The sequence below is a fragment of the Sphaerisporangium siamense genome, assembly GCF_014205275.1.
GTDB lineage: Bacteria > Actinomycetota > Actinomycetes > Streptosporangiales > Streptosporangiaceae > Sphaerisporangium > Sphaerisporangium siamense.
Map to the genome: position 1 here is coordinate 5694121 of NZ_JACHND010000001.1, position 55408 is coordinate 5749528.

The window sequence follows — 55408 nt, forward strand, 5'->3', positions numbered from 1 at the left end:
GGCTAGGTGACCTGCGGAGCGCCCATGGCACTCCGTGAGGACCTTCATGTCGCTGTCATCTTCCCTTTCCCCGTCAGACGTCGTCACCATGCTGCGCGCCGCCGGATGCGTCTTCGCCGAGGACGAGGCCCGGCTGCTCATCTCCGCGGCCGGCACCTCGGACGACCTCGCCGCCATGGTGGAACGCCGCGTGTCCGGGCAGCCCCTGGAACACGTCGTCGGCTGGGCCGGGTTCCACGGCCTGCGCGTCGCCGTCGGCCCGGGGGTCTTCGTGCCCCGCCGCCGCACCGAGTTCCTCGTCGACCAGGCCCTCGCCGTCACCCCGCCCCGCGCCCGGCCGGTCGTGGTCGACCTGTGCTGCGGCTCGGGGGCGGTCGGCGCCGCGCTGGCCGCGGCCCTCGGACCCGTCGAGCTGCACGCCTCCGACCTCGATCCCGCCGCCGTCCGGTGCGCCCGCCGCAACCTCGCCGAGCTGGGCGCGCGGGTGTACCAGGGGGACCTGTACGAGCCGCTGCCCGCCACGCTGCGGGGCCGCGTCGACCTGCTCGCGGCCAACGCCCCGTACGTCCCCACCGCGGCGGTGGCGCTGCTGCCGTCCGAGGCGCGCGACCACGAGCCGATGACGGCGCTGGACGGCGGCGCCGACGGCCTGGACATCCTCAGGCGTGTGATCGCCGGGGCCCCGGGCTGGCTGGCCCCCGGCGGGCACCTGCTGGTCGAGACCAGCGAACGGCAGGCTCCCCGGCTCGTCGAGACCGCGGACCGTCACGGCCTGCCCGCCCGCGTGGCCGTCTCCGGCGAGGCGGACGCCACCGTCGTCATCGTCACGAGGCCCGCCACGAGCTGATGGAACGCCGGGCCGCGGCGGGCCCGGGGGAGCGCTCGCCCGCCTCCCGGCGCGCCCGGCCATGGCCATCGGGGCAGGTCCATCGCGCGGACCCCGGAGTCTGCCGGGTGCGCGCAGCGTTGCCGGATCATTACCGTGGTGGGAAGCCTGGGAGAGTCCGCGCGAGGTGAGGCCGTCATGGTGAGCGAGGTACGGGGCCATCTGCGGCGCAACGCCGAACGCGCGCCGGACGCCGTCGCGGTCAGGTCGGCGCACGGCGGCCGCGAGGAGTCGGTCACCTGGCCGGAGCTGGGCGAGCTGGCGGACAAGGTGGCCGCGGGCGTCGCCGGGCGGCGCTTCCGCGGCCCGGTGACCGTGGTGGTGGACAACAGCGTGGCGTCGGTCGCGACCGTCCTCGGGTTCGCGCTCGCCGCCGCGGACGTCGCGCTGGTCGAACGCGAGTCGTCGTACCTGCTCGACGAGGACTCCGTCCTGCGCCGGGTCGGCTCGGGACGGGTGGTCTGCCCGCCGGAGGCGGTGGAGCCGCTGTCCGCGCGCGGATACACGTGCCTGTCCTTCGCGGAGCTCGCGGATGGCGCGGGCCTGGACGGCCTGGACGGCACGGTGTCGTCCGGGCGCGTCCGCGACGCGGAGGTCCTGCAGATGACGTCGGGGTCGAGCGGCAGGCCCAAGGCCGCGCGCCAGACCGTGCGCAACGTCCTGCGCGGCGGTGAGCTCTACCGGGACGCGCACCGGGTGACGGCGGCGGACACCATCGTGGCGCCGATGTCGCTCTCGCATTCGTTCCCGCTGGTGGGGGGCCTGGCGACGGCCCTGGTCTCGGGGGCGTCGCTGCGCACCATGACGAGGTTCGCGACCGGCGCCCTGGTGGAGAGCCTGGAGGAGGCGACGGTCCTGCTGGGCACCCCGCTCCTCTTCCGGATGCTGAACACCGTGCTGCCGCGCGACCGCGCCCGGACCCGGTTGCGGCTGAGCCTGTCCTCGGGCGGCCCGCTGCCTCCGGACGTGGCGGAAGGGGCCGTCCAGCGGCTCGGGGCGCCCGTCCACCAGGTGTACGGCAGCACGGAGACCGGGCTGATCGCCTGCCAGTACGACAGGGAGGAGCCGTGGCCGGCCGGATGCGTCGGAACCGTCGCCGACGGTGTGGAGTTCCGCGTCGAGCACGAGGACGACGGGCCGGTCGTGCTGTGGCGGACCGGCACGATGTTCCTCGGGTACGCGGGGACGTCCGCCGGAGGCCCGCGCCCGGACGGTTTCCACCGCTCCGGGGACCACGCCGAGGTCGACGAGCGTGGCCACGTCTTCCTCACGGGCCGTAAGGACACCTTCGTCAACGTGGGCGGGAGGAAGGTGAATCCCGAGCGGGTGGAGCAGGTCCTCGCCGCGCATCCGGGCGTCGTGGAGGTCTGCGTGTACGGGGCTCTCAACGACTTCGGCGAGCAGGAGGTCCGCGCGGCGCTGGTGCTCAGGGCCGGCACGGCCGCCTCCGACGTCGTCGCGTCCTGCCGGGAGCGGCTCATGCCCTACGAGGTCCCCCACCGTGTGCGGGAGATGGCGGCCCTGCCGCGCACGTCGATGGGCAAGATCGACCGGCGTGGGCTCCGGTCGATCTGACCGTGGGACGACGCGGTCACGCCGGGCGGCTCACCCGGTCTCGCGCAGCGGCTGCATTTTCAGATCCGGCGTGCTCTCCCGCGGGCGGCGGGGGACAGCACGAGCCCCTACCTGCAGCCGGGATTCCTGCCCAACATGGCGGCGGCGCGGATCGCCATCGAGCACGGCATCAGGGGGCACAGCTCGGCCATCGCCACGGCGTGCGCCGCGGGCGCGCACGCCGTGGCCGAGGGGCTGCGGCTGATCAGGTCCGGCGACGCCGACGTCGTGGTGTGCGGAGGCTCGGAGTCGCCCCTGAGCCCGACGGCCATCGCCGGGTTCACCAACGCGAGAGCCCTGGCCAGGGGCTGGGACGACCCCGGAGGCGGCCGTGACGGTGATGGCGTTGTCCACCGGGCTCCTGCCGCCGACCCGCAACCTCGACGAGCCGGATCCGGAATGCGCGCTGGACCACGTGCGCGGCACCGCGCGCCGGGCCGGGCCGGTGGCGGCCCTGTCCAACTCCTTCGCCTTCGGCGGGCACAACGTGTCCCTGGTCTTCACCCGCGCGTCCACCGCCGCCACGCGCTGACGTCCGCTGCGATCTTGACGTTACCCAGCCGGATATATCGCTCTATAGGGTCATTTGGAGGGGTCTGCCCTGATCCTGGAAGCCCCATCCAGGAGAGGACGATGACCCAACTGCGTACCTTCACGGTCCCCGCGTCCGTCACCGGGCAGGACTCCGACGCGCGGCTCGCGAAGGACATGATCAGGGCGTGGCAGGAGGACGGCGTCTTCCAGGTCGCCACCCGCCCCCGGCAGGACGCCCTGGTCGCCGCCGCCTACGCCGAGAGCGGGAAGTTCTTCGCCCGGCCGCAGGGCTTCAAGGCGGGCCACGTCAGCGACCTGAGCTACAGCGGCTACACCGCCTCCGGCGAGGAGGTCACCGCCGGCCGGGCCGACAGCGCCGAGATTTTCACCGTCTGCAAGGACCTGCCCGACGACGACCCCCGGGTGCGCGACGGATGGCCCTGCCACGGCCCCGTCCCCTGGCCGGGCGAGGACTACCGGCGCGCCATGACGGTGCTCATGCACGACCTGACCTCGCTCGGCACGCGGCTGCTCCGGCTCACCGCCCTCGGCCTCGGCCTGGCCGACCTGGACGTGTTCACCCGCCTCACCCACGACGGCTGGCACCACATGCGCGTGCTGCGCCTCCCCGCGGTCTCCCCGGGCGACGACCGCGGCACCGGCGGCCACACCGACCACGGCCTGCTGGTCATCGCCTCCCACGACGACACCGGCGGCCTGTACGTCCGCCCGCCCGTCCCCGGCGAGCGGCCCGGCCACGACCGGCCGGCCGGCGAGAGCACGGCCGGGGCGTACGAGGAAGACAAGAAGGACGAGGACGACGACGGCTGGGCCTACGTCCCGCCCGTGCCGCGCGTCCTCACCGTCTTCCCTGGCGACATCATGCGGTTCATGACCGGCGGCGCACTGCCGACCACCCCGCACAAGGTGCCGCCGGCCCCGCACGATCGCCACGCCCTGGCGTACTTCCACGAACCCGGCTTCCAGTCCGTCGCCCGCCCCCTCACCGCCCGGACCACCCCAGGAGACCAGGACCACATCCACTACGGCACGCACGTCACCGCCATCTTCATGCGCGGCCATCCGCGCCGCGTCACCACCGCCCGCATCCACGCCGAGGGCCGCCTGGCGATCCTGGAACAACTGCGCGCCCAGGCCCTGGGGCGGCCTCCGCACGACCCCACCTCAGCCGGGCCCGGATCCCCGCAGGAGACGCCAGCGCGCCCAGACCATCTTGCCGGGGAAGTCGGAGAAGCCGTCCACCCCTGACTCGTCCGCGAGCGCGCCGACGATCCCCAGCCCACGCCCGTGGACGGCCTCGACACCGAGGTCCAGGTAGCGGGGCATGGCCGGGCCGTGGTCGGTGACCTCGACGTGAAGCCGCCCCGCGACGGCCCGCAGCACGAGCGTCACCGGCGCTTCGCCGTGCCGGATCGCATTGGCCAGCAATTCGCCGACCACCAGGACCACGTCGTCGACCGGCACGGACAACTCCCAGTGCCCGAGCACCTCCCGCGCCATGCCACGGGTTCTGCCGATCAACGCCAGATCGTGCGGAAGTTCCCAGCGGACGGCACGCTCACCGTCCTGCGTCGAGGTCATGGTGGCTCCTGGGGGTGAGGGCCTTCGCGAACTCGCGAAGGCCGCGGACAGGCCGCGCGGGGGTGTGAAGAACGCGGGCCCCTCGGCCTCGCGCATCAGGTCACGCAACCGCCCGGCGGTGCGCGCCTCGACGAGCAGAGGTTCGGGCGTGGTCCAGGTGGCGACGGCGTAGAAGTGTCTGGTCCCGAGCCCGTACCAGACACACCAGGCGGGTTCCATCTGGTCGAGGTGCCGTGCTTCCGCCTGCTGGAAGAGATCCCACCGACGTGGAGACACCCGCACCGCCGGTTCCCCTCGCCGATGTTTCCCGTGCCGCCGTGTTCTCTCCTCGGGTTCGATCACGCAGCCTCCTGCACTTATATCCGGACATGTCCGGGTGTTTCTTTGCGGCCCGCGTCATAAATGCGCACAGGGGAAGAGTGTCTCGATCAGGCCACCCGGAGTTTCTCGATTCGCCTCTCAGGGTGCCGCTGAGCAGCTACTTTGTGCGGCAGAAGGCCAGTCACTTCCCGGGACACTTTGTGTTTCCGGCGTGCTCGTTGTGCTGGCGGAGTAGTGATTTCTCGCACCTGAGGGAGCCCAGATGCCCGTACCCCCCGACCCCGACCCGGCCGTCAAGCCGCTCGTCTATCTAGGCGTCGAGATGCGCAAGCACCGGAAAAGGGCTGATCTCTCGCAGAAGCGCGTGGCTCGAATCACGCAATTCAGTCAAAGCCTGGTGGGCTACATCGAACGAGGTGAGCGAACGCCGAGCCAGAACTTCATGCAGCGCTACGACGACGCGGTCGGCTCGGGCGGAGAACTCGTCCGGCTCTGGGCGCGCCTGACACGGGGCGCGAGCCCGAGGTGGTTTCGTAACTGGCTTGAGGTCGAGCAGGAGGCGCACGCTCTGCACTCTTGGGAGCCTCTGTACTTCCCCGGGCTTCTACAGACCGACGAGTATGCCGATCTGGTGATACGGGGTGAGCCCGGCATCACTGAGGATCAGGTGGAGAGGGCGGTCATGGCACGAATGGAACGCCAGGCGATCTTCGACCGTCCTGACTCGCCTATGCTTCGTGTGCTTCTTGACGAAGGTGTCCTCCACCGTCCGATCGGTGGGAAGAAGGTCATGCATTCCCAGCTTCGACGCCTGCTCGAAGCGGTAGAGTCCCCGCGGATCGGAATCCAGATCGTTCCTTTGGCGCTGGGTGTCACCACCGGGCTTCTCGGGGGATTTGCGATCGCCCAGATCTCGGGAAGCCCGGATACTGTGTATATCGAATCCGCGACCCATGGGAACGTGACGGACAATCCAGAGGACGTCGAAGCGATCCATAGCAGGTATGACATGCTCCGAGCCGCAGCGCAGCCGGAACATCTGTCCGTTGGCTTGATCAGAGAGGCGGAGAAACTGTGGACCTGAAAGACGAACTGAGGACCGCCGCCTGGCGCAAGGCGACGAAGAGCGGGTCCAACCAGGGGAACTGTCTTGAGGTGGCTCCGTTGTCAGGTGGGAGGGTCGGGGTTCGGGATACCGAGGCGCCGGAGAAGGAGCCCTTCGTGGTGAGCGCCGCCGTCTGGGACGCCTTCGTCGATGGGGCCAAGAAGGGCGAGTTCGACTTCTAGGAGAGACGTGACGTACCGCTGAGATGAGCTGAAAGTCCCATCCATGGGGTTCGCTCTGCCCTGTCGTGGCCGACCGGGGGCTGTGACTGTGAGGGTATGGCCGTGAACTTGGGCGCCGCCTGCTACGGCACGTGGCGGCCGGCGGTTCGTGCCGGCCGCCACGTTTCGAGCCGGGGCAGGCGGGCTTCATCGGCCGCATCAGCGGAACTCGTCCGCGTGGTCGGCCGCCCATTGGTCGAAACCGGTCGCGGGACGTCCGAGGACGTCCTGGACGGTGGAGGTCGCGGGCGAGTTTCCGGCGGCGGCGTCGTCGAGGTAGCGCAGCACCGCTTCCGCCTCCTCTCGCGGCATGAACCATGAGAAGCGTTCCAGCGCGGCGTCGCGGGACAGCGCCCGCACCGGGATCCGGGCGCCCACGGCGCGGCCGATCGCGGCGGCCTGGTCGCGCTGGGATATCCGGGCCGGGCCGGTGAGCATTCCGCTCAGCGCCGGCGTGGTGGCGCCGGTCAGCGCCGCGCACGCGACGGCGGCGACGTCCCGTTCATGGATCGGAGCGGTCAGCGCATCAGGCTGGTACAGCGGCAGACTTCCCATGTCCCGGATCGCATACGCCCAGGCCAGCGTGTTGGTGGCCAGCACCAGTGGGCGGATCGGCACCACGATCGGATCCCCGGCGGCGACGAACGCGGCCTCGACCTCGCGGTGACCTTCGGTGAGGAGGTTTCCCGCCGAGGTGGGGTGGATGACGCTGCCCGAGGACAGCAGCACGACCCGCTCCACACCGGCGGCGCGGGCGGTCCGGACGACACCCTCGACGCCCTTCCGGCTCGCGTAGAGGAACACCTGCCCGGCGCCCTCGAACGCCGGGAGAAGGCTCGCCGGATCGGTCAGGTCCGCGGCGAACACCTCGACGCCGTCGGGGAACCGCCCCGGCTCGGGACGCCGTGCGGAGGCGCGGACCGGAAGCCCGTGGGCCAGAAGCTGTTCGAGGACGCACCTGCCGACGCTTCCGCGGGCTCCCACGACAAGAGTGGGCCTTGGATTAGAAGAGGTCATCACGGCTCCCATGCGCGTAGTCGGTACGCGCCATGGGGCCGGATCGGCCGATGGGGCGTTCCGACGCGGCACCCCACTGCGGGCAAGTGTACGGCTCCACGACCGCAGGCTTCCACGCGCGCCGGGCCGGATGAGCCGACCCGTCCGTGATCGACGTCCCGACGAGCACCTGGCGGACGCAGGGTACCGCCTCACCATCGAACCCGTCGGCGGCCGCTCACCGCACGCCTGTCTGCCGTCCGAGTGTGGGACCGCCTGATCGCCGTCTCGGGCGACCCCGGGCCGAGGCCGGCCGCGGTCCGGGACAGGCCGGTTCCTGTCCGGGACAGGGCGGCGCCATCGACGACGTGCCCGATACCTGCTGAAATGATCGCCGTCGCGAACGCGGCGGCCTGGGCCACCGAACCGCCCATCCTCTCCTCTCTCGTCCCCCGGAGCACAGCATGACGCCAGCGCTGGAGATCAGCGGGCTCACCAAAAGATTCGGCGGCGACCTCGCCGTCGACGGCATCGACCTCAGCGTCCCGCAGGGCTCGTTCTTCGGGCTCGTCGGGCAGAACGGCGCCGGCAAGACCACCACCCTGTCCATGGCGGTCGGCCTGCTGCGGCCCGACGGCGGCGCGGCGAGGATCTTCGGTGAGGACGTGTGGTCGGCCCCCGGGCGGGCCAAGGCCATGGTCGGCGTGCTGCCCGACGGCCTGGCCATGCCCGAGCGCCTCACCGGACGCGAAGTGCTCACCTACCTGGGCCTGCTGCGCGGCCTGGCCAAGGACGTGGTGACCCGGCGGGCCGAGGAGCTGCTGGACGTGCTGGAGCTGGACGAGGCCGAGAAGACGCTGGTCATCGAGTACTCGACCGGCATGCGAAAGAAGATCGGCCTGGCCACCGCGCTGCTGCACTCGCCCCGGCTGCTCGTGCTGGACGAGCCGTTCGAGGCGGTGGACCCCGTGTCGGCCGCCACCATCAAGACGATCCTGCGCGGCTTCGTCGCGGGCGGCGGCTCGATCGTGCTGTCCAGCCACGTGATGGCGCTGGTCGAGCAGCTGTGCGACCACGTGGCCGTGATCGACAAGGGGAAGGTGGCCGCCGCCGGCACGCTGGAGGAGGTGCGCGGCGCGCGCTCGCTGGAGGACACCTTCGTCGCGCTCGTCGGCGACCAGGACAACGGGGTCAAGGAGCTGTCGTGGCTGTCGCGCTGACCATGGCCCACATGAAGGTGGCCGTGCTGCGCCACGCCTACCGCGGCGGGCGCGCGCAGACGGCCGCGACGGGCGCCGCGCTCGGCGTGCTGCTGGCGGCCGGCACGGTGTACCTGGCGTTCGCGTACCCGGACCTGCTGGCGGCCGGGTACGCGGTGTGGCTGCTCGGCTGGATGCTCGGCCCGGTCTTCATGGGCGGCGGCGACGAGACCCTGCGGCCGGAGTACTTCTCCCTGCTCGGCCTGCCCCCGCGCCGCCTGGCGGCGGGCCTGCTGGTGGCGGCGTTCGTCGGAGTCGCGCCGCTGGTTAGCCTGTGCGCGCTGCTCGGCCTGCTGGTCTCGGGGCTGCGGCTCGGCGTCGTCAACGCCCTGGTCGCCGTGCCCGCGATCGTGCTGCAACTCGCCGTGTTCGTCCTGTTGTCGAAGGTGGCGGTGGCGGTGGTCGGGCTGGCGCTGCGGTCACGGCTCGGCGCGATCGCCTCGGGTGTGCTCAACGGCGCGATCCTGGCGGCGCTCGGCCAGATCTGGGTCTTCTTCTGGGCCTTCGGCAAGACGGGCGTGCCGTCCGAGGTCCGCTACCTGCCCTCCGGCTGGGGGCTGCTCGCCGCCCGGGGCGACTGGTGGGCGCTGGCGGCGCTGGCCGTGCTGGTGCTGCTGCTCCTCGGCGCGTGGGCGGCGCTGCTCGCCCGGCGCGCGGGCGCGGCGCGCACCTCCGCGCGGGGCAGGCGCCCGATGACGGCGGCCACCGCCACCGGCGCGATCGTCGCCAAGGAACTGCGCACCTGGTCGCGCGACCTGGTGCGCAACCACCAGCTCACCTTCGCCCTGTCCTACGGCGTGTGCTTCGCGGCCAGCCCCCTGATCCTCGGCTGGGACGGCATGCTGCCCTACGCCGGGCCGATCTTCGTCGTGATGGCCGCCGCGATGGCGTCCAACCTCTACGGGACCGACGGCACGGCGCTGTGGCTGACGCTGATGACCCCCGGCGCGAGCGACGTGCGCGGCAGGCAGCTGGCCTGGCTGTCGGCGCAGGCGCCGGTGGCGGTCGTGCTGACCGTGGTGTGCGCCGCGATCACGGGCGGCCCGTGGCCGCTGGTCCTGGCGCTGCTGTTCGCCCTGCTGGGCGGCGCGGCCGGGCTGGTGCCGCTGGTCTCGGTGTACGGGCTCGTGCCCGGCACCGACCCGCACCGCCGCGCGGGCAACCCGCTGCGCACCAGCGAGGACGACGGCGGGCTGACCGGGCTGGCCTACCTCATGCTCGCCCTGGTGATCGTCACCGGTGCGCCCGCGGCGCTGGTGGCGCTGCGGTACGGCTGGGCGGGCGTGGCCGCCGGCGTCGTGACCGGGGCGCTGTGCTCCTGGGGCTTCGGCCTGCTGGCCGAGCGGCGGCTGCGCTCGCACGGCCCCGAGCTGCTGGACGTCATGCGGACCGGCCGCAAGCCGCAGGCGACCGTGAAGTCCCGCTTCGACGGTCTGCCCAAGACGCGCAGGACGATCGCCTGGTGGTGCTTCGGTTTCGGCGCCATCCCGCTGGTCCCGCAGGGCGTCGTCGCGGCCGTCTTCGTGTCCGACGGCATGCTCCGCCACAGCTGGTTCCTGGCCACCTACATGTCCCCCGGCCTGCGTTACCCGGTCGCCGCCGCCTTCATCGCGCTCGGCCTCGCGATGTACGGCACCGGCCTGTGGATCGTCAAACCCCGCCCCTCACGCTGACCCCGCGCGTGTCACGCCCTCGCGGAGGCCGAGACCGGGCACGGAAGCGCGGAAGGGTGGAGTTCTGGGCCGCTCTTCCCGCACGATGGTCTGGCCCGGGCGCGACGCGCGCACGGGTGGGGCACCAGTGGTGGATCGAGACGAAGGAGCGTCCGATGCACGTGACCGACGCCTACCGGGCCGCGCGGGACCGGTTGCTGGCGCTGCGCGAGGACCTGCCTCGCGCGGTGGCGGAGTTCCGCTGGCCGGAGCTGGGGGACCGGTTCAACTGGGCGGTGGACTGGTTCGACGCCGTCGCCCGCGGCAACGACCGTCCCGCGCTCATCGTCGCCGAGGAGGACGGGTCCACGACGCGTCGCACCTTCGCCGAGATGTCACGGGACTCCGACCGGCTGGCGGCGTGGCTGGCCGCCCACGGGGTCGCCAAGAAGGACCCGGTGCTGCTGATGCTCGGCAACCAGGTCGAACTGTGGGAGTCGACGCTCGCGCTCATGAAGCTGGGGGCGGTGATCGTGCCCACGACCGGCGCGGCCGCCGCCGCCGACCTCGCCGACCGGATCACGCGCGGCCGCGTGCGGCACGTGATCTGCAATGCCGCGGACACCGCGCGGTTCGCTCAGGTGCCCGGCGACTACGGCCGCGTCAGCGTGGGCGAGGCGACCGGCTGGGCCGACCTGCGCGGCGCCCGTGAGCGGGAGCACGTCCCCATCGCCCACCCGGGCACGGCCCCGGGCGACCCGCTGCTGCTGTACTTCACCTCGGGGACGACCTCGCGTCCCAAGCTCGTGGAGCACACGCAGGTCTCCTATCCGGTGGGGCACCTGACCACCTTGTACTTCCTCGGCCTGCTGCCCGGTGACGTGCACCTGAACATCTCCTCGCCCGGGTGGGCGAAGCATTCGTGGTCCTGCTTCTTCGCGCCGTGGACCGCCGAGGCGACCGTGTTCGTCCACAACTACCGGCGCTTCGACGCCGCCGCGCTCCTCCGGCGGTTGCGCGAGCACAGGGTCAGCACGTTCTGCGCGCCGCCCACGGTGTGGCGCATGCTGATCAACGCCGACCTGGGGGAGCGCCCCGCCGCGCTGCGCGAGGTGGCCGCGGCGGGAGAGCCGCTCAACCCCGAGGTGATCGAGCGGGTGCGCCGCGCGTGGGGCGTGACGATCCGCGACGGGTTCGGGCAGACCGAGACCACCGCCCAGATCGGCAACACTCCGGGTTCCCCGGTACGGCCGGGGTCGATGGGCCGCCCGCTGCCCGGCGTGCCGGTCGTGCTGGTCGACCCGGTCAGCGGACGCCCGCTCGACGGCCCGGGTGAGGGCGAGATCTGCCTGGACCTCTCCGAGGCGCCGCTGCCGCTGATGCGCGGCTACCGGGGCGGCCCGGAGCACACGGCCGCGGCGATGGCCGGCGGCTACTACCACACGGCCGACATGGCCGCCGTCGACGCCGACGGGTACATCACCTACGTCGGCCGGACGGACGAGGTGTTCAAGGCCAGCGACTACAAGATCAGTCCGTTCGAGCTGGAATCGGTGCTGATCGAGCACCCTGCGGTCGCCGAGGCCGCCGTGGTCCCCGCCCCGGACCCGGTGCGGCTCGCCGTCCCCAAGGCGTACATCTCGCTGGCCCCCGGCCACGAGCCGACGAGGGAGACCGCGCACTCGATCCTGCGGCACGCCCGCCGGAAGCTGGCGCCCTACCAGCGGGTCCGGCGGATCGAGTTCGCCGAGCTGCCCAAGACCATCTCGGGAAAGATCCGCCGGGTCGAGCTCCGCGCCCGCGAGAACGACCGGGCCACCGGGAGCGGCGAGGGCGCCGAGTGGCGTGACGACCAGTTCCCCGATCTCGCGAACTGACCCGCCGGCCGTAGGGCAGGGCTCCGTCTCAAGGGGACGCTGGACGGCGCCCGCCCTCGTCAGGTAGCTTGCTCAACCTGAAGGTTGATAAACCGAAAGGTTGAATGCAATGCTCTTGGAGAACAAGGTCGCCGTCGTTCACGGCGCCGGCGGGACCATCGGGGGTGCGGTGGCCAGGGCGTTCGCGCGCGAGGGGGCGCGGGTCTTCCTGGCCGGGCGCACCCGGGCCACCCTGGAGAAGGTCGCCGCCGGCATCCGCGCCGCCGGCGGCGCGGCCGAGACCGCCGAGGTCGACGCGCTGGACGAGGACGCCGTCGAGACCTTCGCCGCCGCGGTGGCCGCGCGGGCCGGCGGGATCGACGTCTGCTTCAACGCCATCGACGTCCAGGACGTGCAGAAGCCGCTGATGGAGATCACCGCGGAGGAGTTCGTCCGGCCGATCGTGACCGCCACGCGCACACACTTCCTGACCACCAGGGCGGCGGTCCGGCACATGATCCCCCGCGGGTCCGGGGTGATCCTTCTGTTCGGCGGCGGCGGCCCCCAGACCCTTCCGGGGCTCGGCGGGTTCAAAGTCGCGCTCGACGCCCTGGAGGGCCTGCGCCGGCAGTGGGCGTGCGAGGCCGGGAAGCACGGCGTCCGCGTCGTCACCATGGTCACGGGCGGCGTGCCGGAGAGCCTGCCGGAAGACTTCCCGGGCAGGGAGGAGCTCACCGCGGCGCTGAGTGCCGAGACCCTGCTCGGACGGGCCGCCACCCTGGCCGACGTGGGGAACGTCGCCGCGTTCGTCGCTTCCGACCTGGCCAGGACCATGACCTCGGCGACCGTCAACGTCTCCTGCGGCGCCATCGTGGACCACTGACGTGCCGGACGACCGGCTCAGCCTCACCTTCGCCGCCCTGGCCGACCCGACCAGGCGCGCCATACTCGCCAGGCTCGCCGAGGGAGAGGCGACGGTCAACGAACTGGCCGCGCCGTTCGACATGAGCCTGCAGGCGGTCTCCAAGCACCTGAAGGTGCTGGAACGGGCGGGGCTGATCACACGGGGCCGCGACGCGCAGTGGCGTCCGTGCCGCCTGGAGGCCGAGCCGCTGGACGCGGCCTCGGAGTGGATCGCGCGCTACCGCGACCGCTGGGCCGCCCGGCTCGACCGCATCGACCAAGAGATCAAGCGCATACAGCGAGGAGAACACCATGAGTGAGACCGAGTTCGTCATCGAGCCCGGCCGCCAGGACATCGTCATGACCCGTGTCTTCGACGCCCCGAGAGAGCTCGTGTTCCGGGTGATCACCGACCCTGGGCTGCTGCCGAGTTGGTGGGGGCCGCACTCCCTGGCCACCCGGGTGGATCGCATGGAGCTCAGACCGGGCGGGCTCTGGCGGTTCGTCAACATCGACGCCGATGGCGTGGAATGGGGCTTCCACGGCGTCTACCACGACGTCGTGGCGCCGGAGCGGTACGTGCGGACCTGGGTGTTCGAGGGCGCGCCCGAGGACGTGGCACTGGAGACGGTCAGCCTTTCCGAGACGGACCGCGGGACCGAGTACGTCGCCCAGACCGTGCACCCGTCGGTGGAGGCCCGCGACGCGATCATCCGCGCCGGCGGTCCGAGAGGCGGCCAGGAGTCGATGGACCGCCTCGCCGACGTGCTCGCACGCCAGGCGGCGACACCTTGATCCGTGTCATGCCGTCGTGGTCGCGTCCGGTTCGGCGGGCGGGGGAGTGGGCCTCTCCGGCGCGGGCGAACGCCGGCGCGGCCTGACAAGGGCCCAGAGCAGGGTGGCGAGGAGGGAACCGAGCGCCAGGAGGCCGAAGTAGGGATCCTCGGCGCCCGCGCGGTCATTGGCGAGGCGGTCGGCGGCGGCGACGTTCGCCGGGCTCGTGTGCGGAACCCAGGACGCCGCGACCTGCAACAGCCCGTCCGCCACGATGAAGATCGCCAAAGCCGCCACGACCCCCGCACACACCCCGCCGATCAGCACCTGATCGCCACGCTCCACCCCAGAATCCTGCGCCCCAGAATGGTGCGCCCGGGAGTCCTGCGCCTGGGAACCCACAGCCTGGCAACCCTCAGCGCGGGAAGCATCCTCAGCCCGGGATCTTTTCGGCTCGGAACCGTCCTCCGAGAGACTCTCCGGCTCGGGACCTTGCGACCCGGGCGCATCCGTCTCATGACCGGCAGAGACCGGCCGCCTGTCCGTGATCAGCATGGCGGCCAGGGTGGCGCCCGTGACCGCCGCGAGTGCCGGGGCGCTGGACGGCGGCAGTGGAGGCCACAGCAGCACGGGCGCCGTGAACGCGGTCGCCGCCACGGCGCCGCAGCCGCCGCCGATCCGCAGGACGCGCGCGGGCGCGGGCGACCAGGTGGAGGTCACCGCGAGAAAGGCGGTCATGTAGAGGGCGAGGACGCAGGTCAGGATCGGCAGGCCCACCCAGGCCTTCTCCTCCGCGCCGGCGGTCGCCGCGCCGAACTCGGTGATGACGAGCACGGCCGCCGCGCCGACCAGAACGCAGCCGCCCGCCCGCAGGACCCGGCTGGTTCCGGTACGGGCCGCCGGGCCGAGCGGGCCGCGCAGCCGGCCGAGCCATGGAAGCGCGAGCAGGACCATCACCAGGCCGACGAGGGCGTCGCGGAGCGGCCCGTAGGCGACCCCACCCGTCGTGACCAGCGCCGCCGCGACCACTCCCAGCGTGAGCAGCGCGCACGCGGCGGTGCCGAGGAGGCGGGGGCGGGTCAGCGAGACCCGCAGGCAGCCGAGGGCGAACCGCCACCGCGCGGGCGCGGACTCGATCCCGGCCAGCTCGGCCCGCATGGCCAGCCCCCACTGCCGCCGCCCCTCCGGCAGCAGCCACACCGCCACCGACAGCAGCCGCTCGGCCCCGTCCGCCGGCGTCCCTGCCCCTGCCGGTACGCGCGCGTCGGCCCCGGCGGAACCGCCCGGCGGGACGGCCCCCGGCCGAGGTACGGCTCCGCCGGAGGGAATGGGTCCCGGTGGAGGCACGGCGTCGTCTGGCGGGACGGCCTCTGGCCTGGACATGGCGCCGTCCGACGGGATGGGCTCTGGCCGAGGCATGGCGTCGTCCGGGGGGACGTGGTCCCGGGGGCCGGTCACCAGGCGTTCCTCGGGCGGGGGGACGGAAGGGGGTCGGCGGGCGCGGAGGCGTGTTCGGGAGCGGGGGTGTGGGCGGCGGTGTAGCGGAGGCCGGCGGGGGTGAGGCGGTACAGGTGGCGGGGGGGCCGGCCGGGGGGCGCTTCGGTCTCCCAGGTGTGTTCGAGGAGCTCGCGGTCGCACAGGCGCATGAGGATCGGGTACAGCGAGCCCGCCTTCAGCCCCACCTCGCGCCCGAGTTCGTAGCCGTACCGCCAGGTGGCGGGGTCGGCGGCCAGGGCCGCCAGGACGGCCACGGTCTGCCGGGACGGTCGTCGCGTCACAGCGAAACTCTACCTATATAGAGTTAGTACCGGCAAGACATGGCCCGTGACGCCACCCGTCCGGCCGTAGGGGTGCCCCCAGAGCACCCACGTCTTCTCTTGTCTCGGCGACGGCGCGTTCCTAGCGTCCATGTCGTCTAGCACGGGTTCTCTCGTCGCCGGTCGAGGCCGGCGCGGGCAAGGGAGCGTACATGTCGAAAGAAGGGCACGCCACGTCACGGCGTGGAGTGCTGAAAGGTCTTGCCGCGGCGACCGTGGCGGCGCCGCCGGTCTGGGCGGTGTCCCAGGCGTCGTCGGCGCTCGCCGGGACCGTCACCGCGGGGGGACCGGAACTGCCGCCCGCCACCGAGGCGGTCACCCCGTTACGCCTGCACGTCCCCCAGTCGATCCTCACCGACCTGCGCGGCCGGCTGGGGAACGTCCGCTGGCCGGGCCAAGAGCTGGTGACGGACTGGTCGCAGGGCGTGCCGCTGCGCCGCCTGCAGAAGCTGACCGAGTACTGGCGCACCCGCTACGACTGGCGGCGCCTGGAGAACCGGCTCAACGCCGTCGGCCAGTACCGCACGCTCATCGACGGCGTGGCCGTCCACTTCCTGCACGCGCGGTCCCCGCACCGCGACGCGACGCCGATCATCCTCTCCCACGGCTGGCCGGGTTCCGTCGTCGACTTCCTGGACGTCATCGAGCCGCTCACCGACCCGACCCGCCACGGCGGGCGGCCCGAGGACGCGTTCCACGTCGTCGTGCCGTCCCTGCCCGGCTTCGGCTTCTCCGGCAAGCCCGAGGTGACCGGCTGGAACTCCGCCCGCATCGCCAAGGCCTGGATCGTGCTCATGCGGCGGCTCGGCTACCAGCGCTACATCACCCAGGGCGGTGACTGGGGCGGCTGCGTCGCCACCTTCATGGGCAAGCTGCGGCCGAGGGAGCTCGCCGCCGTCCACCTGAACTTCCCGATGCTGATGAGCGCGCCGCTGTCGAGCGATCCGACGCCGGAGGAGCAGGAAGCCCTCGCGCAGATGGCCGAGCACGGGGCCAACGGTGCGGCCTTCTCCCAGGCGATGCGGACCGAGCCGCAGACGTGGAGCTACGGCCTGACCGACTCTCCGGTCGGCCTGGCGGGCTGGATCTACGAGAAGCTCGCCCTCTGGAGCGACAGCGGCAAGAACCCCGAGGGCATCTGGAGCTACGACCAGATACTCGACACCATCATGATGTACTGGGTGCCCGACACCGTCGTCTCCGCCGCCCGGCTGTACTGGGAGGGCCTCGCCACGGACTACATCACCCAGGAGCTCGACCTGCCGGTCGGCGTCAGCGTGTTCCCCAAGGAGCTGTACCGGCCGCCGCGGATCTGGGGTGAGCGCGTGTACCGCGACCTGCGGTACTGGAACAAGCCCGAGCGCGGCGGCCACTTCGCCGCCTTCGAGCAGCCGGAGCTGTTCACCGAGGAACTGCGCAGGTTCGTCCGCGTCGTGCGCTGATCCTTGAGGCACATCGGAGCTCCGGCCGGCGACGGCGACCCGCGAGGTCACCGTCACCGGCCGGAGTTTCGTCGTTCAGCGGTGATTCGATCCCCGGCGCTCAGGCCCGGGGCGCGCCGGCTCCGGGGGAGAGCAGCTTGGTCAGCAGCGCGCGCAGCTCCTCCTCGGGGGCGGGGCCGAGGAGGGCGAGGACCTCGGCGCGCAGGCCCTCGATCGCGGCGCGGACGTCGGTCAGGCGTTCGCGGCCGAGCGGGGTGAGCTCCAGGGCGTAGCGGCGGCGGTCGCGCGGGTCCTGGCCGCGGGTGACGAGGCCCGCCTCGACCAGTTCGTCGATCACCTGGGCCGCGGCCGGCTCGGTGATGTCCAGGTAGCGGGCGAGTTCCTGCTGCGGGCACGGCGCGAGCAGGGCGAGCGCGGACAGCGGGCCGAAGTGGCGGGTGCGCAGACCGGCGCCGGACAGCAGCGCGTCGCCCTGCCGGCGCAGCCGGTGGTACGCCTGGGTGACCAGGTACTCGACGCTCTGGACGGCCGGGGCCTCCGGTTCGGGGAGCATCATGGCCAGCAGCGCGGCGAGCCGGGCGCGCTCGTCGGGGGTGAGCGCCGCGGTGACGCGGGCGTCCCGGTCGGACACCGGCCGCCGCATCGCGTCGCGCGCCGCCCGGCCGGCCGGGGTCAGCGTCAGCACGTACGAGCGCCGGTTCGCCGGGTTGCGCGTCCGGGTGACGTGCCCGGCCTCCTCCAGCCGGTCGATGAGCCGCACCATGATCGTGCGGTTGATGCCCAGCTTCTCCGCCAGGTCCTGCTGGGAGTAGCCGTCCTGGTCGGCGAGCGTGTCGAGGACGACGAAGTCGCGCGACCGCGGGCCCTCGCGCATGGCCTCGGCGGTGAACAGCACGAACACCCGGCGCAGCATGTTGCCCACCGACCGGCCGAGCAGCGCGGCCAGGGTCGTGTCCTCCGCGGGCTCCGCCCCGCCGTCTCGCCGCACGCGCCACCTCCGTGCCCACACCTTACCGAAGCCGTGATGGTTGGATAGTTGATGGTTGGGGGCGAATCAGTTGGCATGTTGACAGTTAAGCAGATGGACGATTAGCGTCGGGAGCCCCCAGGCCGGACGAAAGAGACGGCCCGGGCCACGACAGGAGAAGACGCCATGACCAGCACGACCGCCCGCCTTGACATGACGATGATGTACGCGGTGCACGACGCCCTCCGGCGCGACGCCGAGCGCGTCGCCCGGATCGCCGCACGCCGGGACGACGACCCCCGCCGCCTGCTGCGCGCCGCCGCCGGATGGCAGATGTTCACGAGCTACCTGCGCGTCCACCACACCACCGAGGACGACGTCCTGTGGCCGGACATGCGGCGGACCCTGGCGGACCGGCCGGACGACCTGGCCCTCCTGGACGCCATGGAGGCCGAGCACGGCGCCATCGACCCCCTGCTGAACGCCGTCGACGCCGCCCTCGCCGACCGCGAGGCCGGGCCCGGGCGGCTCGGCGGGCTCACCGACGCCCTGGTCACCACCCTGACCGGCCACCTGCGCCACGAGGAGGCCGAGGCGTTGCCGCTCATCGGCGCGACGCTGGCCGAGACGCGGTGGCGGCGCTTCGGCGAGGAGCACCGCGCGCGCGTCGGCACGGGCGTCCCCCGCTACCTGCCATGGGTGCTGGACGGCATCGACGCCGAGCGCGCCGCGCGGATACTCGGCGGCATGCCCGAGCGGCTGCGCGCGGCCTACCACGACGCGTGGCGTCCGGCCTACGCCGGTTCGGCCCTCTGGAGCCGCGGGGAGGAGGCGTGACCGGCCCGCGACGGCCCGGCGTCCAAGACGCACTCCGGGACGAGGCGACGCGGGCGGGCTGGGAGAAGGACGCGGTGCACGGCCCCGCACCAGGACAGGCCACGTCCGGCGCCAAGGCGCCTCTGCGGGCGGGGCTCGCGCTGGTGGTGATCGCCGCGGCGCAGCTCATGCTGGTCCTGGACGGCACGATCATGAACGTCGCCCTGCCCAGCATCCAGAAGGCGCTGGCGCTGCCGCCGGCCGACCTGGACTGGCTCGTCACCGCCTACGCCCTGACCTTCGGCGGCCTGCTCCTCGCCGGCGGACGGGCCGGGGACCTGTTCGGCCGCAGGAGGGTCTTCCGCGCGGGCCTGGTGCTGTTCGCCGCGGCCTCCCTGCTCGGCGGGCTGGCCCCCGGCCAGGGGGCGCTGGTCGCCGCCCGCGCCCTGCAAGGAGTCGGGGCCGCCGTCGCCGCCCCGGCCGCGCTGTCCCTGCTGGCCACCACCTTCCCCGCCGGGCCGGCCCGCGCCAGGGCGCTCGGCGTGTACGGGGCGATGGGGGCGCTCGGCTCGGTCGCGGGGTTGCTGCTGGGCGGCGTGCTCACCGAGTACCTGAGCTGGCGGTGGGTGCTGTTCGTCAACGTCCCCATCGCCGTCCTGGTGCTGGCGGGCACCTCGGCGCTGGTGGACGGCGGCCGGGACCGGGGCCGCGCCGACCTGCCGGGCGCGCTCACCGCCACCGCCGGGCTCGCCGCGCTCGTGTACGCCGTCAAACGGGGCGGCTCGCACGGCTGGGCGGACACGACCACGATCGCGGGCCTGGGCGCGGCGGCCGTCCTTGCGGCCGGTTTCGTGCTCCTCCAGCGGCGGTCCCGCCACCCCATGCTGCCCGGCCGCGTGCTGCGCGACCGGGACAGGGCCGCCGCCTACCTGGTGATCTTCCTGGTCGGCGCGGGCATGTTCGCCACGTTCTACTTCCTCACCCTGTACATGCAGGTCGTGCGGGAGTTCACGGCGATGGGCACCGGGCTCGCGTTCCTGCCCTTCGCAGCCGGCATCGGGCTGTCCGCCGGCGTGACCGGGCCCCGGCTCCTCGCCCGCGCCTCCGGCCGCGCCGTCACGCTCGCCGGACTGGCGCCGGCGGCCGGCGGCATGGCCTGGCTCGCCCTGCTCACCCCGGCGCAGGGCTACCTGGCCGTCCTGCTGCCCGCGCAGCTCGTCGCGGGGACGGGGCTCGGCCTCGTCTTCGTCGCCACGACCGTCGCCGGCGTGCGGGGCGTCGCGCCGGAGGACACCGGCGTGGCGGCCGGAGTGCTCAACACCGCCCAGCAGGTCGGCGGCGCGGTCGGCCTCGCCGGGCTCGCGGCCGTGGCGTCGGCGGCCACCGCCGGGGCGCCGCCCGGCACGGCGGCGGCCGACGCGCTCACCCGCGGCCACACCACCGGCTTCCTGGTCGCGGGGGCCCTGTACGTCGCGGCGCTGGCCGTCGCGGCGTGGCTTCCGCGCGCCGGACGGCCTCCGGTCACGTCCTGAACCAGGCGGTGGTGGACGGGGCCACCGTCCCCGGGGCCGCGTCGTCCGAGGCCAGGACCGGTTCGCCCCACGGCGTCTCGTACGGCTCGGCGCCGAAGACCGTGACGCTGACCAGGTCGCCACGCCGGAACGCGACGACGTCGGGGCGGCCGGCGGGCACCCATTCCAGCGGTCCGCCGATGCCGCGCCGCACCTCCAGGGCCCGCCGGTGCAGCTCCCACGTCGAGCCGGGCGTCCCGATCTGCGGCTCGATGGCGAAGTCCGTGAACCAGTCCGGCTGCGGCAGCCATGTGTCGCCGGAGGCGGAGAAGCCGAACGAAGGGCCGATGGTGGTCCAGGGGAGGGGGACGCGGCAGCCGTCCCGCCCGTAGTCGGCGGTGCCCGAGCGCAGCCACGCCGGGTCCTGGCGTGCCTCGTCGGGCAGGTCCATCACCTCGGGGAGCCCGGCCTCCTCGCCCTGGTAGAGGTAGACCGAGCCGGGTAGGGCCAGCACCAGCATCATCGCGGCCCGCGCCCGGCGCACCCCGAGCGGGACGTCGACCTCGCCCCTAGGCCGCGTGGGCGGCCCGCCGGTGTAGGACACCAGGCCGTACCGGCTGACCGCGCGGTGCACGTCGTGGTTGGCCAGCGTCCAGGTGATGGACGCGCCGGTGGCGGCGATCTGCTCCAGGCCGCCGCTGATCGAGGTGTGGAACCGCGCGGCGTCCCACGGGCACAGCAGCAGGTCGAAGTAGAACGCCTGGGGCAGCTCGTCGGGCCGCAGGTAGAGGGCCAGGTCGTCGATCGTGGGCACCCAGATCTCGCCGACCAGCGTGAGGTCGCGGCCGTACCCGTCGGCGATCTTGCGCCAGCGGCGCAGCACGTCGTGCACCTCGGGCTGGTTCTGGGCGAGGATGTTGTACTCGGGGTAGTTCGGCCAGTCGGGCAGGTCGGCGTGCTTGAACAGCATGTGCGCCACGTCGATGCGCATCCCGTCCACCCCGCGGTCGAACCAGAACCGCAGCACCTCCTCGAAGTAGGCGGCGACCTCCGGGTTGCGCCAGTTGAAGTCGGGCTGCCCGCGGTCGAAGCTGTGCAGGTACCACTCGTCGCCGGCCTTGCTCCAGGCGGGGCCGCCGAAGGCGGAGCGCCAGTTGTTCGGCGGCAGGTCCCCGACGCCGGGACGGAAGACGAACCGTTCGCGGGCCGCGGGGTCGCCCGCGAGCGCGGCCTGGAACCACGGATGCTCGGCCGAGCAGTGGTTCGGCACCAGGTCCATGAGCACCTTCAGGCCGCGGGCGTGCGCGTCGGCGAGCGTCCGGTCGAAGGCGGGCAGGCCGCCGTACCGGGCGTCGATGCCGGTGTAGTCGGACACGTCGTAGCCGTGGTCGGCGCCGGGGGAGGGGTAGATGGGGTTGAGCCACAAACCGTCCACGCCGAGGGACCTGAGGTAGTCCAGCCGCCGGCGGAGCCCTTCCAGGTCACCGACGCCGTCGCCGTCGGTGTCGGCGAAGGAGCGCAGGTACACCTGGTAGATGACGGCGTCCTGCCACCATGTTCCGTTCACTCGGCCTCCTGGGAAGATGGGCGACACATGGTAGGTCCCTTGCCCGCCCGCCGGCGTCCTTCACCTGGTGACGCCCGTCCCGGCGGCCGGCGGCGCCGGGCGGAATAACCCGGGCCACGGCACGCTTATCTCTACTATCCCTGCGGGAAAACCCTGGATTCTGGAGGAACCACATGCCGAAGGCGTACGTCTTCACGCGGTACGGCGGACCTGAGACCGAGAGCCTCACCGAGCTCACGCGGCCGGTCCCCGGGCCGGGCGAGCTGCTCGTCGCCGTGCGCGCCGCCGGCGTCAACCCCGTCGACTGGAAGAGGCGCGCGGGCTACCTGGCGGCGTTCGCCCCGGTCGAGTTCCCCGCGGTGATCGGCTCCGAGGCCGCCGGCGTCGTGGCGGAGGCCGGCGAGGGCGTCGAGGGGTTCGCCCCCGGCGACGCGGTCTTCGGCAACCCCCTGACCGGAGGCTACGCCGAGTACACCCTGCTGCCGGCGGAGACCACCGCCCGCAAGCCCGAGGCCGTCTCCTTCGCCGACGCCGCGACGCTGCCCGTGGCCGCGGCCACCGCCTACGACGGCCTCCACCAGCTCGGGCTGCCGCCCGGCGCCACGCTGCTGATCACCGGGGTCGGCGGCGGCGTGGGAGTGGCGGCCGCGCAGATCGCCCGGCACGCCGGGCTCACCGTCGTCGGCACCGCGAGCGTCGCCAAGAAGGAGTTCGTCGAGTCCCTCGGCGTCACCTACGTCGAGCCGGGGCCGGGCCTCGCGGAGCGGGTGCGGGCCGCCGCGCCCGGCGGCGTCCAGGCGGTGTACGACCTGGTCGGCGGCGCCGCGCTGGAGGAGGCCGCCGAGGCGCTCGACGACCGCTCCAAGCTGATCACGGCCGCGGACCGGGAGACCGTGGCCAGGCTCGGCGGCTCCCCGGTGGAGCGGGCCCGCACCCGCGAGGTGCTGGAGGAGGTGGCGGCGCTGGTGGAGCGGGGCGTCCTGCGGCCGTTCGTCACCGCCACCTATCCTCTCGGGGAGGCGTCGCGGGCGCTGCGGGTGGTGGAGGAGGGGCATGCCCAGGGCAAGATCGTCATCGAGGTCCCCGGTGAGTGAACCGCACCCCCTGGACAACCCCGCCTGGTCGTCGCTGACCGGCGCGCACGCGCGCCTCGCCGAGCGGCGCGGCAACGCGCTGCGCTACCCGCCGGACGTCTCCGCGTTCGTCGCGCTGCCGCCGGAGCCGGAGGCCGCCGACTGGGCCGACATGGCGGCGCTGGCCGGCCCCGGCGGGGTCGTCCCGCTCGCGGGCGTGCCGCTCGCGCCGGACGGCTGGGAGGTCGTCACGGAGGTCCCGGGCGTCCAGCTGACAGGCGAGGACGTGACGGGCGAGCCCGAGCCCGAGGCCGTACGGCTCGGGGCGGCGGACGTGCCCGAGATGCTCGACCTCGTCGCGCGGTGCAAGCCGGGCCCGTTCCTGCCCCGCACGGTCGAGATGGGGACCTACCTCGGCGTCCGGCACCGCGGCGCGCTGGTGGCGATGGCCGGCGAACGGCTGCGCCCCCGGGGCTGGACCGAGATCAGCGCCGTGTGCACCGACCCCGGGCACCGGGGCGAGGGGCTGGCGTCCCGGCTGGTGCTGGCCGTGGCCGCCGGGATCCGCGCCCGCGGCGAGACGCCGTGCCTGCACGCCGCCGCGGCCAACACCGCGGCGATCCGCCTGTACGAGAACCTGGGGTTCCGGCTGCGCCGCCCCGTCCCCTTCATCACCGTCCGCGTCCCCGCCGACGTCCCGGTCGCGTGACCGTCCCCGCCGCCTCCGTCGATCGTGACGGAGGCGGCGGCGCCGAACTCGCGCACGCCCGCGCCGTCCCTCTCGAAGGTCGGGAACCCCACGCCCGCACGAGCACGAAGCGGACGATCCACGGCTTGCCCCAGGACGCGGCGAAGCGCGCGGCGCCCGCAGGGCGGGTCAGCCTGTGGTCAGAGGCTTTCGGTAGACGTGGATGTCGCACGGGGTGGCCAGCAGCGGGGCCAGGTGCGGGTGGCCGTCGGCGACGTCCCGCGTCCCCGAGAGACGGTAGCCGCGGCGGGTGTACCACTCCTCCAGGAAGACCTTCCCCGGATGCCGCCGGCCGCGCGGCACCAGCAGCTCCAGCCGCATGACACCGAGGCCGCGATCGCGGCTCAGGTCCTCGGCGAAGCGGACCAGCTCGCGTCCCACGCCGGACCCGCGGTGGCCCGGCGCCGACACCAGCATGCCGAACTCGCCCTCCCCGCCCGCCGGCCGCCGCACCCGCACCCCGCCCGCGATCTCGCCGGACACCCGGGCCACGGCGATCTCACCGGCGGCGATCAGACCCGCCATCTCACCCGTCGTCGTGCGGGCGGCGCCCTCGGCCCACAACCCCTCCTCCGCCACGGCGTACACCTGGTTGACCAGCTCGGTGAGCCCGGCCACGAGCGCGGCGTCGCCGCTCGCGGCGGAAGGAAGCAACTGGATCTCGGCGGCCGGCATCGCGCCCTCCTCGCTTCGGGACCTGCCCGGCCAACCTACCCCGCGCGGACCCGCGCCGGCCGTGCGCGACCACGCGCCGCGGACGGCGCCGGGGCTACCGTTCCGCCGTCTCCGCGGTCTCCGGCACGGCCAGCGCGAGCACGAAGCGGTCCTCCAGGATGGCGGGGTCGGACGGCAGCGGCTGCCGCTCGCCGGTCGGGGAGAAGCCGTGCCGGGCGTACAGGGAGCGGGCCCGGTCGTTGGGGACGGTGACCCACAGCTCGACCTCGCGCGCGCCGCGCTCCCGCGCCCACCCCAGCACCGTCGCGATCAGGCGGTCGGCGGCGCCCGAGCCGCGGGCCGCCGGGTCCACCCACATGCCGACCAGGTGCACGGCGCCGGGATGCTCGCTCACGAACCCCGTGGCCGTCCCGACCGACCGGCCGTCGTGCTCGGCGAGGAACACCGCCGAGTCCTTCCCCGCCACCCGCTCGGCCCACACCTCGGGGCCGAAGGCGCGCTCGCGTTCGAGCGTCGAGGCGAAGGCCGACGGGGCGTCGGTGAGCGCCCTCAGCCTGATCTCGCGCAACCGCTCCTCGTCGCCCTTCCCCAGCCGCCTGATCTCCATGGACCCGGACCCTACCGGCCCGGGGGCGCGCCCTCTCACAGGGAGGGGCCGGCCAGGACGACCAGGAAGACGTTCAGCGTGATGATCACCGCGGAGGCGCAGGCGGCGGCCAGCGTCGTGGCCCGCCGGTTGATCCACGGGCCCATCACGTCCGCGCGGCGGGTCAGCAGCACCAGCGGCACCAGCGCGAACGGGATGCCGAACGACAGCACCACCTGGCTCAGCACGAGCGCGTGCGTCGGATCTACGCCGAACGCCAGCACGGCCAGCGCCGGCACCACCGCGACCAGCCGCCGCGCCCACAGCGGGATCCTGCGCCGCAGGAAGCCCTGCATCACGATCTGCCCCGCGTACACCCCGACGCTGGAGGAGGCCAGGCCCGAGGCCAGCAGCGCGACTCCGAACAGCAGCGCGGTGAGCGCCCCGGAGCTCTCGGCGAACTGGTCGAAGGCGCCGTGCAGGGTCGGCTCCGTGCCCGTGCCGCGCAGCAGGGTGGCCGCCGACACCAGCATCGCCATGTTGACCAGCCCGGCCACGCCCATGGCGAGCACGACGTCGAACCGCTGCGCGCGCAGCAGGATGCTCCGCTGCGGCTCGCCCATGCCCGCGAACCGTTCCTGGGTGAGCGCCGAGTGCAGGTAGACGGCGTGCGGCATGACCGTCGCGCCCACGATCCCCGCCGCCAGCAGCACGCTCGCCGCCCCGTCGAACCGGGGCGCCAGCCCGCCCGCCAGCTCGCCGTACGGCACCGGCGCGCTCAGCGTCTGGTACAGGAACGCCCCCACGACGACGGCCAGCAACGCGGTGATGGCCGCCTCGAACCTGCGGTGCCGCGCCGACCGCACGGCCAGCACCACGAACGACGCGACCGCGATGAGGACGCCGCCCTGCAGCATGGGCAGCCCGAACAGCAGGTTCAGCGCCACCGCGCCGCCGATGAACTCGGCCAGATCCGTCATGATCACCACGACCTCGGCCTGGAGCCACAGGCCCCAGACGACCGGGCGGGGATACCGTTCCCGGCACAGCTCGGGCAGGCTGCGCCCGGTGGCGATGCCGAGCTTGGCCGACAGGTACTGGAGCAGCATCGCGACGACGTTGGCGGTCAGCACCACCCACAGCAGCAGGAACCCGAACCGCGCGCCGCTCTCGACGTTGGTCGCGAAGTTCCCGGGGTCCACGTACGCGACGGCGGCCACGAACGCGGGGCCCATCAGCCCCACCACGCGCTGCCGCATCCGCCCGGGGGCGGGCATCGGGACCGCCGGGGACCCCGCGGCGTCGGGCTCCGACGCGCTCTCCGGTTTCGGGGCATGCGGAACGGGGTTCACGGCACCTGCCTTCGGGGGGTCGTGGGCGGAAGAGAGGACACGGCCTGGACGCCGGCGGCGGTGCGGAGGGCGGGTCCGCGGATGGGGGAGGTGCGGAGCGGCCATCGCGTGACTTACACGCTTTGTTGTACTGCGTCGATCCATTACCGTAACTAGGCGACTACGCTATGTTTCGCTAACCGCCGCCCGCGCCCGCGATCGTGGTCGTTTGACGGCGTCCGAGGCGTTTGCGATCATCGGCCGGGTGGCGGACACCGTGACGTTGCGCGCGTTCACCGAGGACGACCTCGGGTTCCTCGATCGCCTCGGCCGCGATCCCGACGCCGCCGGCACGTTCCTGTGGACCGGGTTCACCGATCCCCGGGCCCGCCGCCGGCGCTTTGAAGAGGACGGCTACGTCAGCCCCCACTCCACCGCGCTGGCCGTGCGACTGGCGGACGGGACCGTGGCGGGCCTGGTGAGCTGGCAGGCGAGCGGCGTGGCCGCCCACAACCTCGGGGCCAGGTACGAGATCGGCGCCGCGCTGCTGCCCGAGCACCGGGGAAGGGGCATCGGCACGCTGGCCCAGCGCGCGCTCGTGGACCACCTGTTCAGGTACACGCGCGTGCACCGGCTGGAGGCGTTCACCGAGGCCGGCAACCTCGCCGAGCGCAGGACGCTGGAGCGCGTCGGCTTCACTCTCGAAGGCGTGCTGCGCCAGACGCACTTCCGGGACGGCGCCTGGCGCGACGCGGCGGTCTACGCGCTGATCCGCGACGACGGCCCCGCGTAAGGGCCGCGGGCCCGCGCTGCGGCGATCACACGAAGCGGGGGCCTCTGGTGGCCGGGATCTCGGCGTGTGGTCGGCGAGGGGTGTCCCGGTAGGAGGTGCGGGGGAGTGGGCGGTCGCGGGACTCCTCGCCGCCGTTGACGACGACGATCGGGCAGCGGGCGTGGCGCAGGCACGCCAGCAGCAGGGGGCCGAGGTGCGTCTCCGGCCCGCCCGGGGCCGAGCCGACCACCAGCAGGTCCGCCGCCTCACAGTGCCACAGCAGGTCACGCACGGGGTTGTCCCCGCTCAGATGGCGGTCGACGACCAGGCCCGGATACCGCTCCTCGATGGCCGCGACCGCCCGGTCCAGCGCGGCGCGTTCCCGCGCCCGCCGCCGCTCGGCCTCCGCCCGCCGGGCCACCGGCGCGTACGGCGCGGGGCTCGGCGCCTCCAGCGCGTGTACGACCACCAGGTCCGCCCCCCGCCGGAACGCCTCCGCCGCCGCCCAGGCCAGCGCGCCCCGTGACTCCGCTCGATGGTCCACTCCGACGACGATCCGCTCGACGCGTTCTTCGCTCATTGTCCGCCTTCTCCGCTCGCCGCGGCCCTCGCCGGAGCCGCGCCCGTCCCCCGTGGAGCGGCCCGGGGCCCGCCGCCCGCCCACGCGGGAAGGCGTCCCGATGCGGCCCGGTCACCGTACGCCCGCCATCGCGGGCCGCGCGTGCCTTCGATCGTCGCCCGCCGCGGCGCCCGGCGGGAAGCGCGCGGGCGAAGCTCGGGCGTTCTTCGTCACGCACGGCCGTGTCACGGGGTGGTCCGCGGGGCCCTTAGCCTTCTGGGGAGGGCCGGATCGGCGGGCGACGCGGCGGCCCCGGAAGCATGAAAAGCACTCGAAGCACGAAAAAAGGGGGGGCGGGCGCGTTGCCGGACGGGGCGGCCAGGCCGGATCTGCGGGCGGACTGCGCGAACTGCTTCGCGCTGTGCTGCGTCGCGCTGCCGTTCTCCGCCTCGGCGGACTTCGCCGTCGACAAGCGGGCCGGCACGCCCTGCGCCAACCTCGGCGCGGACTTCCGCTGCGGGATCCACCGCGAGCTGCGCCCGCGCGGCTTCGCCGGGTGCGCGGTGTTCGACTGCTTCGGCGCGGGCCAGAAGGTCTCGCAGGTCACGTTCGGCGGCCGTGACTGGCGCGGCGACCCGCGGGCCGGGGCGCGGATGTTCGAGGTGTTCCCTGTCATGCGGCAGCTTCACGAGCTGCTGTGGTACCTGAACGAGGCGCTGGCCCTGCCCGCGGCCCGCCCCCTGCGCGAGGAGATCCGCGACGGGCTGGCCGCGATCGAGCGCCTCGCCATGGGCTCCCCGGCCGAGCTGCTGGAGCTCGACGTCGCGGCGCACCGGCGCGAGGCCGCGTCGCTGCTGCGCGCGGCGAGCGCGCTGGCGCGGGGCGCCGGGCGCGGGAACGCCGACCACGCGGGGGCGGACCTCGCGGGCGCCGGCCTCAGGAACGCGCGGCTGCGCGGCGCGGACCTCAGAGGGGCCCTGCTGATCGGCGCGGACCTCACGGGCGCCGATCTGAGGTCGGCCGACCTGCTCGGCGCCGACCTGCGGGGCGCGCGGCTCGGCGGCGCCGACCTGACCGGCGCGATCTTCCTGATCCAGGCGCAGCTCGACGCCGCCAGGGGCGACGCGGCCACGCGGCTGTCCCCGTGGCTGACCCGCCCGGCGCACTGGACCGCGGACGGCGCCCCCTCCGGCCGTCCCCGGGCCACCGGAACCTCCGCGGCCCCCGGAAGCGCGAAGAGGCCGAAGCCTCAGAGAGCGTCCGGCGTGTCCCGCTCACCGCGCCGCCGTGGCGGGCGCTGAGACTCCTAACGCCACGGAAGGCACGGAAGAGGGGCGTCCGCATGAGTGCGGAAGAGGCGTCCTCATGAGTGCGGCGCGGCCCTGCTCTGGCCGCGCCGCACGTTTCTCCACCGGGGCAGTCCGATCACGGCCCCGGCCTACGCGGGAAGAGGTGCCGGGACGGTGTCAGCGCACGTCGACCCGGATGTCGATGATCGTGTGGTAGGGGAGCCTGGTGTAGGAGGTCTGCCCGGCGGGCACCCACGGGCCCCAGACGGGGATGAGCCCCGCCTCGGCCAGGAAGTGCTTCTCCATGACGAAGATGCGGTGCTCGCCCGTGCCGCCGGAGCAGTAGCTGCTGGCTCCGTGCTCGCCGGGGATGGGGTCGAGGGTGTAGGTGCAGCCGGTGGGGGCGGCGTTGGCGCCGGAGGCGGTGGCGGCCACCAGCCCGGTCGTCGCCAGGACGGTGGCGAATGCGGTCGCGGCGAATCTTCTCGCGTTCATGCGTGGCTCCTGGGGGGTGGCGGGAAGGCGTCTGCGGCAGACCAGCGCGCTTTCAGATAGGAAACTTTCTTAAAAGAAAGTAATCCGGCCGGATGGAGCCGTCAATATCCCAGGCGGTGCGACGGGTGTCCTGTTCCGGACATCCGTTGGGACGATAAGGGTCTCCTCAGCCCCAGCGCAGCGCGTCCAGGTTGACGACGACGGCCTCCTGCGTGCTGCGCGCGATCACCACCACGGCCTCGCGCTCCGGGTCGGGGTTCTCCTCGCGGTGCGGCACGAACGGCGGCACGAAGACGTAGTCGCCCGGTTTGGCGTCGATGCGCACCTCGCGCGGCTCGTCCCCTTCCATGTCGAGGAAGACGAACGAGGGTGTGCCGCTGACCACGTAGATGGCCGTCTCCGAATCGCCGTGGTGGTGGTCGGCCGACACGGTCGAGGGCGCGACGTGCGTCTGCCCCATCCACAGCCGCGAGGAGCCGACGCTCGCCCCGCTGATCGCCGCACGCCGCACCATCCCGCCGGTCTGCGCGGTCTCCGCGCTCAGCGCCGCCGGGACGACGTGGTGCAGCCTGCGGTGGAACGGGTCTTCTGGCAGGTCGCTCGCCATCATGACTCCAGCCGTGTCTCCAGATGATCGGACGGCCACCATCCTCGCGCATCACGAGCCGCCGGCGGCGGGGCCGTCAGCGCACGAGGCTGTGCTTGTCCTTGGGCAGCGCCTCGATCCACTCGCGCGGCAGGTTCAGCGTGTCCGCGCCCACCTGCGCCGGGGTGTTGGCCAGCCATTGCGCGGCCGAGACGTCGGCGAAGTACGGGTCGCGGAACATCTCCAGGAACACCAGCGGCTCATCTCCCAGGTTCTCGATGTAGTGGCCGAAGGCGAACGGCACGTACCCGACGTCCCCGGCCTGGAAGTCGAACGTCCGGGCCAGGCCCGAGCTCGCGAACACGCCCATGCGCCCGAAGCCGGAGATGTAGTACTGCCACTCGTCGTTGGTGGGATGCCAGTGGAGTTCGCGCAGCCCACCGGGCTCCAGCTCCACCAGCGCCGCGCAGATCGTGGTGGCCGCGGCGAAGGCCACGTTGTCGGCGACGCGCACCCGGCCCCCGTCGAACCGCAGCGGCTCCTGGGCGAGCATGCGATGCGTGAAGGCGCGCGGCACGTCGCCGGTCGGGCTCACGACCCGGTCGGACTCCAGCGGCGGCGGCACCTGCCCGGGGAAGATGTACCGCTCCTTCTCCGGCAGGGTCCCCAGCCGCCCGGACGGCCAGCCGAAGTTCTTGGCCAGCACGCTTCGCGGCGTGTGCGCGAACCAGTCGCTGACCATGAACGTCGAGTTCTCGGAGAAGTCGCCGTCGTCGAAGACCAGCAGGAACTCCACGCCCTCGTCCAGGGCCTGGATGTAGTGGGGGACGCCCTTGGGGAAGAACCACAGGTCGCCGCGGCGCACGTCGTCGAGGAAGTTGCGTCCCTCCTGGTCCACCGCGCCGACCCGGCAGCTCCCCTCCAGGACGTAGGCCCACTCCGCCTGCTTGTGCCAGTGCAGCTCGCGGTAGGCGCCCGGGTTCAGCTTCATGTCCACCCCGGCCAGCGTCGTGGCGACCGGCAGCTCCCGCCGCGTCACCTCGCGCGTCCACCCGCCCTCCTCGATCCGGGTGTGCGCCATGGAGAAGGAGAACTTCATGTTGGGCAGGGTGCCGCTGTCGGTCGGCGGCGGGGTGAGCAGGTCGGGGTTCTGCCGGTCCAGTTCGAGGTTCCTCGGCCCGGTATCCGTTCCTCCCTTGCCGTCGCGCTGCGGCTGGGGAACCGTCTCCGACGCGGTGCGGTCCATGGCGTCTCCTTTCCTGCGCCCGCCGGCGGATCCGCCGGCGGCGTCGAGCGGGTCTTGCGTCGTCGCCCGCGATGTCAGTGTCCGAAGACGGTGGTGAGCGCCAGGACGCAGCCGAGCAGCGCGACCACCCCTCCCGCCGCGCCCGCGACGCGGGTGGTGAGCGGGGCGTTGACCAGCGGCCCCATCACCGCCCGGTCGCGGCAGAACAGCACCAGCAGGAACAGCGCCACCGGCACGCCCAGCGAGATGACCACCTGGCTCGCGATGAGCAGCCCGGTCAGCGACGCCCCGAGGAGCAGCGCGGCCACGGCGGGCGCCATCGTCACCAGCCGGCGCGCGTGGACGGGCACCCGCCGGCCGAGGAACCCCTCCATGACGACGTCGCCGGCCAGCGTGCCCACCCCGGAGGACGAGATCCCCGAGGACAGCAGGGCCACGGCGAACGCCAGGGCCGCGGCTCCGCCGACGCGGGCCGCCAGCTCGGCGTGCGCCTCCAGCAGGTCACCGGCCCACCGTCCGCCCGTCGCGGCGCCGAGCCCGGCGCCGAGCGCCACCATGGAGGTGTTGACGGCGGTCGCGACGCCGAGGGCGAGCACGCAGTCCAGCCGCAGGGCCCTGCGGATGAGCGCCGGCTGCCGCCAGGCCGCGTCGGAGGCGGCGTCGTTCCCCTGCACCAGCGCCGAGTGCAGGTAGACCGCGTGCGGCATCACCGTGGCGCCGACGATCCCCATCGCCAGGACCAGCGAGGCGTGCCCGTCCAGCACCGGCAGCAGCCCGGCCGCCAGACCGGCGGCCGACTGGTGCCCGGTGGCCAGCACGTCGTAGCCGATCCCCGCGCCCACCAGCAGCAGCGCCGCGGCGCTCGCCAGCTCGAACGGGCGCGTCCTGCCCCGGCGGCGCAGCTCCAGCAGCAGCAGGGACGCCGCCGCGGTCACCACGGCCGACAGCGCGACCGGCATGCCGAACAGCAGCCGCATGCCGATCGCCGCGCCCACGAACTCGGCCAGGTCCGTGGCGAGCACCACGACCTCGGCCTGCAGCCACAGCAGCCGGCTGCCCCACACCGGGAACCGCTCCCGGCACAGCCGCGGCAGGCTCCTGCCCGTGGCCATGCCGAGCTTCGCCGCCTGGTACTGCACGAGCATCGCCACGAGGCTGGCCGCCACGACCACCCACACCAGCAGGTAACCGGACGTGGCACCCGCGGTGAGGTTGGTGGCGACGTTCCCCGGGTCGACGTAGGCGATCGCGGCCACGAACGCCGGGCCGATGACCTGCCGGGCGCGCGACACGCCGGGCGAGGGCGCGGGGCGCGCCTTCCCCGGACGGCGTGGATCTGTCGTTCTGCTGGGGACGAGCACTGATTCGCCTCATATCGCTGCGCGCGACGGATCGCGGTCTCTGCTGCGCGGGGCCGGCCGCGCCGGCGTGAACGAGGAATACCCTCGCGGCGCGGCGCGTGATCTCCCGTCCGGGCAAACGAAGGGCGGTGACCATGGAAAACGTGAAACGGCGGCCGCGTGGTCATCGGGGTGACCACGCGGCCGCCGGGTTCCGGGACCGGTCGGGGACCTCACTTGAGGATCGGGAACCGGCGCACGATCGCGGTCCTGCCCCACCAGCCGCCGATGCCGAGGGCGTCACCGGCGCCGGCCAGCGCCAGCCCGGCCAGGACGACGGCGTAGACGAGGTGCTCGTCCATGAAGGGGTTGGTCGCCAGCGGCAGCTCGGCCGCCCACATGAAGACCATGAGCAGGCCGCCGGTGGCGGCGGCGATCCGCATGCCGGCGCCGAGGATCAGCGCGGCGCCGATGCCGAGCAGCCCCATCATGAACAGCCAGTCGACCCAGGCCTGCCCGGCCAGGGTGCCGAAGGCGTCGCCCAGGGCCTTGTCCGCGGTCCCCTTGAGGAACCCGGTGGTCGGGCTGCCGCCGTTGACCCAGGCGCGCTCGGCGGGGGTGGCGAAGCCCCAGCCGAACAGCTTGTCGAGGAAGGCCCACAGGAAGACCCATCCGAGGCCGATGCGGGCCACGGCCCAGACGTAGGCCTGAGCGGTACGGGCCCGGCGCGGGGGTGCGGCCTCGGCGGTGAGCCGGGGAACCGCGTCGTAGCGGGCGTTGATCTGCTGACGGCGCCCTTCGGTGATTGCCATGGCCGGACCTCTCGGTGCTGGGGGACTGTGTCCGCCGGGTTCGTGTTCTTCCTTCGCCCTAATCACACCGTCCCGCCGCCGCGCGGTGCAGTGCCGTAGTGCTCGCCTGCGGCGCCGGACGGCCCGGCGGGAACGGGACTTTCGGCCCTGCCCCCGCCCGGCCCGCCGGCAGAAGTCTCGGAGGCGGGCGTCGAGGCCGCTCGGCGCCGCCTCACGATCGGGAGGAGTGGCCATGCCCTACCCCACCGCCACCGACCTCGGCGTCCGACGGCTGCTGTGCGCCGCCGGCCAGGCGCCCTCGGTGCACAACACCCAGCCGTGGCGGTTCAGGGTCGCGCGCGAGGGCGCCGTCGAGCTGCTGGCCGACCCGGGACGGCGCCTGGTGAAGAGCGACCCGCGCGGCAGATCCCTGCACGTGAGCTGTGGCGCCGCGCTGTTCAACCTGCGGCTGGCCGTCCGCGCGGCCGGATACCAGACCTTCACGCGGCTGCTGCCCGTGGAGGGCGGCCCCCGCCTGCTCGCCGTCGTCCGGCCGGGCCCGGCCGCCGCGCCCACGCCGACCGAGCTGGAGCTGTACGCCGGCATCGGGCGGCGGCGCACCAACCGCGTCGTTCCTCAACCAGCCGCTCGACCTGCGCGACATGCGACTGCGCAGCGACCCCGGCCACCGGCGCGGGCACGCCCAGATGATCCTCAGACTCGGCTACGGCCCCGCCGTGCCCCGCGCCCCGCGCCGCTCACCCGCCGAGCTGATGGCCGGCGTGCCCAACGACCCGCCCGCGCGGGACTTCCCCCTCCTCCGTCCCGCCCGCGCCCACAGGTGAAATCGGATGATCGGGGATCAAGGTCACCTGCAGCCACGCCGCCGCCCCGGTCGCCCTGGTGCGCGCCTGAACCACCCCGGCTCCCCTCCCGCGAGAGAGGGGAGCCGGTGGGGGGCGCGGGTCAGCCCGACGGCTGCTCGACCCGCAGCGCCGCGGACACCGACGCGGCCCAGGCGGCCACGTGGTCACGGTCGCGGTGGTCACCGGCCATCTTCTTGGCGAGGGACGCGGCCATCATGCCCGGCGCGTCGGCGGCCAGCCGCCCGCCGAAGGTCGCGTGCCCGCGCGCGCACAGCCGGGCCATCCGCTTGGCGACGCCCCGCACCGGCGGGATGTCCTTCTCCTCCGCCGAGCGGTCCAGGGGGCCGCTGCTGAACAGCCACACCGGGCGCTCCCGCAGCGCCCGCGCGTTGCGGCGCGCGAAACGCCGGGCGTCCTTGTGCCAGATGCCCGCGTACAGCGCGCCGCCGATGACGACCGCGTCGTAGCCGGTCACGTCCACCCCGCCCGTGGCGTCCCGCGCGGGCACGACGTCGGCGCGGTGCCCGTCCCGCCGCAGCGCATCGCCGACCCACCGCGCGATCCCGGCCGTCGATCCTCTCGTGGACCCGTAGGTCACCAACACCCGCGCCATGCGGATCACCTCCGGCCTCAGCGTGCTCCCCGCCAAGCCGGCCGGGCAGGGACGGAGGTCCCGGATCGCCGGGACGTCCGCCCGGTGCGCGCCGCGCCCCACGTGTGATGGCATGACGGTGGAAAGAACGTCCGGCGGGTCCGGAAGAAGGGTTGTGCATCATGTCTGGAACGATCGTCGTCGGAGTCGACGGCTCCTCGCCCGCGACGGCGGCGGTGGAATGGGCCGCGCGCGACGCCGCGCGCCTGAACGCCGCCGTGAAGATCGTGCACGTGCGCGAGCCGTGGAGCGACACCGCCCCCTTCCACAGCATCCCCGGCTTCCAGGACTCCCTCTCGGAGTTCTGCGAGGGCGTCGTGGCCGCCGCGGCCGAGCGGGTCCGCGCGTACTCGCCCGACATCGAGGTGTCCACGGTCCTGGCGGCGGGCACCGTGGTCGACACCTTGATGCGCGAGGCGCGCGACGCCGACGAGGTCGTGCTGGGCAGCAGGGGCATGGGCGGCTTCACCGGGCTGGTGCTGGGCTCGGTCGGGCTCGGCGTCGCCGGGCACTTCCCCGGTCCCGTGGTGATCGTGCGCGGGTCCGCCGAGACCAAGACCGGTGAGGTCGTCGTTGGCTACGACGGCTCGCCCGCCTCCGAGGCGGCCATGGACTACGCCTTCGCCCAGGCCGAGGCGCGGTCGGCGCGGCTGCGCGTCGTCCACGCCTGGCAGAGCCCGCTGTTCTCGTCGTTCGCGGTCGCCTACACCGACGTCGTGTCGGACCTGTACGAGAACCACGCCGAGGAGTTCCAGCGCGGCCTGGAGCCGTGGCTGCGCAAGTACCCCGGAGTCTCCGCCGTCGGATCCTCGGTGTTCGGGGCCGCGGTGCCGGCGCTGGCGGAGGCCTCGCGGCACGCGGACCTGGTCGTGGTCGGCTCGCGCGGCCTCGGCGGCTTCGGCTCGGCCGTGCTCGGCTCGGTGAGCCACGGCGTGCTGCACCACTCCCACTGCCCGGTGGCCATCGTCCGCCCGCACGGCGAGGGGTGATCGCACCCCCGGAGTGTCAGGCCGTCGCCTCGCCCTGAAGGCGTTCGGGCCTCGGTCGGCGGATCGGGGTCGCGAGCGCCGACAGGGCGACGACCGCGCACACCGTGCCCGCGGCCAGGCAGGCGGCCGCCACGCCGTAGCGTGCCGCCGCCGCGGTCAGCAGGGCGGCGCCGAGCGGGCCGAGCGCGCTGTGGATCGTCCAGAACGCCGAGGTGACCCGGCCCAGCAGGTGCGCGGGCGTGACCTCCTGGCGCAGCGACATGGAGCAGATGCCCGCCAGGCCCGTGCAGAAGAGCTGGGCCGTGGCCAGCGCGCCGACGGCGAGCGCGCCGGCGGAGAACCCGAGGAGCGCCACGGTCACGCCGGCCAGCGCCCACGCCCCGATCCAGCAGACGCCGAACCCCAGGCGTCCGCGCGCGGGCGCCACGACGGTGGCCGCGAGCAGCGAGCCGACCGTGGCGGCGGCCAGGACGTATCCGACGGTGCTGTCGGGAGCGCCGAGGTCGTTCTTCAGGTAGTAGACGATCACGTCGGTGACGCCGAACGTGACGAAGAGGAGCAGGGACAGCAGGACGGTCAGCGAGCGCAGCACCGGGTGCCCCCACAGGAACCTCGCGCCGGCCAGGAAGTCCGCGACGAGCGCCCGGCCGCGCGGCCCCGGCGGCGCGCCCGCCGTCTCCGGGGTGACCGCGTCCTCCGGTGAGCCGGGGGCGGGCGTCTCGGGCGCCGGCGAGGCGGGCGTGGGACGGGGGCGGACCAGCAGCAGGCCGGCGGCGGAGATCGCGAAGCTCGCCGCGTCGATCGCGATGGCCGCGGCCGGGCCCGCCAGGCCGGAGAGCACGCCCGCGAGCGTCGGCCCCGCGACGCCGGCCACCGAGTAGGCGGCGTACAGGTGCCCGTTGGCGCGGGTGATCTGGCCGGGCTCCACCAGCGCGGGCACGAACGTCACGTACGTGACCTGGAACTGCATCCCGAACGCCGCGGCGAGCGGCACGACGGCGTACAGCAGCCAGACCTGTGGCGAGACCAGCCACACCAGCGGGACCAGCGCGAACAGCAGGCAGCGCGCCACGTCGCAGGCAATCAGCAGTGCCCGCCGGTTCATCCGGTCGGCCAGGTATCCGGCGACCAGGCCGGTGACGATCGAGGAGGCCCCCGCCAGCGCGGTGACGGCGCCCATCTGGACCACCGAGCCGGTCGCGTGCAGCACCAGCAGGGGGATCGCCACGTAGGAGAAGGAGTCGCCGAGCGACGACAGCGTCTGGGCGGCCAGGAAAACGCGGAAGTTCCGGTTGCTCCGCAGCGGGCCCGTCGCCGGGGGCCGTCCCTCGGGTCGTGCGTCCCCGTCCGGCATCGGATCCCTTCGCGAGCGGCCGTCGGCACCGAGAAGATCCAGGCCAGTCGATCAGGCCCCCGGGCGGCCTGTCAAGAACGGCCCCGCGCCGGGACGCGCGCGTCGATCAGGCGCACCGTCTCGGGCAGGACCTCGCCGAGCCGGGCGTCCACGGTGAGCGTCGCGTAGTCGTCCCCGCGTGTCGCGCCCTGGTTGACGATCGCGACCGGGATGCCGAGCTTGGCGGCGCGCAGCACGAACCGGCGGCCGGACATCACCGCGAGCGAGGAGCCGAGGACCAGCAGCAGCCCGGCCCGCTCCACCAGCGCGTAGCACCGGTTCACCCGGCCGGGCGGCACGGTCTCGCCGAAGAAGACCACGTCCGGCTTGAGCACGCCGCCGTCGCAGGCGCGGCAGCCGACCGTGCGGAACCTCTCGGCCTCGGCGTCGGGCAGGTCGACGTCGCCGTCGGGGTTGACCTGGCCCGCCTCGGCGCCGAACCGCGGGTTGGCCCGCGCCAGGCGCTCGTGCAGCTCCTCGCGGGAGGTCAGGTCGCCGCAGCCGAGGCAGACGACCCGGTCGAGGCTGCCGTGCAGCTCGACGACGTCGTCGGCACCGCCCGCCTGGTGCAGGCCGTCGACGTTCTGGGTGATGAGGCCGCTCAGCAGGCCCCGTCGTTGCAGGCCGGCCACCGCGCGGTGGCCGTCGTTCGGCGCGGCCCCCGCGATGGTGCGCCACCCGAGGTGGCTGCGGGCCCAGTAACGCCGCCGCGCGGCGGTGTCCCCGGTGAAGGTCTGGTACGTCATGGGGGTGTGCCGGACCAGCGCCCCGCTCGGCCCGCGGTAGTCGGGAATGCCCGACTCCGTGGAGATCCCCGCCCCGCTCAGCACGACCACGTCACCGGTGGCCAGCATGTCCGCCAGCACGCTCGTCCCATCCACCACCCCTCCATGCTGCCCCATGGCCGGGGATGCGAAGTCCGTGGCCTCGCCGCCTCGGACGGGCGGGGCCGCGGAGTCGGTGGCCTCGCCGTCCCGGACGGCCCGAGATCCGCGGGCTGGTCGTCTCAGACGGGCAGTCGCGCCGTGCGCTCCGGGGGACCGGCGGAGGCGGGCGGCGTGCCGAGCAGGAAGTCGTCCACCACCAGCGTGGCCGCGCCGAGCGCCACCGCCTCTGGCCCGAGCCCGCCGGCCACCACCGAGACCGTCTCGTACGGCTGCACCAGCGAGTTCTCCGCGACGGCCTGCCGGATGCCGGCCAGTTCGTGCCGGGCCAGGAGCAGTCCCACCCACCCGCCGATCACGATGCGCTCGGGGTTGAACAGGTTGACCAGGTTGGCCAGTCCCGCCCCCAGGTAGCCGACCGCCTCCCGGACGGCCGGGTGGCCCGCGAGGACCAGCTCGCCGAGCGCCTCCTGCTCGCGGTCCGGCCCCGCGGACACCTCGGCCCGCGTGAGGATGCCCTGCGCGCCGACGTAGGCCTCCAGGCAGCCGCGCCCGCCGCAGCGGCACGTCCGCCCGCCCGCCACGATCTTGGTGTGGCCCCACTCGCCGGCGCTGCTGTTGGCGCCCCGGTAGGTCAGCCCGCCGGTGATGATGCCCGCGCCCACCCCCGAGCCGAGCAGCACGACGATCGCGTGCCGGCAGCCCCGGCCCGAGCCGAACCACAGCTCGGCCTGCCCCATGGCCTTGGCGCCGTTGTCGACGTACAGGGGGAGCGAGGTGCCGGCCCGCAGCAGCGCGCCGAACGGGACCGCGTCCCAGCCGAAGGCCTCGGCGTGGACCAGCGCGTCCCGGCCGCTCTGCACGAGGCCCGGCACGCCGACGCCCACGCCGAGCACCCGGGCGGGGGAGGCGCCGGAGGCGGCCAGCACGGCGTCGATGCCCCGCAGGACGTGGCCGGCGATCGCCTCGGCGTCGCACTCTCCGGCGCGCAGGACGACCTCGGCCTCGCCGCGCGGCTTCATGTCCAGGTCGAAGATCTGGACGCGCACGTGGGTGTCGTCGACGTCCACGCCGATCGCGTACCCGAAGTCGCGGTTGACGCGCAGCAGCGTGCGCGGCCGCCCGCCGTCGGAGTCGACCAGGCCGGCCTCCACGACGATGTTCTCGCCCAGAAGGTCGCCGGTGACGTTGCTGACGGAGGCCGCGCTGAGGCCGGTGAGGTGGCTGAGCTCCTGGCGGCTGGCCGGGCCCGTGAAGAACAGGTTGCGCAGCAGCACCGCCCGGTTTCCGCGCCGCAGGTCTCGCACCGTGCGCCGCTCGGGGCCGGCCATCCCTCCCACGTACGTTCCTTTCCGGGGCCGCGAGCCGGATCACGCGCCGGCCGCGCCACGAAAGGGCGACGCGGCCGGTCGTCGTGGAGCGATTCGATCGAGTCTGAGGAAAGGGTACGCCCTCCGCGGACCCCTCGTTGATCTTTGCGGCGCGCGGGCGCCCGGCCCGGCTAGCGGCGGGTCACGGAAGCCGGCCGACGTGGGCGAGCGCCTGCTTCAGCAGCACCCCGTGCCCGCCGGTCATCTCCTGCTGCACCTGCGGCGAGGCGGCCTCCTCGGGGGTGAACCAGATCAGGTCCAGCGCGTCCTGCCGGGGACGGCAGTCGCCCGCCACCGGCACGATGTAGGCCAGCGACACCGCGTGCTGGCGCGGGTCGTGGTACGCGGTGACGCCCGGGGTGGGGAAGTACTCGGCGATGGTGAACGGCTGGGGCGAGGCCGGGATGTTCGGCAGGGCCACGGGCCCGAGGTCCTTCTCCAGGTGGCGCACCAGCGCGTCGCGCACCCGCTCGTGCAGCAGGACGCGTCCGGAGACCAGCGCGCGGCTGATCGTCCCGTCCGATCCGATGCGCAGCAGCAGGCCGACGCGGGTCACCACCCCGGTCTCGTCCACGCGCACCGGCACGGCGTCGACGTAGAGGATCGGCATCCGGCCCCGCACCGCCTCGAGCTCCTCGGGAGCGAGCCAGCCAGGTGCGGTTTCGGTGGTTTCGGTCACCCACCGATGGTACTTCCCCCGGGCGGGTCGCTCGGTGCGGGACCTCCGGGCCGGTGCCGATCACGGTCTCCGGGCGGCTCGTGCGCGCCGCCCGGGGCGTTGCTCCGGGAAACGCTGGCGGGATATCTCGCGAAACCGGATAAAAGCCGCTTATCTATTCGCGTGGCGTGCCGACCGCCGCGGGAATCCTTCCCGGGTCAGGGCTGCTTTTCGGAAAGCCGCAATTCGCCGCGCCGGGACGGGGCGCGTGCGCGCCTGGTGTGAAGGTCTTGCGCGTGATCGCCGTGCGCGGCGGAGGTTTTGGCGTCCGGCCCCCGGATCACCCTTGGCGTTTCGCCCGTGAGCGGTCCGGCGCCGGGGCGGAGGCGGCGGCGTGACACGCGCCGCGGCCGTCGGCGCGGGCGACCACCCGGCCGCCGGCCACGCGCAGGGCGGTCTCGGTGTCGTCGCCCGCGGCCACGCCCGCCGCCGCCGCGAGCGCGCCGGAGTCGTCGGGCACCACGCGCAGCCGCGGCCAGGCCGCCGCGGGGAAGGACTCGCGCAGGCAGCCGCACAGCCCGGCGACCACCAGCCGGGCCAGCGGCGCCAGCTCGCCCGGGTCACCGGTGACCATGACGGCGGTGACCCGCGCGCCGGGCGGGGCCGCGCGCACGGCCTCCTCGACCGCCTCCAGGCGGTGCAGGCCGAGGATCGCCACCACGCCGTCCGCCGTGAGGTCGGCGCGCTCGCCGCGCACCAGGTCCGCGGGCTCTGGTTCACGCGGCGGGCTCCACGGCCGGTCCACCGGACGCGCCGGAGGCACCGGCGGGACGATCGGCGCACCGCCGCCGAGCTCCAGGCCCACCAGCCGCTCGCAGACGCTGACCACGTCGAAGGGCTCGACGAACCCGGGCGCGGCCGCCGCCATCTGGGTGGCGCCGTGCAACGTGGTGAGCGCCGCCTCGGCCACCCGCACCTGGCGCGCCAGGGGAGCGCCCGGCGGGCGCAGCCGTTCGAGCGCGAGCCCGAGCAGGATGGCGTCCAGCTTCATGAGCTGCGCGAACGGGCGCCGCGTGCGCTCGTCGGCGAGGATCTCGGGCATCAGGTCCATGCCGAGCCAGGCCGGGCCGTGCGCGCCGTCGGTGGCGAGGGGCAGCCGGCCCACCCAGGCCCGGGCGAACGCGCCGAGCGCCTCGCGGGCGTCGCGCCCCGGCTCGGGGCCGGGCGCCTCGGCGTCGCGCGCCGCCAGGTCGGCCAGGACGGCGAAGTACAGGGCCCGCTTGCCCGGGAAGTTGGAGTAGACCGCGCCGCGGGTCAGCCCCGCGCGCTCGGCGATGCCGTCGATCTTGGCGTCACGGAAGCCCAGCTCGGTGAACTCCTCGCGCGCGGCGGACAGCACCTTGGCGCGGTTGCGCTCCTGGGACTGCGCCCTGGTCAGCCTCGCCATCGGCGCCCTCGCTCCCTCCTTCGGCAACGGCATGGAACGGAACGGTACCGAACGGCGCCCGGCCCGGTGCGCGGGCTGCGCGGGCGGGCCTCCAGGTTTGCCGTGCCCGCGAATCCAAGATACTCTGACCATCCGAATGGTGAAATCATATGTTCGGAACATCTGGAATCCCCGGAGGTTCCCATCGCGACGAACCGGGGCTCATGCCGCGCCGTCGACGAGCTCATGCGCTGGTACGGGCCCACCCGCCGACCATCCCGCGCTACGCCCGCGAGGACACCGAGCCGTGCGGCGTCGCCGTGCGCGAGGGGGAGGGGGTGATCGCCGTGGTCGCCGCCGCCAACCGGCCTGCCCGGCCCCGACCTTTCAGGAGGCATTCCCGTGGCACGCACCGGCGACACGTTGACGTGCTCGTTCTGCGGCAAGGGGCAGCGCCGCGTGCGCAGGCTCATCGCGGGGCCGGGCGGGGTGACGATCTGCGACGAGTGCGTCGAGGTCTGCAACGAGCTCATCGAGGACGAGTTCGGCCCGGCCGGCCCGCCCGTGCCCGCGCGGGCGCCCAAGCCCCGCGAGATCGACGAGTTCCTCGGACGGTACGTCGTCGGGCAGGAGGCCGCGCGCATGGCCCTGTCGGTCGCCGTCTACAACCACTACAAGCGCGTGCGGCCCGCGCCGCCCCGGCGGGGGAGCTCCGGCGGCGAGCCTCCGGTCGAGCTCGGCAAGTCCAACATCCTGATGGTCGGCCCCACCGGCTCGGGCAAGACCCACCTGGCCCAGACTCTGGCCCGCATGCTGGACGTCCCCTTCGCGATCGCCGACGCCACCGCGCTCACCGAGGCCGGCTACGTCGGCGAGGACGTCGAGAACATCCTGCTCGCGCTGCTCCGCGCCGCCGACCATGATGTCAGGAGGGCCGAGACCGGCATCGTCTACATCGACGAGATCGACAAGATCGCCCGCAGGGGCGAGCACCCCTCGCTCACCCGGGACGTCTCCGGCGAGGGCGTCCAGCAGGCCCTGCTGAAGATCATCGAGGGGGCGGTCGTGAGCGTGCCGCCGCAGGGCGGCCGCAAACACCCGCACCAGGAATTCGTCCAGCTGGACACCAGCCGCGTCCTGTTCATCGCCGGCGGCGCGTTCGCCGGGCTCGACCAGATCATCGAGCGGCGCGCCGGGCGGACGGCCGCCGGCTTCCGCGCCGAACCCGCCGGGGCGGGCGGCGAGGACGACGTCCTCGCGCGGGTCACCCCCGCCGACCTGCTGGAGTTCGGCCTGATCCCGGAACTGGTCGGGCGGCTTCCCGTGGTCGCGGCGCTGCGGCCGCTCGGCCTGACGGCGCTGACCCGCGTGCTCACCGAGCCCCGCGACGCGCTGATCAAGCAGTACCAGCGGCTCTTCGCCCTGGACGGGGTCGAGCTGGAGTTCACCGAGGAGGCCCTCGCGGCGATCGCGGGTCAGGCCCTGCTGCGCCGCACCGGCGCCAGGGCGGCCCGCGCGATCCTCGAAGAGGTGCTGCTCACCGTCATGTTCGAGGTGCCCGGCCGTGACGACGTCGCCCGGGTCGTGATCACCCGGGACACCGTGCTGCACCACGTCAACCCGACCCTGGTGCCCCGCGAGCCGCCCGGCCGCGTGCGGCACGGGAAATCCGCCTGACGCACGGAAAGAAACGGCATTCCGGTCGGCATTGGCATGAGCCATGCTCGCGATTTTTGGTTTCCATATCGTCCGGCTATATACGCCGATACATGACCGCCGGTCGAGGGCCGGTCTCGCGAATATGCCCCACGCTCGTGCCCCTCGGGAATAAAGACAGGCCAGCGATATCGGCCACGCCCATATGGGCCACGGGCGCGGCGGAATCGCGGGCGGCCGCGTGGGAACAGGTGGCCGGCATTCCGGAGATGGGGGACGGCAGACGGCGGTCCGGATGACCGGTGGCGGGGATGGCGGCCGGTCGCGCGCGAGCACCGCTGGTACGTGGGCGGACACGTTCCGCACGCGGGCGCGACGACCTGCCGGGCGAGTCAGGGCGATCCGTATTTGACAGGCGAATTTTCGCTGTTTGACCAAAAGTGGTCACCGGTTTGCCGGATGCATCGGGCGGGGGAGTGGTGAGCCGCCCGGGACGCCCATCTCCCGGGGCGAGGTCCCGCCGACCGGCCGGTGACGGCACACCGGAGCTCGGCCCGAGATGCCGGTAGGGGGTGTGGCCAGCGGCGTCGCGCCGTCCGCGGTGGCGAGGCCCGGCCTCGTGCGCCGCCCCGAAGTGGTCGGGGGGCCGCGGCGGCGGGGGAGTGCCCCCAACTCGGTCGCTCTATCAGAAAGTCAGGAAGATGTATATAAATTTCAGATAAAGATTAACTTACGCCGTTCGGTTCGGTTAAATGCGAAAATTTCGAACCTTGACGAAGATCCTCTGTTTGGCAAGAATTCGTGCCGATTGCGCGCTTCCTGTAGGGATGCCCCCTATCCCGGGTCGCGCGCCAACTGGAGGAATCTCATGAGGACTTCTCTTGGCAAAGGCAGGAGGCACGCCCGCGTCGCGCTGGCGCTCGCCCTGCCCATTACCCTCTCCCTCTCCCTGAGCCCGATCCCGGTTCTCGCCCAGCCGTCCCCGCCGGTCAGTGAAGTGGCGCCCGACCGGCAGTCGAGCGGCGAGCAGAACGGCGTGGCCCTGATGCGCGTCGTCGTCCCGGACGAGGCGGCCCTCGACCGGCTCAACTCCATGGGCCTGGACCTCGCCGAGTACAAGAAGCCCGTCGAGGACGGCATCGAGGTGCACGCCGTCCTCAGCCCGCAGGAGACCCGGAGCCTGCGCGACCAGGGCGTCGACGTGCGCGGCGCCATCGCCGACCAGGGCGACGCCGCCGCCAACGCGGCCGAGCGGCGCTCGGCGATCGCCGAGTCCAAGGAGGCGGCGTCCGAGACCGACACGCTCACCGTGCTGCGCTCGGAGTGGTTCACGAGCCTCGACGGCCAGCGCTTCCTGTCCATCGAGGTCAAGTCCAGCGCCACCGGTGCCGAGACCGTGCTGACCGCCACCTGGGACCGCGGCAGGGGGACGCCCCCCGGCTCCGGCGGCACCGCGACGATGTCGCGCCTCACCGACGTCGGCCAGTACATGTACCACCGGTTCACCACGCCGCTGCCCGTCGACCAGGCCCCCGCCAGGGCCACGATCACCAGCAGCAACGGCGGCACCGTCACCGTCCCGGTGACCAAGTGGCTGGGCGAGCCCCGCAAGCCGCCGGGCCGGCACTACGTCGCCGACTTCGTGGACCACTACATGGACCCGACCGAGGTCACCGGCCGCATCACCGCGCTGGCCAAGGAGTTCCCGAGGATCTCCGAGATCGTGGACCTGCCGTACAAGACCAACGGCTACCGCAGGGCCGCCCAGGCGCAGTTCGGCGCCGCCGCCGCGAGCACCTTCTACGTCACCTCCAAGGCCTACGGCCACGAGGGCGGCAACGACATCAGCCTCGCGCTGGTCAAGCCCGACGCCCCCTCCGCCGCGCTCGGCGTGACCGTCACCGGCAAGGACATCGTGGTGAGCCTCGCCACCGACGCCTCCGCCGCGGTCGGCAGCACCGCCCGCCAGGTCGTGGACGCCCTCAACGGCGACGCCGCCGCCTCCGCGCTCGTGACCGCCTCGACCTACCGGGGCAACGCCGGGGACGGCCTGGTGGCCGCCGCGCAGGCCACCCGCCTGACCGACAACCTGAAGGCCCCGCAGGCCATCAAGCGCGAGCCGTTCCAGGTGAAGGCGCTGCGCATCGGCAAGAGCCGCACCGGCGCCAAGACCGGGGTGTTCCTGTACTGCCAGGAGCACGCCCGCGAGTGGGTCACGCCGCTGACCTGCGTGGAGACCGCCGAACGGCTGCTGCGCAACTACGCCAGGGACGCGGCGACGAGGAAGGTGGTCGACGACCTCGACATCTTCATCATGCCGACGATCAACCCCGACGGCGCCCACTACAGCATGTACGACTTCAACTTCCAGCGCCGCAACATGACCAAACACTGCGCGGCCAACTTCGGCGACCCCGCCGCCCGCAACGCCTGGGGCGTGGACCTGAACCGCAACTTCTCGGTGGGCTCCTACTTCGACGGCTACAGCGGCGCGTCGGCGAGCTGCACCAGCGACACCTACGCGGGCCCGGCCGAGCTGTCGGAGCCGGAGGCGCGCAACGAGGTGTGGCTGACGCACAAGTTCCCCAACATCAAGTTCGCGATGAACACCCACTCCTACGGCGGCTACTTCATGTGGCCTCCGGGCGCCTACAAGGCCCAGGGCCGCGAGACGCTGCCCCGCGTCGACTTCGGCACCGAGGAGTACTTCTGGAAGTCCTCCGGCCACATCCTGTCGGCGGTGCAGTCCTGGCGCGGCACGGCGATCTGGCCCGGCCGCACCGGCCCGGTCCCGGACGTGCTGTACTCGGCGGCGGGCAACAGCGCCGACGAGCACTGGTACAACCGCGGCATCATCGGCTGGGACTTCGAGGTCGGCGCGGACGTCTACAACCAGACGACCAAGCAGTTCGAGCCGGTCGGCTTCCAGCCGCCCTTCGCCGAAGGGCACGAGGAGGCCATGGAGTTCTCCTCCGGCCAGATCGCCATCCTGGAGGTCGCCCGCGCGTACGCCCGCGACGAGGAGCGCCCCGAGTCCGACCTGAAGGTGACCGGCAGGACCGGCGCCTCGGCCACGTTCACCTTCACCCTCGACGAGCCCGCCAACGTGTACTACACGCTGGACGGCAGCCGTCCCACGCTGAACTCGCCCAAGCTCGCCGCCGCGGGCGTGCGCGAAGGCGCGCAGCAGATCACGGTCGGCAAGACCACCGAGGTGCACTGGTTCGCGGTGGACATCGCCGGCAACGTCGAGCGCGGCTACAAGCCGGACGGCCACGGCAACAACTACCGCAAGGAGAGGGTGGTGGTTCGCACGCCTTGACGACGCGGCCTTCCGTATGACCTAGTGACCAGCCTGTGGGGATGCGCGCGCGGCCGCCGGTCGACCGACCGGCGGCCGCCGCCTTTTCCGGCGCGGTTCCACCGCCACGAATCTACAATGTAAAGGGTCGCGCTTGGCTCAACCCTTGGCGCCGCCGCGAGACGGCCGATGGGGGTCGGCGTGTATGTGAGTGCGCATTCCTTGCGGGTCGAACAGGATGAGAAGCTCGACCACGCCGCCGTCGGCGGTGCCCAGCCAGTGGGGCAACGACGTGTCGAACTCGGCGGCCTCGCCGGGCGGCAACGTCAGGTCGCGCTCGCCGAGGATGAGCCGCAGGCGTCCGCTGAGGACGTACAGCCATTCGAAGCCGTCGTGGGTCTGCGGGGTCGGCGCGAGCGGTTCCGGCTCGGCGGGGATGATCATCTTGAACGCGTGGGTGCCGCCCGGCCGCCGGGACAACGGCACGAAGGTCATCCCGAACCTGCGGATCGGCGTGAGGTGGATCCGGGGGTCTCCGGTGCGCGGCGCGCCGACGAGGTCGTCCAGCGGGACGCCGTAGGTGCGCGCCAGCGCCAGCAGCAACTCCAGGGTCGCCCGGCGCTGCCCGCTTTCCAGCCGGGACAGGGTGCTCTCCGACACGCCGGTCGTCGCCGCCAGGGCGGCGAGGGTGATGCCGCGGCGACGACGCAGCGCACGCAGCCGTGGCCCCACCGCGTCGAGCACCTCGTCGGTCTCGTGGTCCACGCGGCCATCTTGCCAGAACCGCAAGTTCGCGTGCCAGGCGGCGGCCCGCCTGGTCAGACTGGGCGCGTACCGACAGAAGGAGGCTTGATGAGCACCACCGACGCGGTCACGTTCTGGGACGACGTCTACGCGGCCCGACCGGCGGCCACCGACCCGCGGCCGAACGCCCGTCTCACCGAGACGGTCGCCGGCCTGGCGCCCGGCCACGCCTTGGACCTCGGATGCGGTGACGGTGGCGACGCGCTGTGGCTCGCCCGCCAGGGGTGGCACGTCACCGCCGTCGACGTCTCCGCGGTGGCGGTCGAACGGCTCGCCGCCCTCGCCCGCTCACACGACCTGGCCGACCACGTCGTCACCGTGCGGCACGACCTGCGGGAGTCCTTCCCCCAGGGCCGGTTCGACCTGGTCACCGCCCACTACCTGCACACCCCCTTGGACCTGGACAGGGCGAGCGTCCTGCGCGCGGCCGCGCACGTCCTGCGCCCTGGCGGGCGGCTGCTGATCGTCGACCACGGCTCGGCCGCGCCATGGTCATGGAACCAGGATCCCGGCACCCGGTACCCCGGCCCGCTGGAGGTCGCCGCCGGTCTCGATCTGGACGCGGCGACGTGGACGGTCGAGCGGGCCGACGCCCCCCGCAGGATCGCGACCGGTCCGGGCGGGCGCACCGCCGAGGTCACCGACCACGTGCTGCTGATCCGCCGTGGTGACTGACGCGCCCACCCCACGAAGGAAGGAGACCACCATGTCCGGCACCGCGCGCCGCCGCCGCGACACCCCGCCGCCCCGGACCGGGAGCGGCGAGGCCGAGGTCCTGCGCGGATTCCTCGACTACCTCCGGACCTCGGTCGCCGCGAAGGTCGAGGGCGCCCCCGAACCGCAGGTGCGAACGGCCGCGGTGCCGTCGGGCACGAACCTGCTCGGCCTGCTCAACCACCTGACGTTCGTCGAACGCGCGCTGTTCCTGGGGGAGGAGGTCACCGACTGGCAGGCGACGTTCCACGCGGCGCCGGCGGACGGCGTGACCGATGTCGTCGCCCGCTACCGCGAGACGGTCGAACGCGCGAACGGCGTGCTCGACCGATGTGCCGATCTCGGCGCACCGGTCCCTCGGCCGCGGCCGGACCGCCCCGCCCCGAGCATCCGCTGGGCACTCACCCACATGATCGAGGAGACCGGCCGCCACGCGGGCCACGCGGACATCCTCCGCGAACTGATCGACGGAACGACCGGACGCTGACCCGGAGGGCTCAGGCTCCGGCGTAGGCGTCCGAGCGGGCCAGGTCCGCGAGAAGGCGTAGTTAATCTACAATGTAAAGGCGATGGGTTGGCGATTTAACCCCGCACCCTCAACAACCTCCGCTCCGACGACAGAAGCATCGCCGTGGCCTCGTACGGCCGACAAATCTCCGCCGGGATTTTCGTCGATCACGTCAGGTGCTTGGCGGGCCGTGCGCTGGCAGCGTTACAGGTGGATGTCCTGGGATGGTGTGGTTCATCCGGGACGCAGGGGTCGTCGAGGGGAGACGGGATGAACGCGGGCGCCTCGGTCACCGGGCTGGGTGCGACCACGCCGCTGGGCGGGGACGTGGCCTCCACCTGGGAAGGCATGCTGGCCGGACGGTCGGGCGTGGTGGCGGTGGAGGAGGAATGGGCGCGTGAGCTGCCCGTGCGGATCGCCGGCCGCATGCGGGTGGACCCGGCCGAGGTGCTCGGCCGGGTCCCCGCGCGGCGGCTGGACCGCTGCCAGCAGGCCGCCGTGGTCGCGGCGCGGGAGGCGTGGGCGGCCGCGGGCGCGCCGCGGGTCGAGCCCGAGCGGCTGGCCGTGGTGATCGGCACGGGGGTCGGCGGGGTGCTGACCACGCTGGCGCAGGACGACCTGATGGAGGCGTCCGGGGCGCGGAAGGTGTCGCCGTACACGGTGCCCATGTTGATGCCGAACGGCCCGGCGGCGGTGGTGAGCATGGAACTGGGTGCCAAGGCCGGGGCGCACACGCCGGTGAGCGCCTGCGCCTCGGGCGCCGAGGCGATCGCGATGGGGCTGGACCTGATCCGGCTGGGCCGCGCGGACGTGGTGGTGGCCGGGGGAGCGGAGGCGTGCCTGCACCCGCTGACCATGGCGGGGTTCGGTCAGGCCAGGGCGCTGTCCACGCGCAACGAGTCTCCGGAGGAGGCCTCGCGCCCGTTCGACGCCGGGCGGGACGGGTTCGTGCTGGGGGAGGGGGCGGCCGTCATGGTGCTGGAGCGTGAGGAGTTCGCGGCGGCGCGTGGTGCGGGGGCGCACGCGCGGCTCGCGGGGGCGGGCACGAGCTCGGACGCCCATCACATCACCGCGGCCGACGTGGCGGGCCAGGCGCGGGCGATCCGGTCGGCGCTGGCCTCGGCGGGGCTGACGGCGCTGGACGTGGGGCACGTGAGCGCGCATGCCACCTCGACGCCGATCGGGGATGTCACCGAGGCGCGTTCGATCGCCGAGACGCTCGGGACGCACGCGGCGGTGACGGCGGTGAAGTCGATGGTGGGGCACCTGTGCGGGGCGGCGGGGGCGCTGGGCGCGATGGCGGCGGTGCTGGCCCTGCGCGACGGGGTGGTCCCGGCGATCCGGAACCTGGAGGAGCCGGACCCGGAGGTGAAGCTGGATCTGGTCGGCGGGGAGCCGCGCCGGGGGCGGTGGGACGCGGCGCTGGCCAACGCGTTCGGGTTCGGTGGGCACAACGCTTCGCTGATCTTCACCAGGGCCTGAGGGCCCGGTGAGGCTCGCGGGTGCCGCATGGCGGTGCCCGCGAGACCTGTGTCCGGGGCCGGGTACGGAAACTTTTGTCGAGATCGATCCATCGCCGCTACGACGTGTGGTTTCGTAGGCGAACGTGGTGACGACGCGCTGACTGTGGCCTTCACTGTTAGGAAACTTTCTTTTATATTAGGCTTATCACCCCCCAGTGAAGGAAGCGCGACATGCGAAGAGTGGTCACGTTGCTGTCCTCGGCGGTCATCGCCGCGGCCAGCGTGGTGTTCGTGGCGACGCCGGCCTCGGCGCACGGCTACATCACCTCGCCGCCCAGCCGGCAGGCGAACTGCGCCCAGGGCAAGGTCTCCAAGTGCGGCGACATCATCTACGAGCCCTACAGTGTCGAGGGGCCCAAGGGGCAGCGTAACTGCAGCGCCGGCGACTCCCGCTGGGCGCCGCTCGACGACGACAGCAAGGCCTGGCCGGTGGCGAAGGTCGGCGACTCCATCACGTTCCAGTGGTCCCTCAAGGTGCCGCACTCCACCAGCACCTGGGAGTACTACGTCGGTGGCACCCAGATCGCGTCCTTCAACGACAGGGGCAGGGTGCCCGGCTCGTCGGTCTCGCACACGGTGAGCCTGGGCGGCAGGACCGGCCGCATCAAGCTGCTGGCCATCTGGAACATCGCCGACACGGCGATGGCGTTCTACAACTGCGTCGACCTGCAGGTCGGCCCCGGCGGTCCCGACCCGACCCCCACCCCCACCCCCACGCCGACCGTGACCCCCACCCGGACCCCGACCCCGACCCCGACGGTCGTCCCCAACGGTCCGTGGACGGCGGGCACCGCCTACACGCCGGGCTCGCAGGTCACCTACAACGGCGTCACCTACCGGTGCCTGCAGTCGCACACCGCCCTGCCCGGCTGGGAGCCGCCGAACGTCCCGGCGCTCTGGGCCCGCGTCTGATCCACTGCCGCTGACCCCCCGGCCCCTGGAGCGTAGGAGCAGCCCAGGGGCCGGGGTTCTGCTTTGTCCAGTCGAGGCGCGATCGCACTGTGCGAGCCGCCGGCGGTCGGGCGTCACGCCGGTCTCCTGCCCCGCCTCGACAGCGTCGCGGCACCACACGCCGGCCCTCTTGTCCGCCCCGAGGTGGTGAAGATCTTCAGCGAGCTCCTCAGTCGCCGGCAGTGATCACGGTTACGGTCGGCGCAGGCTGCCCGGCGCCCGGCCGGTGCCGCGGGCCCGGGCGGATCCGTGCCCTCGCGCGTAACTTTCCGTGATCATTCGTGTACTCGTAGTGGCATATAGTGATCTCACGCTCCGGCATCGACGAAGCGGCTCCTTTGGTGCCGTGTGCCTCGTCCCGCCGTGAGCAGGCATCACCGGTGCCCGGTGCACCGGCGGCGAGCGGAGAGAAAAATGGCCATGAAAGATCGCGTAGACGTCACTCCCAGGCACGGGCGGCTGACGCACCCGCGTTCTCGTACGGACATCGAGTTCAACGGCGGCTGGCCGTCCAATGCCCTGGAAGCGGGCAAGTTCTTCCCGGCGACCCGGATCGGGCTGACCGACCCGGACGTGCCGACGGACAATCCCAGCGGACCCAAGCCGGTACCGCCGGACGGGCAGATCGCCAGTGGCGGAAGCCAGCCGGAGGCGGCCAGGCTCGACGAGGTACGCAACTGGCCGAAGGTCGATCTGCGGTCGGGTGCCGAGGTTCCGTTCCAGTGGAGCTTCTCGGCCAAGCACAGGACGCGCCGTTACAACTACTTCATCACCAAGGAAGGGTGGGACCCCCAGGCGCCGCTGAGCCGCGACCAGTTCGAGCCCGAGCCGTTCGCGACGTACAAGCCGTACGACGACATTCCGCACTGGGAGATGCCGGAAGCCGAGCACGACCCGAACCTCGACAAGCCGCACACGATCAAGGTGCCGGAGCGTTCCGGCTACCACGTGATCCTCGGCGTGTGGGAGGTCGCCGACACCGGCCACGCCTTCTATCAGGTCATCGACGTGAACTTCACGCAGTAGGCCCCGCCTGGAGTGCCCGCCGGCCGGTCCGCATCGACGTCCCCCGGCGGCAACTCCACCCGAGCCCGCCGGTCGGTGGTGAACAGCTCAGCGCATCGAGGATCTCATCGCGCTGCTGACCCCGACGGGGGAGCGCCGAGATCGAGACGGTTACCGCTCCCGGACCACGTAGGTCAGGTGGGTCACCCGCTGTGTCGGCTCCGCGCGGACCTGTTCCAGGGCCACGCGGCTCGCGTCCACGCCCTCGAACAGGCGGATTCCGGAGCCGAACAGCACGGGTGAGAGCGCGATCGAGAACTCGTCGACCAGGGCGGCGTTCACGTACTCCAGGATCGTCGCTCCGCCGCCCGCGATGCGGACGTCGCGGTCGCCGGCGGCCTCGCGGGCCTGGTCGAGCGCGGTCTGGATGCCGTCGTTGACGAAGTGGAAGGTGGTCCCGCCCGGCCGCTCCCAGGGGTCACGCTTCTCGTGCGTCACGACGAACACCGGCGTGTGGAACGGCGCATCCTCCGGCCACATCTTCTCGCCGGCGTCGAACATGCGCTTGCCCATCACGCTCGCGCCGGTGCGCTCGAACGTCTCCCGCACGATGTCGTTGTCGCGCCCTTCCTCGCCGCCTTCGCCGAGATTCAGGTTCTCCCGGAAGAACCGCTGTGGGAAGATCCATCGCTGCAGTTCCATCCACTGCCGCCCCATCAGATCGCCGAGGGACTCGGGTGCGATGAAACCGTCCAGCGACATCGACACGCTGAAGAACACCTTCCCGGCCATCAGCCCTCGGCTCCCTTCCGAACGATCTCGGTGACGTAGGCGGCCAGGTTGCTCAGGGTCTGCCGGCCGGCCTCGATCGCGTGGTATTTCTCGGCCGCTTCGTCACGCAGCTCCTTGGTGGGGAACACCGTGCGCATCTCGATCCGGGTCGCCGCCCCGTCGGGCGCGAACGCGAGGACCGACTCGAAGGCGTTCGGGTCGCCGCGGTACTCGCCGTGCAGCAGCGCGATCCCCTCCGGCGGGACGATCTCGGTCCAGGAGATCCACTCCTGGTAGTCCGTCCCGTCCGGCCCGTGCATCACGAAGTCCCACACCCCGCCGACGCGGAACTCGAAGGAGCGCGTGGTGGTGGTGAACCCCTCCGGCCCCCACCACCGCGACAGGTGCCGCACCTCGGTGAACGCCTCGAACACCAGCTCCCGTGGGGCGTCGATGACCCGGGAGATCACGATCTCGCGGTCGGCCGTCGCGGACTGCGCCGGCACTCCTTGTCCCGTCTCGCTCATCAGTTACTTCCTTCCTGTCTTGCCTGCTTGAGGTCCTGCACGTAGGCGTCCAGCCGGTCGAAGGTCTCGTTCCAGAACCGCTCGAACCCGCCGGTCCACTCGTGGACCGGTCGCAGCCCGCGGGCGTCCAGGCCGTACAGGCGCTGTTTGCCTGCCTTGCGGTCCCGGACCAGCCCGACCTCCCGGAGCACCCGCAGGTGTTTGGACGCCCGTGGCTGGGTCATCCCCAGCTCCTGGGCCAACTCGGTCACCGGCCGATCACCCGCCCGCAGCAGTACCAGGATCTGCCGGCGCTGCGGCTCGGCGATCGCGTTGAAGACGTCCGACGTCGTCGCTGCTCGTGCCATGGCGGCCATCATATGCCGATATCGGCATGCGTCAATTCACGGGCCGGTGATCTGGATGCCCAGGGTGCCGTCCTGGTCGCTCAGCCCGCCCGACGGCTCCAGGGCATCCGGCCGCGGAGCCTGGCGAAAAACCCGTTGGCGGACCAGGCCGATCACTGCTACTTTTCCGGAGGCCGTGCCAGAGAACGAGGAGGTGGTATCCGTGAACGCAGTATCGACATGGGTGCTCCCCTTGGGGGTCACGGTCGGGCGGTAGGTCGTCCGGGAGCGCCGTTCAAGAGCACTCCCGAAAGGCATGACCATGCGATTCACCTCCGAGCAGCGCCTCGACGACGGCGTCCTCGAACGCGAATTCACCCTCGGCGAGATTCCCGGCATCCTGTGGACGCCCGGATCCGCATCCGCATCCGCGCCGGCGCCGCTGATCCTTCTCGGCCACCCCGGCGGACTGAACAAGATGTACCCCCGGCTGGTGGGCCGGGCCCGGCACTCCGCGGCGGAGGGCTTCGCCTCGGCCACCATCGAACTCCCCGGAGGCGGTGACCGGCCTCGTTCCGCCGCCGCCGAGCAGGCTCGCGCCGACCTGCGCCGGGCGTTGGAGGCGGGGGAGCCGGTCAGCGAAGACATCGTCGACCGGCTCGTCCTCCCTCTGGTCGAAAAGGCGGTCCCGGAATGGCAGACCACCCTGGACGCCCTTCTTTCGCTGCCCGAGATCGGCGGCCCGATCGGGTACTCGGGGGGAGTGATCGCCATCGGCGTCCGGCTGGCGGTGGTCGAGCCGCGCGTAGCGGCCGCGGTTCTGTTCGCCGGGAGTTTCGTGCCTCGTGTCATGTTCGAGGAGGCCCGCCAGGTGACCATTCCGCTGCACGTCCTGCTGCAGTGGGACGACGAAGGGAACGACCGGCAGCTGGCCCTGGACCTGTTCGACGCCTTCGGTTCCAAGGAGAAGACGTTGAACGCCAATATGGGCGGGCACACCGGCGTCCCGCAGTTCGCGGGGGAGGCCGCGGCCCGGTTCTTCACCCGGCATCTGAGCTAGCCGCCGACCACCCCCGCCGTCAGTCCGGCAGCAGACGGTAGGGGTGTCGGCCAGGAGGCCGCTCATCGAGGACAGGTCCCGGCCCTCCTCGATAGCGGTGGCCGGCTTGCACAACCACCCCGATCGGCCGGTACCGCTCATGGCCGGTACCGGCCGATCGGGGTGGCGCCCGGCCAGAGGTCGGGCGATGGGAGCTTCATGACAAGAACTCGGCCGCGACCTGTCTCTGTGAATCTACATTGTAAAGGAGGTTGGCTGAAGCATACACATACAAAAACAACCAAAAACCCCGCCACTGCGGGGGCGTGCGCGATTCGCCGTCTGTGCCGCATTATCGACGGTGGCGTGATTTCGTTTTCGGGCGCCTGCGGATGGAATCGCGGATCGGGGCCTCACGGTGAGCGGGTATTCGGCCAAGGGAGTGGACATGGTGGGTGGTCGGGAGAGCACGGCGGTCGTGATCGTGGGAGCCGGGCCGGCGGGGCTGACGTTGGGGAACCTGCTGCTGCGGGCGGGTGTGGAGTGCGTGGTGCTGGAGCGGCGGGGCCGGGCGTATGTGGAGGAGCGGCAGCGGGCGGGGGTGCTCGATCACGCCGGGGCGCAGATCTTCGAGGAGTGGGGGCTGGCGGACGGTGTGCTGGCGGGTGTGCCGGGGGACGGGGGGCTGGAGATCCGGGTCGACGGGGAGCC

The 55408-nt window shown here is 73.0% G+C and carries 56 protein-coding genes and 1 pseudogene (1 of these 57 cut by a window edge); 31 read left to right on the forward strand and 26 right to left on the reverse strand.

Annotation, left to right across the window (positions count from 1 at the left end; genetic code table 11):
- Nucleotides 1-46: 46 nt before the first annotated feature.
- The 5 genes and pseudogenes from BJ982_RS26220 (at nt 47) to BJ982_RS26235 (ending at nt 4303) form a co-directional block, all read left to right on the forward strand.
- Nucleotides 47-847, forward strand: a complete 801-nt coding sequence (locus BJ982_RS26220; RefSeq protein ID WP_184884325.1) for a putative protein N(5)-glutamine methyltransferase — start codon at nt 47-49, stop codon at nt 845-847.
- Nucleotides 848-985: 138 nt separating this feature from the next.
- Nucleotides 986-2461 (forward strand): class I adenylate-forming enzyme family protein, encoded by a 1476-nt coding sequence (locus tag BJ982_RS26225; protein WP_184884327.1) that lies wholly within the window; start codon nt 986-988, stop codon nt 2459-2461.
- A gap of 135 nt (nt 2462-2596) precedes the next feature.
- Nucleotides 2597-2749, forward strand: a pseudogene (locus BJ982_RS40985) (beta-ketoacyl synthase N-terminal-like domain-containing protein); the annotation flags it as partial.
- Between the two features lie 82 nt (nt 2750-2831).
- On the forward strand, nt 2832-3032 hold the full coding sequence (locus tag BJ982_RS38620) for a hypothetical protein (RefSeq protein WP_203958789.1): 201 nt from the start codon (nt 2832-2834) through the stop codon (nt 3030-3032).
- A 101-nt stretch (nt 3033-3133) separates the two neighbouring features.
- Nucleotides 3134-4303 (forward strand): 2-oxoglutarate and iron-dependent oxygenase domain-containing protein, encoded by a 1170-nt coding sequence (locus BJ982_RS26235; RefSeq protein WP_184884329.1) that lies wholly within the window; start codon nt 3134-3136, stop codon nt 4301-4303.
- Here the strand turns inward: BJ982_RS26235 and BJ982_RS40595 are convergent.
- Complete coding sequence (locus BJ982_RS40595) at nt 4220-4912, reverse strand: ATP-binding protein (protein WP_184884331.1); 693 nt, start codon at nt 4910-4912, stop codon at nt 4220-4222. The two genes, BJ982_RS26235 and BJ982_RS40595, sit on opposite strands and share 84 nt — an antisense overlap.
- Before the next feature lie 307 nt (nt 4913-5219).
- Between BJ982_RS40595 and BJ982_RS26245 the strand changes: the two genes are divergently transcribed.
- Nucleotides 5220-6041, forward strand: coding sequence for a helix-turn-helix domain-containing protein (locus BJ982_RS26245; RefSeq protein WP_184884333.1), 822 nt, complete (start codon nt 5220-5222; stop codon nt 6039-6041).
- The gene (locus BJ982_RS26250) at nt 6032-6244 is read left to right on the forward strand and encodes a DUF397 domain-containing protein (protein WP_203958790.1); all 213 of its coding nucleotides are present in this window, start codon (nt 6032-6034) and stop codon (nt 6242-6244) included. The genes BJ982_RS26245 and BJ982_RS26250 overlap by 10 nt, the downstream gene beginning before the upstream one ends.
- Nucleotides 6245-6442: 198 nt before the next feature.
- Here the strand turns inward: BJ982_RS26250 and BJ982_RS26255 are convergent, their stop codons facing one another.
- Entirely contained in the window at nt 6443-7267 is an 825-nt protein-coding gene (locus tag BJ982_RS26255) for an SDR family oxidoreductase (RefSeq protein WP_184884335.1), read from the reverse strand.
- Between the two features lie 476 nt (nt 7268-7743).
- On the opposite strand from BJ982_RS26255, the gene BJ982_RS26260 reads away from it, so the two are divergent.
- The 6 genes from BJ982_RS26260 to BJ982_RS26285 all read left to right on the forward strand — a co-directional run bounded on the left by BJ982_RS26260 (nt 7744) and on the right by BJ982_RS26285 (nt 13744).
- The gene (locus BJ982_RS26260; RefSeq protein WP_184884337.1) at nt 7744-8499 is read left to right on the forward strand and encodes an ABC transporter ATP-binding protein; all 756 of its coding nucleotides are present in this window, start codon (nt 7744-7746) and stop codon (nt 8497-8499) included.
- Nucleotides 8484-10211, forward strand: a complete 1728-nt coding sequence (locus tag BJ982_RS26265; RefSeq protein WP_184884339.1) for a hypothetical protein — start codon at nt 8484-8486, stop codon at nt 10209-10211. Before BJ982_RS26260 ends, BJ982_RS26265 begins: the two co-directional genes overlap by 16 nt.
- A 155-nt stretch (nt 10212-10366) precedes the next feature.
- On the forward strand, nt 10367-12067 hold the full coding sequence (locus tag BJ982_RS26270; protein WP_184884341.1) for an AMP-binding protein: 1701 nt from the start codon (nt 10367-10369) through the stop codon (nt 12065-12067).
- A 109-nt stretch (nt 12068-12176) separates the two neighbouring features.
- Nucleotides 12177-12929: an SDR family NAD(P)-dependent oxidoreductase gene (locus tag BJ982_RS26275; RefSeq protein ID WP_184884343.1), complete on the forward strand. Its 753-nt coding sequence runs from the start codon at nt 12177-12179 to the stop codon at nt 12927-12929.
- Between the two features lies 1 nt (nt 12930).
- On the forward strand, nt 12931-13269 hold the full coding sequence (locus BJ982_RS26280) for an ArsR/SmtB family transcription factor (RefSeq protein WP_184884345.1): 339 nt from the start codon (nt 12931-12933) through the stop codon (nt 13267-13269).
- Nucleotides 13262-13744: an SRPBCC family protein gene (locus BJ982_RS26285; RefSeq protein ID WP_184884347.1), complete on the forward strand. Its 483-nt coding sequence runs from the start codon at nt 13262-13264 to the stop codon at nt 13742-13744. The genes BJ982_RS26280 and BJ982_RS26285 overlap by 8 nt, the downstream gene beginning before the upstream one ends.
- 6 nt (nt 13745-13750) lie before the next feature.
- Here BJ982_RS26285 and BJ982_RS26290 read toward each other — a convergent pair whose 3' ends face one another.
- Nucleotides 13751-15106 carry a hypothetical protein gene (locus tag BJ982_RS26290; RefSeq protein WP_184884349.1) on the reverse strand — a complete coding sequence of 452 codons (1356 nt, stop codon included), beginning with the start codon at nt 15104-15106 and terminating at the stop codon, nt 13751-13753.
- A gap of 71 nt (nt 15107-15177) precedes the next feature.
- The gene (locus BJ982_RS26295) at nt 15178-15501 is read right to left on the reverse strand and encodes a PadR family transcriptional regulator (RefSeq protein ID WP_203958791.1); all 324 of its coding nucleotides are present in this window, start codon (nt 15499-15501) and stop codon (nt 15178-15180) included.
- 191 nt (nt 15502-15692) lie between these two features.
- Here BJ982_RS26295 and BJ982_RS26300 point away from each other — a divergent pair, with 191 nt between their 5' ends.
- Entirely contained in the window at nt 15693-16982 is a 1290-nt protein-coding gene (locus BJ982_RS26300; RefSeq protein WP_184884351.1) for an epoxide hydrolase family protein, read from the forward strand.
- 100 nt (nt 16983-17082) lie between these two features.
- On the opposite strand, the gene BJ982_RS26305 is transcribed toward BJ982_RS26300, so the two are convergent.
- A complete protein-coding gene (locus BJ982_RS26305; protein WP_239122619.1) occupies nt 17083-17970 on the reverse strand; it encodes a MarR family winged helix-turn-helix transcriptional regulator in 888 nt (295 codons plus the stop codon).
- A gap of 165 nt (nt 17971-18135) precedes the next feature.
- On the opposite strand from BJ982_RS26305, the gene BJ982_RS26310 reads away from it, so the two are divergent.
- Both BJ982_RS26310 and BJ982_RS26315 read left to right on the forward strand, forming a co-directional pair.
- The gene (locus BJ982_RS26310) at nt 18136-18786 is read left to right on the forward strand and encodes a hemerythrin domain-containing protein (RefSeq protein WP_184884353.1); all 651 of its coding nucleotides are present in this window, start codon (nt 18136-18138) and stop codon (nt 18784-18786) included.
- On the forward strand, nt 18783-20297 hold the full coding sequence (locus BJ982_RS26315) for an MFS transporter (RefSeq protein ID WP_184889977.1): 1515 nt from the start codon (nt 18783-18785) through the stop codon (nt 20295-20297). The genes BJ982_RS26310 and BJ982_RS26315 overlap by 4 nt, the downstream gene beginning before the upstream one ends.
- Here BJ982_RS26315 and BJ982_RS26320 read toward each other — a convergent pair.
- Nucleotides 20287-21843, reverse strand: a complete 1557-nt coding sequence (locus tag BJ982_RS26320; protein ID WP_239122620.1) for a glycoside hydrolase family 13 protein — start codon at nt 21841-21843, stop codon at nt 20287-20289. The genes BJ982_RS26315 and BJ982_RS26320 overlap by 11 nt on opposite strands.
- 173 nt (nt 21844-22016) lie before the next feature.
- Here BJ982_RS26320 and BJ982_RS26325 point away from each other — a divergent pair, with 173 nt between their 5' ends.
- Entirely contained in the window at nt 22017-22937 is a 921-nt protein-coding gene (locus BJ982_RS26325) for an NADP-dependent oxidoreductase (RefSeq protein ID WP_184884355.1), read from the forward strand.
- The gene (locus tag BJ982_RS26330; protein WP_239122621.1) at nt 22930-23625 is read left to right on the forward strand and encodes a GNAT family N-acetyltransferase; all 696 of its coding nucleotides are present in this window, start codon (nt 22930-22932) and stop codon (nt 23623-23625) included. The genes BJ982_RS26325 and BJ982_RS26330 overlap by 8 nt, the downstream gene beginning before the upstream one ends.
- A 168-nt stretch (nt 23626-23793) precedes the next feature.
- Here the strand turns inward: BJ982_RS26330 and BJ982_RS26335 are convergent, their stop codons facing one another.
- From BJ982_RS26335 to BJ982_RS26345, 3 genes are all read right to left on the reverse strand, one after another.
- A complete protein-coding gene (locus BJ982_RS26335; protein ID WP_184884359.1) occupies nt 23794-24339 on the reverse strand; it encodes a GNAT family N-acetyltransferase in 546 nt (181 codons plus the stop codon).
- 94 nt (nt 24340-24433) lie between these two features.
- Nucleotides 24434-24946 (reverse strand): GNAT family N-acetyltransferase, encoded by a 513-nt coding sequence (locus BJ982_RS26340; protein WP_184884362.1) that lies wholly within the window; start codon nt 24944-24946, stop codon nt 24434-24436.
- Nucleotides 24947-24981: 35 nt separating this feature from the next.
- Complete coding sequence (locus BJ982_RS26345; RefSeq protein ID WP_203958793.1) at nt 24982-26277, reverse strand: Nramp family divalent metal transporter; 1296 nt, start codon at nt 26275-26277, stop codon at nt 24982-24984.
- 244 nt (nt 26278-26521) lie between these two features.
- Between BJ982_RS26345 and BJ982_RS26350 the strand changes: the two genes are divergently transcribed.
- Nucleotides 26522-27049, forward strand: a complete 528-nt coding sequence (locus tag BJ982_RS26350; RefSeq protein ID WP_203958794.1) for a GNAT family N-acetyltransferase — start codon at nt 26522-26524, stop codon at nt 27047-27049.
- Between the two features lie 25 nt (nt 27050-27074).
- Here the strand turns inward: BJ982_RS26350 and BJ982_RS26355 are convergent, their stop codons facing one another.
- Nucleotides 27075-27608, reverse strand: coding sequence for a universal stress protein (locus BJ982_RS26355; protein ID WP_184884363.1), 534 nt, complete (start codon nt 27606-27608; stop codon nt 27075-27077).
- A gap of 341 nt (nt 27609-27949) precedes the next feature.
- On the opposite strand from BJ982_RS26355, the gene BJ982_RS26360 reads away from it, so the two are divergent.
- Complete coding sequence (locus tag BJ982_RS26360) at nt 27950-28888, forward strand: pentapeptide repeat-containing protein (protein ID WP_307784611.1); 939 nt, start codon at nt 27950-27952, stop codon at nt 28886-28888.
- Nucleotides 28889-29053: 165 nt separating this feature from the next.
- On the opposite strand, the gene BJ982_RS26365 is transcribed toward BJ982_RS26360, so the two are convergent.
- The 5 genes from BJ982_RS26365 to BJ982_RS26385 all read right to left on the reverse strand — a co-directional run bounded on the left by BJ982_RS26365 (nt 29054) and on the right by BJ982_RS26385 (nt 33355).
- Entirely contained in the window at nt 29054-29371 is a 318-nt protein-coding gene (locus tag BJ982_RS26365; protein WP_184884367.1) for a hypothetical protein, read from the reverse strand.
- Nucleotides 29372-29537: 166 nt separating this feature from the next.
- Nucleotides 29538-29981 carry a cupin domain-containing protein gene (locus BJ982_RS26370; RefSeq protein ID WP_239122622.1) on the reverse strand — a complete coding sequence of 148 codons (444 nt, stop codon included), beginning with the start codon at nt 29979-29981 and terminating at the stop codon, nt 29538-29540.
- A 73-nt stretch (nt 29982-30054) separates the two neighbouring features.
- Nucleotides 30055-31203 carry an oxalate decarboxylase family bicupin gene (locus tag BJ982_RS26375; protein ID WP_184884369.1) on the reverse strand — a complete coding sequence of 383 codons (1149 nt, stop codon included), beginning with the start codon at nt 31201-31203 and terminating at the stop codon, nt 30055-30057.
- A gap of 74 nt (nt 31204-31277) precedes the next feature.
- Nucleotides 31278-32495: an Nramp family divalent metal transporter gene (locus BJ982_RS26380; protein WP_184884371.1), complete on the reverse strand. Its 1218-nt coding sequence runs from the start codon at nt 32493-32495 to the stop codon at nt 31278-31280.
- Nucleotides 32496-32776: 281 nt separating this feature from the next.
- Nucleotides 32777-33355, reverse strand: a complete 579-nt coding sequence (locus BJ982_RS26385) for a hypothetical protein (RefSeq protein ID WP_184884373.1) — start codon at nt 33353-33355, stop codon at nt 32777-32779.
- Between the two features lie 641 nt (nt 33356-33996).
- On the opposite strand from BJ982_RS26385, the gene BJ982_RS26390 reads away from it, so the two are divergent.
- The gene (locus BJ982_RS26390) at nt 33997-34179 is read left to right on the forward strand and encodes a hypothetical protein (RefSeq protein WP_184884375.1); all 183 of its coding nucleotides are present in this window, start codon (nt 33997-33999) and stop codon (nt 34177-34179) included.
- Nucleotides 34180-34300: 121 nt separating this feature from the next.
- Here the strand turns inward: BJ982_RS26390 and BJ982_RS26395 are convergent, their stop codons facing one another.
- Nucleotides 34301-34813, reverse strand: coding sequence for a flavodoxin domain-containing protein (locus BJ982_RS26395; protein ID WP_184884377.1), 513 nt, complete (start codon nt 34811-34813; stop codon nt 34301-34303).
- 161 nt (nt 34814-34974) lie between these two features.
- Here BJ982_RS26395 and BJ982_RS26400 point away from each other — a divergent pair, with 161 nt between their 5' ends.
- Nucleotides 34975-35841 carry a universal stress protein gene (locus tag BJ982_RS26400; RefSeq protein WP_184884379.1) on the forward strand — a complete coding sequence of 289 codons (867 nt, stop codon included), beginning with the start codon at nt 34975-34977 and terminating at the stop codon, nt 35839-35841.
- A gap of 16 nt (nt 35842-35857) precedes the next feature.
- On the opposite strand, the gene BJ982_RS26405 is transcribed toward BJ982_RS26400, so the two are convergent.
- The 5 genes from BJ982_RS26405 to BJ982_RS26425 form a co-directional block, all read right to left on the reverse strand.
- Nucleotides 35858-37195 (reverse strand): MFS transporter, encoded by a 1338-nt coding sequence (locus tag BJ982_RS26405; protein ID WP_184884380.1) that lies wholly within the window; start codon nt 37193-37195, stop codon nt 35858-35860.
- A 71-nt stretch (nt 37196-37266) separates the two neighbouring features.
- Entirely contained in the window at nt 37267-38136 is an 870-nt protein-coding gene (locus BJ982_RS26410) for an NAD-dependent protein deacetylase (RefSeq protein ID WP_184884382.1), read from the reverse strand.
- A 104-nt stretch (nt 38137-38240) separates the two neighbouring features.
- Nucleotides 38241-39449, reverse strand: a complete 1209-nt coding sequence (locus BJ982_RS26415) for an ROK family protein (RefSeq protein ID WP_184889350.1) — start codon at nt 39447-39449, stop codon at nt 38241-38243.
- 181 nt (nt 39450-39630) lie between these two features.
- Complete coding sequence (locus BJ982_RS26420) at nt 39631-40167, reverse strand: NUDIX hydrolase family protein (RefSeq protein WP_184884383.1); 537 nt, start codon at nt 40165-40167, stop codon at nt 39631-39633.
- Nucleotides 40168-40486: 319 nt separating this feature from the next.
- A complete protein-coding gene (locus BJ982_RS26425) occupies nt 40487-41593 on the reverse strand; it encodes a TetR/AcrR family transcriptional regulator (protein ID WP_184884385.1) in 1107 nt (368 codons plus the stop codon).
- 381 nt (nt 41594-41974) lie between these two features.
- Between BJ982_RS26425 and clpX the strand changes: the two genes are divergently transcribed.
- A complete protein-coding gene (clpX, locus tag BJ982_RS26430) occupies nt 41975-43249 on the forward strand; it encodes an ATP-dependent Clp protease ATP-binding subunit ClpX (protein ID WP_184884387.1) in 1275 nt (424 codons plus the stop codon).
- Nucleotides 43250-44096: 847 nt separating this feature from the next.
- Entirely contained in the window at nt 44097-46550 is a 2454-nt protein-coding gene (locus tag BJ982_RS26435) for a M14 family zinc carboxypeptidase (protein WP_184884389.1), read from the forward strand.
- 138 nt (nt 46551-46688) lie between these two features.
- Here the strand turns inward: BJ982_RS26435 and BJ982_RS26440 are convergent, their stop codons facing one another.
- Nucleotides 46689-47294 (reverse strand): helix-turn-helix domain-containing protein, encoded by a 606-nt coding sequence (locus BJ982_RS26440; protein ID WP_184884391.1) that lies wholly within the window; start codon nt 47292-47294, stop codon nt 46689-46691.
- A gap of 87 nt (nt 47295-47381) precedes the next feature.
- Here BJ982_RS26440 and BJ982_RS26445 point away from each other — a divergent pair, with 87 nt between their 5' ends.
- From BJ982_RS26445 to BJ982_RS26465, 5 genes are all read left to right on the forward strand, one after another.
- Entirely contained in the window at nt 47382-48008 is a 627-nt protein-coding gene (locus BJ982_RS26445; protein ID WP_184884393.1) for a class I SAM-dependent methyltransferase, read from the forward strand.
- Nucleotides 48009-48039: 31 nt separating this feature from the next.
- On the forward strand, nt 48040-48534 hold the full coding sequence (locus BJ982_RS26450; RefSeq protein WP_184884395.1) for a DinB family protein: 495 nt from the start codon (nt 48040-48042) through the stop codon (nt 48532-48534).
- A gap of 291 nt (nt 48535-48825) precedes the next feature.
- On the forward strand, nt 48826-50037 hold the full coding sequence (locus tag BJ982_RS26455; RefSeq protein WP_184884397.1) for a beta-ketoacyl-[acyl-carrier-protein] synthase family protein: 1212 nt from the start codon (nt 48826-48828) through the stop codon (nt 50035-50037).
- 212 nt (nt 50038-50249) lie between these two features.
- Complete coding sequence (locus BJ982_RS26460) at nt 50250-50990, forward strand: lytic polysaccharide monooxygenase (RefSeq protein WP_184884399.1); 741 nt, start codon at nt 50250-50252, stop codon at nt 50988-50990.
- A gap of 459 nt (nt 50991-51449) precedes the next feature.
- A complete protein-coding gene (locus BJ982_RS26465; RefSeq protein ID WP_203958795.1) occupies nt 51450-52055 on the forward strand; it encodes a lytic polysaccharide monooxygenase auxiliary activity family 9 protein in 606 nt (201 codons plus the stop codon).
- Nucleotides 52056-52205: 150 nt separating this feature from the next.
- Here the strand turns inward: BJ982_RS26465 and BJ982_RS26470 are convergent, their stop codons facing one another.
- Genes BJ982_RS26470 through BJ982_RS26485 form a run of 4 tightly spaced genes read right to left on the reverse strand, consistent with a single transcriptional unit; the run spans nt 52206 to nt 53982 of the window.
- Nucleotides 52206-52826 carry a dihydrofolate reductase family protein gene (locus BJ982_RS26470; protein WP_184884403.1) on the reverse strand — a complete coding sequence of 207 codons (621 nt, stop codon included), beginning with the start codon at nt 52824-52826 and terminating at the stop codon, nt 52206-52208.
- Nucleotides 52826-53332 carry an SRPBCC family protein gene (locus BJ982_RS26475; protein WP_184884405.1) on the reverse strand — a complete coding sequence of 169 codons (507 nt, stop codon included), beginning with the start codon at nt 53330-53332 and terminating at the stop codon, nt 52826-52828. Before BJ982_RS26475 ends, BJ982_RS26470 begins: the two co-directional genes overlap by 1 nt.
- Nucleotides 53332-53679 (reverse strand): ArsR/SmtB family transcription factor, encoded by a 348-nt coding sequence (locus BJ982_RS26480; protein WP_184884407.1) that lies wholly within the window; start codon nt 53677-53679, stop codon nt 53332-53334. Before BJ982_RS26480 ends, BJ982_RS26475 begins: the two co-directional genes overlap by 1 nt.
- 36 nt (nt 53680-53715) lie before the next feature.
- Nucleotides 53716-53982 carry a hypothetical protein gene (locus BJ982_RS26485; protein ID WP_184884409.1) on the reverse strand — a complete coding sequence of 89 codons (267 nt, stop codon included), beginning with the start codon at nt 53980-53982 and terminating at the stop codon, nt 53716-53718.
- On the opposite strand from BJ982_RS26485, the gene BJ982_RS26490 reads away from it, so the two are divergent.
- Nucleotides 53981-54718 carry a dienelactone hydrolase family protein gene (locus tag BJ982_RS26490; RefSeq protein ID WP_184884411.1) on the forward strand — a complete coding sequence of 246 codons (738 nt, stop codon included), beginning with the start codon at nt 53981-53983 and terminating at the stop codon, nt 54716-54718. The genes BJ982_RS26485 and BJ982_RS26490 overlap by 2 nt on opposite strands.
- 427 nt (nt 54719-55145) lie before the next feature.
- Nucleotides 55146-55408: the 5' portion of a 4-hydroxybenzoate 3-monooxygenase gene (locus BJ982_RS26495; protein ID WP_184884413.1), read on the forward strand. Its footprint extends 919 nt past the window's final position; only the first 263 of its 1182 coding nucleotides appear in the window; its start codon is at nt 55146-55148; its stop codon lies beyond the right edge, outside the window.

Excerpts from the sequence above, each read along its gene's own strand:
- BJ982_RS26435 (WP_184884389.1), top strand. The coding sequence starts at position 44,097 with ATGAGGACTTCTCTTGGCAAAGGCAGGAGGCACGCCCGCGTCGCGCTG.
- BJ982_RS26490 (WP_184884411.1), top strand. The coding sequence starts at position 53,981 with ATGCGATTCACCTCCGAGCAGCGCCTCGACGACGGCGTCCTCGAACGC.
- BJ982_RS26260 (WP_184884337.1), top strand. The coding sequence starts at position 7,744 with ATGACGCCAGCGCTGGAGATCAGCGGGCTCACCAAAAGATTCGGCGGC.
- BJ982_RS26390 (WP_184884375.1), top strand. The coding sequence starts at position 33,997 with ATGCGACTGCGCAGCGACCCCGGCCACCGGCGCGGGCACGCCCAGATG.
- BJ982_RS26310 (WP_184884353.1), top strand. The coding sequence starts at position 18,136 with ATGACCAGCACGACCGCCCGCCTTGACATGACGATGATGTACGCGGTG.
- BJ982_RS26465 (WP_203958795.1), top strand. The coding sequence starts at position 51,450 with ATGAAAGATCGCGTAGACGTCACTCCCAGGCACGGGCGGCTGACGCAC.
- BJ982_RS26445 (WP_184884393.1), top strand. The coding sequence starts at position 47,382 with ATGAGCACCACCGACGCGGTCACGTTCTGGGACGACGTCTACGCGGCC.
- BJ982_RS26485 (WP_184884409.1), bottom strand. The coding sequence starts at position 53,982 with ATGGTCATGCCTTTCGGGAGTGCTCTTGAACGGCGCTCCCGGACGACC.
- BJ982_RS26340 (WP_184884362.1), bottom strand. The coding sequence starts at position 24,946 with ATGGAGATCAGGCGGCTGGGGAAGGGCGACGAGGAGCGGTTGCGCGAG.
- BJ982_RS26270 (WP_184884341.1), top strand. The coding sequence starts at position 10,367 with ATGCACGTGACCGACGCCTACCGGGCCGCGCGGGACCGGTTGCTGGCG.
- BJ982_RS26375 (WP_184884369.1), bottom strand. The coding sequence starts at position 31,203 with ATGGACCGCACCGCGTCGGAGACGGTTCCCCAGCCGCAGCGCGACGGC.
- BJ982_RS26235 (WP_184884329.1), top strand. The coding sequence starts at position 3,134 with ATGACCCAACTGCGTACCTTCACGGTCCCCGCGTCCGTCACCGGGCAG.
- BJ982_RS26365 (WP_184884367.1), bottom strand. The coding sequence starts at position 29,371 with ATGAACGCGAGAAGATTCGCCGCGACCGCATTCGCCACCGTCCTGGCG.
- BJ982_RS26405 (WP_184884380.1), bottom strand. The coding sequence starts at position 37,195 with ATGCCGGACGGGGACGCACGACCCGAGGGACGGCCCCCGGCGACGGGC.
- BJ982_RS26370 (WP_239122622.1), bottom strand. The coding sequence starts at position 29,981 with ATGATGGCGAGCGACCTGCCAGAAGACCCGTTCCACCGCAGGCTGCAC.
- BJ982_RS26455 (WP_184884397.1), top strand. The coding sequence starts at position 48,826 with ATGAACGCGGGCGCCTCGGTCACCGGGCTGGGTGCGACCACGCCGCTG.
- BJ982_RS26460 (WP_184884399.1), top strand. The coding sequence starts at position 50,250 with ATGCGAAGAGTGGTCACGTTGCTGTCCTCGGCGGTCATCGCCGCGGCC.
- BJ982_RS26325 (WP_184884355.1), top strand. The coding sequence starts at position 22,017 with ATGCCGAAGGCGTACGTCTTCACGCGGTACGGCGGACCTGAGACCGAG.
- BJ982_RS26475 (WP_184884405.1), bottom strand. The coding sequence starts at position 53,332 with ATGAGCGAGACGGGACAAGGAGTGCCGGCGCAGTCCGCGACGGCCGAC.
- BJ982_RS26480 (WP_184884407.1), bottom strand. The coding sequence starts at position 53,679 with ATGGCACGAGCAGCGACGACGTCGGACGTCTTCAACGCGATCGCCGAG.
- BJ982_RS26470 (WP_184884403.1), bottom strand. The coding sequence starts at position 52,826 with ATGGCCGGGAAGGTGTTCTTCAGCGTGTCGATGTCGCTGGACGGTTTC.
- BJ982_RS26275 (WP_184884343.1), top strand. The coding sequence starts at position 12,177 with ATGCTCTTGGAGAACAAGGTCGCCGTCGTTCACGGCGCCGGCGGGACC.
- BJ982_RS26285 (WP_184884347.1), top strand. The coding sequence starts at position 13,262 with ATGAGTGAGACCGAGTTCGTCATCGAGCCCGGCCGCCAGGACATCGTC.
- BJ982_RS26355 (WP_184884363.1), bottom strand. The coding sequence starts at position 27,608 with ATGAGCGAAGAACGCGTCGAGCGGATCGTCGTCGGAGTGGACCATCGA.
- BJ982_RS26425 (WP_184884385.1), bottom strand. The coding sequence starts at position 41,593 with ATGGCGAGGCTGACCAGGGCGCAGTCCCAGGAGCGCAACCGCGCCAAG.
- BJ982_RS26450 (WP_184884395.1), top strand. The coding sequence starts at position 48,040 with ATGTCCGGCACCGCGCGCCGCCGCCGCGACACCCCGCCGCCCCGGACC.
- BJ982_RS26335 (WP_184884359.1), bottom strand. The coding sequence starts at position 24,339 with ATGCCGGCCGCCGAGATCCAGTTGCTTCCTTCCGCCGCGAGCGGCGAC.
- BJ982_RS26385 (WP_184884373.1), bottom strand. The coding sequence starts at position 33,355 with ATGGCAATCACCGAAGGGCGCCGTCAGCAGATCAACGCCCGCTACGAC.
- BJ982_RS26290 (WP_184884349.1), bottom strand. The coding sequence starts at position 15,106 with ATGTCCAGGCCAGAGGCCGTCCCGCCAGACGACGCCGTGCCTCCACCG.
- BJ982_RS26300 (WP_184884351.1), top strand. The coding sequence starts at position 15,693 with ATGTCGAAAGAAGGGCACGCCACGTCACGGCGTGGAGTGCTGAAAGGT.
- BJ982_RS26400 (WP_184884379.1), top strand. The coding sequence starts at position 34,975 with ATGTCTGGAACGATCGTCGTCGGAGTCGACGGCTCCTCGCCCGCGACG.
- BJ982_RS26220 (WP_184884325.1), top strand. The coding sequence starts at position 47 with ATGTCGCTGTCATCTTCCCTTTCCCCGTCAGACGTCGTCACCATGCTG.
- BJ982_RS26415 (WP_184889350.1), bottom strand. The coding sequence starts at position 39,449 with ATGGCCGGCCCCGAGCGGCGCACGGTGCGAGACCTGCGGCGCGGAAAC.
- BJ982_RS26245 (WP_184884333.1), top strand. The coding sequence starts at position 5,220 with ATGCCCGTACCCCCCGACCCCGACCCGGCCGTCAAGCCGCTCGTCTAT.
- BJ982_RS26395 (WP_184884377.1), bottom strand. The coding sequence starts at position 34,813 with ATGGCGCGGGTGTTGGTGACCTACGGGTCCACGAGAGGATCGACGGCC.
- BJ982_RS26410 (WP_184884382.1), bottom strand. The coding sequence starts at position 38,136 with ATGGGGCAGCATGGAGGGGTGGTGGATGGGACGAGCGTGCTGGCGGAC.